The sequence below is a fragment of the Nocardia transvalensis genome (assembly GCF_015477765.1).
Classification (GTDB): Bacteria; Actinomycetota; Actinomycetes; order Mycobacteriales; family Mycobacteriaceae; genus Nocardia; species Nocardia transvalensis_A.
In genome coordinates this window covers 57,672-115,342 of the sequence record NZ_JADLQQ010000009.1, presented here as the reverse complement: position 1 = coordinate 115,342, position 57,671 = coordinate 57,672, and the positions used below count along the sequence as shown (strand labels likewise).

At 67.2% G+C, this 57,671-nt stretch carries 45 protein-coding genes (2 of these 45 cut by a window edge); 14 read left to right on the top strand and 31 right to left on the bottom strand.

Translation table 11 applies throughout. The annotated features are described in order from the left end of the window. Positions 1-704: the 5' portion of a PucR family transcriptional regulator gene (locus IU452_RS39290; RefSeq protein ID WP_324192828.1), read on the bottom strand. The gene continues 469 nt to the left of window position 1, outside the view; 704 of the gene's 1,173 nt are visible here — the first part of the coding sequence; its start codon is at positions 702-704; its stop codon lies beyond the left edge, outside the window. A 147-nt stretch (positions 705-851) separates the two neighbouring features. On the opposite strand from IU452_RS39290, the gene IU452_RS26115 reads away from it, so the two are divergent. The 7 genes from IU452_RS26115 to IU452_RS26085 all read left to right on the top strand — a co-directional run bounded on the left by IU452_RS26115 (position 852) and on the right by IU452_RS26085 (position 9,321). Then, on the top strand, positions 852-1,640 hold the full coding sequence (locus tag IU452_RS26115; RefSeq protein WP_195111822.1) for a class II aldolase/adducin family protein: 789 nt from the start codon (positions 852-854) through the stop codon (positions 1,638-1,640). Positions 1,641-1,652: 12 nt separating this feature from the next. Continuing rightward, on the top strand, positions 1,653-3,074 hold the full coding sequence (locus IU452_RS26110; protein WP_195111821.1) for an amidase: 1,422 nt from the start codon (positions 1,653-1,655) through the stop codon (positions 3,072-3,074). After that, the gene (locus IU452_RS26105) at positions 3,071-4,411 is read left to right on the top strand and encodes an MFS transporter (protein ID WP_195111820.1); all 1,341 of its coding nucleotides are present in this window, start codon (positions 3,071-3,073) and stop codon (positions 4,409-4,411) included. The genes IU452_RS26110 and IU452_RS26105 overlap by 4 nt, the downstream gene beginning before the upstream one ends. A gap of 27 nt (positions 4,412-4,438) precedes the next feature. Continuing rightward, a complete protein-coding gene (locus IU452_RS26100; protein ID WP_195111819.1) occupies positions 4,439-5,953 on the top strand; it encodes a long-chain-fatty-acid--CoA ligase in 1,515 nt (504 codons plus the stop codon). Positions 5,954-6,108: 155 nt separating this feature from the next. After that, complete coding sequence (locus tag IU452_RS38410; RefSeq protein ID WP_324192826.1) at positions 6,109-7,212, top strand: alpha/beta hydrolase; 1,104 nt, start codon at positions 6,109-6,111, stop codon at positions 7,210-7,212. A gap of 35 nt (positions 7,213-7,247) precedes the next feature. Continuing rightward, positions 7,248-8,537, top strand: a complete 1,290-nt coding sequence (locus tag IU452_RS26090) for a M20 metallopeptidase family protein (protein ID WP_195111817.1) — start codon at positions 7,248-7,250, stop codon at positions 8,535-8,537. A 109-nt stretch (positions 8,538-8,646) separates the two neighbouring features. After that, positions 8,647-9,321, top strand: a complete 675-nt coding sequence (locus IU452_RS26085; protein ID WP_195111816.1) for a TetR/AcrR family transcriptional regulator — start codon at positions 8,647-8,649, stop codon at positions 9,319-9,321. Between the two features lie 1,355 nt (positions 9,322-10,676). Here the strand turns inward: IU452_RS26085 and IU452_RS39635 are convergent. The 7 genes from IU452_RS39635 to IU452_RS26055 are packed head-to-tail and all read right to left on the bottom strand — an operon-like array spanning position 10,677 to position 14,945. Then, the gene (locus IU452_RS39635) at positions 10,677-11,243 is read right to left on the bottom strand and encodes a hypothetical protein (protein WP_416382373.1); all 567 of its coding nucleotides are present in this window, start codon (positions 11,241-11,243) and stop codon (positions 10,677-10,679) included. Continuing rightward, on the bottom strand, positions 11,212-11,655 hold the full coding sequence (locus IU452_RS26075) for a cupin domain-containing protein (RefSeq protein ID WP_195111814.1): 444 nt from the start codon (positions 11,653-11,655) through the stop codon (positions 11,212-11,214). The genes IU452_RS39635 and IU452_RS26075 overlap by 32 nt, the downstream gene beginning before the upstream one ends. Further along, the gene (locus IU452_RS26070; protein WP_195111813.1) at positions 11,636-11,872 is read right to left on the bottom strand and encodes a hypothetical protein; all 237 of its coding nucleotides are present in this window, start codon (positions 11,870-11,872) and stop codon (positions 11,636-11,638) included. The genes IU452_RS26075 and IU452_RS26070 overlap by 20 nt, the downstream gene beginning before the upstream one ends. Positions 11,873-11,906: 34 nt before the next feature. Next, positions 11,907-12,290 (bottom strand): MoaF-related domain-containing protein, encoded by a 384-nt coding sequence (locus tag IU452_RS26065; RefSeq protein WP_195111812.1) that lies wholly within the window; start codon positions 12,288-12,290, stop codon positions 11,907-11,909. A gap of 17 nt (positions 12,291-12,307) precedes the next feature. Next, a complete protein-coding gene (locus tag IU452_RS26060) occupies positions 12,308-13,081 on the bottom strand; it encodes a lyase family protein (protein ID WP_228818772.1) in 774 nt (257 codons plus the stop codon). Beyond that, complete coding sequence (locus tag IU452_RS38405) at positions 13,027-13,287, bottom strand: hypothetical protein (RefSeq protein ID WP_228818771.1); 261 nt, start codon at positions 13,285-13,287, stop codon at positions 13,027-13,029. The genes IU452_RS26060 and IU452_RS38405 overlap by 55 nt, the downstream gene beginning before the upstream one ends. Beyond that, on the bottom strand, positions 13,284-14,945 hold the full coding sequence (locus tag IU452_RS26055; RefSeq protein ID WP_195111811.1) for an NAD-dependent malic enzyme: 1,662 nt from the start codon (positions 14,943-14,945) through the stop codon (positions 13,284-13,286). The genes IU452_RS38405 and IU452_RS26055 overlap by 4 nt, the downstream gene beginning before the upstream one ends. 300 nt (positions 14,946-15,245) lie before the next feature. Here IU452_RS26055 and IU452_RS26050 point away from each other — a divergent pair, with 300 nt between their 5' ends. After that, positions 15,246-15,869 (top strand): TetR/AcrR family transcriptional regulator, encoded by a 624-nt coding sequence (locus IU452_RS26050; protein ID WP_195111810.1) that lies wholly within the window; start codon positions 15,246-15,248, stop codon positions 15,867-15,869. A gap of 5 nt (positions 15,870-15,874) precedes the next feature. Here IU452_RS26050 and IU452_RS26045 read toward each other — a convergent pair whose 3' ends face one another. The 6 genes from IU452_RS26045 to IU452_RS26020 form a co-directional block, all read right to left on the bottom strand. Beyond that, positions 15,875-19,708, bottom strand: coding sequence for an AAA family ATPase (locus IU452_RS26045; protein ID WP_195111809.1), 3,834 nt, complete (start codon positions 19,706-19,708; stop codon positions 15,875-15,877). 10 nt (positions 19,709-19,718) lie between these two features. Beyond that, complete coding sequence (locus IU452_RS26040; RefSeq protein ID WP_195111808.1) at positions 19,719-20,090, bottom strand: hypothetical protein; 372 nt, start codon at positions 20,088-20,090, stop codon at positions 19,719-19,721. Then, positions 20,080-20,361 (bottom strand): hypothetical protein, encoded by a 282-nt coding sequence (locus IU452_RS26035; protein WP_195111807.1) that lies wholly within the window; start codon positions 20,359-20,361, stop codon positions 20,080-20,082. Before IU452_RS26035 ends, IU452_RS26040 begins: the two co-directional genes overlap by 11 nt. Positions 20,362-20,392: 31 nt before the next feature. Next, entirely contained in the window at positions 20,393-20,947 is a 555-nt protein-coding gene (locus IU452_RS26030) for a hypothetical protein (protein WP_195111806.1), read from the bottom strand. Between the two features lie 93 nt (positions 20,948-21,040). Next, the gene (locus IU452_RS26025; protein ID WP_195111805.1) at positions 21,041-25,978 is read right to left on the bottom strand and encodes a hypothetical protein; all 4,938 of its coding nucleotides are present in this window, start codon (positions 25,976-25,978) and stop codon (positions 21,041-21,043) included. 78 nt (positions 25,979-26,056) lie between these two features. Then, on the bottom strand, positions 26,057-26,353 hold the full coding sequence (locus tag IU452_RS26020) for a hypothetical protein (RefSeq protein ID WP_228818770.1): 297 nt from the start codon (positions 26,351-26,353) through the stop codon (positions 26,057-26,059). Positions 26,354-26,775: 422 nt separating this feature from the next. On the opposite strand from IU452_RS26020, the gene IU452_RS26015 reads away from it, so the two are divergent. The 4 genes from IU452_RS26015 (at position 26,776) to IU452_RS26000 (ending at position 29,339) form a co-directional block, all read left to right on the top strand. Next, a complete protein-coding gene (locus IU452_RS26015; protein ID WP_195111804.1) occupies positions 26,776-27,231 on the top strand; it encodes a hypothetical protein in 456 nt (151 codons plus the stop codon). A gap of 259 nt (positions 27,232-27,490) precedes the next feature. Then, positions 27,491-28,018, top strand: coding sequence for a hypothetical protein (locus tag IU452_RS26010; protein ID WP_228818806.1), 528 nt, complete (start codon positions 27,491-27,493; stop codon positions 28,016-28,018). Positions 28,019-28,048: 30 nt separating this feature from the next. Next, a complete protein-coding gene (locus tag IU452_RS26005) occupies positions 28,049-28,609 on the top strand; it encodes a hypothetical protein (RefSeq protein ID WP_195111803.1) in 561 nt (186 codons plus the stop codon). Between the two features lie 70 nt (positions 28,610-28,679). Next, on the top strand, positions 28,680-29,339 hold the full coding sequence (locus IU452_RS26000; protein ID WP_324192825.1) for a TMEM175 family protein: 660 nt from the start codon (positions 28,680-28,682) through the stop codon (positions 29,337-29,339). 3 nt (positions 29,340-29,342) lie between these two features. Here the strand turns inward: IU452_RS26000 and IU452_RS25995 are convergent, their stop codons facing one another. The 17 genes from IU452_RS25995 to IU452_RS25915 form a co-directional block, all read right to left on the bottom strand. Next, positions 29,343-30,203: a methyltransferase family protein gene (locus IU452_RS25995; protein WP_195111802.1), complete on the bottom strand. Its 861-nt coding sequence runs from the start codon at positions 30,201-30,203 to the stop codon at positions 29,343-29,345. A 47-nt stretch (positions 30,204-30,250) separates the two neighbouring features. Continuing rightward, entirely contained in the window at positions 30,251-32,989 is a 2,739-nt protein-coding gene (locus IU452_RS25990) for an RND family transporter (protein ID WP_324192824.1), read from the bottom strand. 185 nt (positions 32,990-33,174) lie between these two features. Next, positions 33,175-33,666 (bottom strand): MmpS family transport accessory protein, encoded by a 492-nt coding sequence (locus tag IU452_RS25985; RefSeq protein WP_195111800.1) that lies wholly within the window; start codon positions 33,664-33,666, stop codon positions 33,175-33,177. After that, entirely contained in the window at positions 33,663-35,579 is a 1,917-nt protein-coding gene (gene shc / locus IU452_RS25980; RefSeq protein WP_195111799.1) for a squalene--hopene cyclase, read from the bottom strand. Before shc ends, IU452_RS25985 begins: the two co-directional genes overlap by 4 nt. A gap of 26 nt (positions 35,580-35,605) precedes the next feature. Beyond that, the gene (locus tag IU452_RS25975; RefSeq protein WP_195111798.1) at positions 35,606-36,676 is read right to left on the bottom strand and encodes a phosphomevalonate kinase; all 1,071 of its coding nucleotides are present in this window, start codon (positions 36,674-36,676) and stop codon (positions 35,606-35,608) included. Further along, a complete protein-coding gene (gene mvaD, locus IU452_RS25970; protein WP_195111797.1) occupies positions 36,673-37,671 on the bottom strand; it encodes a diphosphomevalonate decarboxylase in 999 nt (332 codons plus the stop codon). The genes IU452_RS25975 and mvaD overlap by 4 nt, the downstream gene beginning before the upstream one ends. A 14-nt stretch (positions 37,672-37,685) precedes the next feature. Next, positions 37,686-38,615: a UbiA family prenyltransferase gene (locus tag IU452_RS25965; protein WP_195111796.1), complete on the bottom strand. Its 930-nt coding sequence runs from the start codon at positions 38,613-38,615 to the stop codon at positions 37,686-37,688. 11 nt (positions 38,616-38,626) lie between these two features. Next, the gene (mvk, locus tag IU452_RS25960; protein WP_195111795.1) at positions 38,627-39,598 is read right to left on the bottom strand and encodes a mevalonate kinase; all 972 of its coding nucleotides are present in this window, start codon (positions 39,596-39,598) and stop codon (positions 38,627-38,629) included. Continuing rightward, positions 39,568-40,734, bottom strand: a complete 1,167-nt coding sequence (locus IU452_RS25955; protein ID WP_195111794.1) for a hydroxymethylglutaryl-CoA synthase — start codon at positions 40,732-40,734, stop codon at positions 39,568-39,570. Before IU452_RS25955 ends, mvk begins: the two co-directional genes overlap by 31 nt. Continuing rightward, a complete protein-coding gene (locus tag IU452_RS25950) occupies positions 40,731-41,783 on the bottom strand; it encodes a hydroxymethylglutaryl-CoA reductase (protein ID WP_195111793.1) in 1,053 nt (350 codons plus the stop codon). The genes IU452_RS25955 and IU452_RS25950 overlap by 4 nt, the downstream gene beginning before the upstream one ends. Next, complete coding sequence (locus tag IU452_RS25945; protein WP_195111792.1) at positions 41,783-42,019, bottom strand: acyl carrier protein; 237 nt, start codon at positions 42,017-42,019, stop codon at positions 41,783-41,785. The genes IU452_RS25950 and IU452_RS25945 overlap by 1 nt, the downstream gene beginning before the upstream one ends. A gap of 18 nt (positions 42,020-42,037) precedes the next feature. Then, positions 42,038-43,024, bottom strand: a complete 987-nt coding sequence (locus tag IU452_RS25940) for a beta-ketoacyl-ACP synthase III (protein WP_195111791.1) — start codon at positions 43,022-43,024, stop codon at positions 42,038-42,040. After that, a complete protein-coding gene (locus tag IU452_RS25935) occupies positions 43,021-43,743 on the bottom strand; it encodes a helix-turn-helix domain-containing protein (protein ID WP_195112047.1) in 723 nt (240 codons plus the stop codon). Before IU452_RS25935 ends, IU452_RS25940 begins: the two co-directional genes overlap by 4 nt. 5 nt (positions 43,744-43,748) lie before the next feature. Next, on the bottom strand, positions 43,749-44,762 hold the full coding sequence (locus IU452_RS25930; protein WP_195111790.1) for a polyprenyl synthetase family protein: 1,014 nt from the start codon (positions 44,760-44,762) through the stop codon (positions 43,749-43,751). A gap of 31 nt (positions 44,763-44,793) precedes the next feature. Beyond that, positions 44,794-45,096, bottom strand: coding sequence for a hypothetical protein (locus IU452_RS25925; RefSeq protein ID WP_195111789.1), 303 nt, complete (start codon positions 45,094-45,096; stop codon positions 44,794-44,796). A gap of 416 nt (positions 45,097-45,512) precedes the next feature. Further along, positions 45,513-48,770, bottom strand: coding sequence for a type I polyketide synthase (locus IU452_RS25920; RefSeq protein ID WP_195111788.1), 3,258 nt, complete (start codon positions 48,768-48,770; stop codon positions 45,513-45,515). Positions 48,771-48,790: 20 nt separating this feature from the next. After that, positions 48,791-54,442 carry a type I polyketide synthase gene (locus IU452_RS25915; protein WP_195111787.1) on the bottom strand — a complete coding sequence of 1,884 codons (5,652 nt, stop codon included), beginning with the start codon at positions 54,440-54,442 and terminating at the stop codon, positions 48,791-48,793. 560 nt (positions 54,443-55,002) lie between these two features. On the opposite strand from IU452_RS25915, the gene IU452_RS25910 reads away from it, so the two are divergent. Beyond that, positions 55,003-57,465: a hypothetical protein gene (locus IU452_RS25910; protein WP_195111786.1), complete on the top strand. Its 2,463-nt coding sequence runs from the start codon at positions 55,003-55,005 to the stop codon at positions 57,463-57,465. A gap of 30 nt (positions 57,466-57,495) precedes the next feature. Beyond that, positions 57,496-57,671 carry the 5' portion of an acyl carrier protein gene (locus IU452_RS25905; RefSeq protein WP_195111785.1) on the top strand. The gene runs 97 nt beyond the window's last position, so 176 of the gene's 273 nt are visible here — the first part of the coding sequence; it begins with the start codon at positions 57,496-57,498; its stop codon lies beyond the right edge, outside the window.

Below are 57,671 nucleotides of genomic sequence, written 5' to 3'. Positions count from 1 at the left end.
GCCGCCACGAGTAACGGGCAGTCGTCGCCGAGCCGAGGCAACCGGGCAACCAAGGCCACCAGCCGCCCATCGACCAGCCCGCTCAGTCCCGTGCCACCGGCCATCAGCGCGGTCGCCAGGCGTCCCGCGACGGTCGGATCGCTGATATCGCTGACCACACAGTGATAGGTGGCCGACGCGGTGAGTGGCACGCCCGAGGAGGTCTGCTCGCCGTGCAAAAGCTGTCGCAGCGTTTGGGTTTCACGCTCGGTTCGAGTGCGCGCCAGGTTCAGCTCGGTCTCGCGGTGGGTGTGCACGATACGGTGCACCACCACGGTGCCGATCTGGTCGAGGTGGACGACGGCATCGAGCAGTGCCTGTGGCGGGACCGCCAGTGCGTGCCCCTGCTCGATGAGCATCCGCTTCATACAGGACAGGCTGGCCTGGACCCCGTCCAGCAGGGCTTCTATCGATATGCCCTGCTGAGCCCGCTGCGAGCCCAGGCGTTCGGCCGCGGCCAGGACCTCCTCGCTCGGCGTGCTGTCGTCGGTCACGATGCCCCGCAACAGGACCCGGGCGTGGCGGCGGATCTCCTCCTCCGGTAAGGCCGCGATCGGAGGCGACGCCTCGCGCGAGGCCCGCACCATGGCTCGGACCATGGTCTGCGCCACGGCCGGCTCGCGGGCGTGTTCGATCAGCCGAGCCCGCGCTCGGTTACTCGTCACCTGTTTCACGATCACTCCATCCCCATTGTCGGTTTCGGACAACCAACAGGGTCAGCACTGTCTCCAAACAGCCTAGATGGGGGCGGACGACAGGTGTTGTAGTTGGTCATCGATAGGCACAGCAGATGCTCGACAAGGAGGTTTCCGATGCCTGATACCGAGCAGATCCTGGAGAAGGCACTTTCGGGCGTGCCGATGCCGCCCTCGTTCGACACCGTGGCGGACGAGCGTCGGCACCGCAAGCAGCGACTCGCCGCCGCGTTTCGACTGTTCGGCAAGTTCGGGTTCGAGGAAGGCGTGGCCGGGCACATCACCGCACGCGACCCGGAGCTGACCGATCACTTCTGGGTCAACCCGTTCGGCATGTCCTTCAAGCACATTCGGGTCAGCGACCTGGTCCTGGTCAACCATCAGGGCGAGGTGGTGGAGGGCCGGTACACGGTCAACGACGCCGCCTTCGCCATCCACTCCCAGGTGCACCGGGCCCGCCCGGACGTGGTGGCCGCCTGCCACAGCCACTCCACCTACGGGCGCGCGCTGTCGACGCTCGGCGACAGACTGGAGCCGATCACCCAGGACGCCTGCGCGTTCTATCGGGACCACGGCCTGTTCGACGACTACACCGGGGTGGTCACCGACCTCGAGGAGGGCAAGCGCATCGCCGCCGCCCTCGCCGATCACAAGGCCGTCATCCTGCGCAACCACGGCCTGCTCACCGTCGGCGACACCGTGGACGCCGCCTCCTGGTGGTTCATCACGATGGAACGCTCCTGCCAGGTCCAGCTGCTCGCCAAGGCCGCCGGCCAACCCGTGCCGATCGACCCCGACAGCGCGGCACTGACGCACCAGCAGGTCGGCAGCAGCCTGGCCGGGTGGATCCAATTCCAGCCGCTGTATCAGCAGATCAGCCGCGAACAACCCGACCTGTTCGACTGACGGCGAAAACCTATGACCGACAACGAGATCGCAGCTGCGGGCGTGGTCCGGCAGCGCGCCGCGCTGACATCCGGCGAACTGAGCGCGGCGGAACTGATCGACGCGACCGTAGATGCCATCGATCGAGCCTCCGCGCTGGGTGCGTTCACCACTGTGCTGCGGGACGAGGCGCGAGGTGAGGCCGCCGAACGCGACCGGCAGCGAGTATCGGGCGAGCCGCTCGGACCGCTGCACGGCATCCCGGTCGCGGTCAAGGAGGAGATCGACGTCGCCGGTGCCACAACAACTTTCGGTACCCGGGCCAACCACACACCGGCGCGCGCCGACGCCGAAGTGGTACGCCGACTGCGGGCCGCCGGGGCGGTGATCGTGGGGAAGACCGCCATGAGCGAGTTCGGGCAGTGGCCGTTCACCGAATCGAGCACCTACGGCGTCACGCGAAACCCGTGGGATCCCACGCGTTCTCCCGGAGGCTCGAGTGGCGGCTCGGCGGCGGCCGTGGCCGCCGGGCTGGTGCCGGTGGCGTTGGGCGGCGACGGCGGTGGGTCGATCCGTATCCCCGCCGCATGCTGCGGGTTGTTCGGGCTGAAACCGCAGCGGGGCCGGGTGTCCCCCGCGCCGATGAGGGCGCTGTGGTCGGCATTGGGAACGACCGGTCCGCTCACCCACACCGTGCTCGAGAGCGCCCTCGTGTACGACGTCATCCGCGGCTCCGTACCCGGCGATCGATTTCGCGCCCCTGAGCCGGAGATGTCATTCGTGGACGCCGCGTGCAAGCCGCGCCCGTTGCGGATCGGGTTCTCCGCGAAAACGACCACTCCGCTGCTGACGCCGCATCCGGAGCACGTGCACGCGCTGGAGACGGCCGCCCTGCTGCTGTCCGGCCTCGGACACCAGGTGGACGAGGTCGACCCGCACTATCCCGACGCCACATCGGCACTGCTGGCGCAGTTCTACGGAGGCGTGCGCGCCGAGGCGGCCGTGGTCGAACACCCGGAGCTGTTGGAGCGCCGCACCAGACAGACACTCCGGGCGGGGATGTGGGCGCGTCGGCCGGTGGTGCAGTGGGCGATCCGCGCCGGAGAGTCGCTGGCCCGCAAGCTCAATCGCCTCTTCGACCACTACGACCTGCTCCTGACGCCGGCCACTGCGATCCGTCCCCCGCGCATCGGTGTCCTGGACGGGAAGGGCAGCCTGGCGGCGACCCTCGCATGCTTCCCGATGATCACCTACACCGCGATCTGGAACGTCGCGGGCAATCCTGCCGCCTCCATTCCGGTGGGGATCGGCGAGGACGGCCTGCCGCTGGCGGTGCAGCTGGTCGGGCCGCCCAACGGCGAGACCACGATCCTGCCGGTGGCCGCGCAACTCGAGCAGGCCCGTCCCATGCCCCGCGCGCCCTGGCGGCCCGCCACCACCCGGAGATTGCCATGACATCGGAGTCGACTCCTTCCACCACCGCGGACCAGCGGAAGCTGCGCACACTCATGGCCGCGGGCCTGATCGGCAGTTCGATCGAGTGGTACGACTTCTTCATCTACGGCACCGCAGCGGCCTTGGTCTTCGGCACGCTGTTCTTCCCCAGCGCCTCGCCGCTGATGGGGACATTGCTGTCGTTCAGCACCTTCTGGGCGGGCTTCATCGCGCGGCCGCTGGGCGGGCTGGTGTTCGGGCACGTGGGCGATAGGTTCGGGCGTAAGCCCGCGCTGGTGGCCTGCCTGGCGCTGGTCGCGCTGGCGACCTGTGCCATCGGCCTGCTGCCGACCGCCGAGCGCATCGGGGTGGCGGCGCCGATCCTGTTGGTGGCCTTGCGCTTTCTGCAAGGCATCGCGGTGGGCGGCCAGTGGGGCGGAATCACCCTGTTGCTCACCGAGACCACCCGGCCGGACCGCAAGGGCCGGGCGGGAACCTTCGGACAGCTGGGCGTGCCGATCGGCCTGCTGCTGGGGACCTGCGTATTCCTGCTGGTGGGCCGGTTGGTCCAGGGGCCGTCCTTCGACCAGTGGGGGTGGCGCATCCCGTTCCTGGCCAGCGCGCTGCTGTTCCCGGTGGTGCTGTTCATCCAGCTGCGCATCGAGGAATCGCCGCAGTTCCGCCGACTGCACGCACGCGCCGCCGACACCTCCGCCGCGGTCGCCCCAGCGCCGGTTCTCGAAGTGGTGCGCGAACATTCGAAGCTGGTGCTACTCGGCGCCTGTCTCCTGTTCGGTTGCAATGCGGCCTTCTACATCAACATCGCGGGCATCCTCGACTATGGCGTCCGCGAGCTCGGGTTGGCCCGCCACGACCTGCTGATGGTGTCGCTGGCCATCTCCGCCCTGGCTGTTCCGGTCATCTACCTCTCGGGTTCGCTGTCCGACCGGCACGGCCGCCGCCCCCTCATACTGGCCGGCGCGGCGATCCTGGCGGCCTGGGCATTCCCCTACTTCTGGCTGGTGGACACCGCCTCGTTCCCTGCCGTCGTGCTGGCCGCCCTGGTCGGCACCGCCGGGTGTGGCCTGGTGTACGGGCCGGTGGCGGCGTACCTGGCCGAGATGTTCGAGCCGCGGATCCGCTATTCGGGGGTCACGCTGGCCTATCAGCTGGCGGCGGTCCTGGTCAGCGGCGGCACACCGTTCGTGATGACCGCGCTGCTGGCGGCCACCGGCGGCACGGCGGCGGTGTCCGCCTTCCTGATGCTCATGGCGCTGTGCACGCTGGGCAGCGCCTGGGTGCTCCCCGAGACCGTGCTGCCACGACCGGCCGTGGTCGTCGCTCCCGCACAGCCCTGACCACCATCGATCTCTCCGGGAGGAACCTTGCCCAATGTCGCGGATCGCTTCTGGCAGAACGCGATCGACAGTCCGGACGCTGCCGCATTGCGCACCGTGGACCAGCGAATCGGCTACGGCGAACTGGCGCGCCGCAGCGCCGCCTACGGCGCCATGCTCCGAGCGTCCGGTATCACCGTCGGTGACCGGGTGCTGCTGGTAGCGCCGACCGTCCCGGAATTCGTCGTCGCCTATCTGGGTGCGCAGTTGATCGGTGCGGTCGTCATCACCATGAACACCATGGCGACCGCACCCGAAATCGCTTATGTGCTCGACGATTCCGGCGCCCGGTTCGCCATTGCCTGGCACGACGCACCGGATGCGACGGACCGCGCGGCGGCCGAGCGGGACATCCCGTTCCGGGTTCTCCCACCCGATGCGGGCTCCGATACCGCACGGCCTGTGACCGGACCGGTGCCGCGGCGCGGCGACGACACCGCGGTCCTGCTCTACACCTCCGGCACCACCGGTAAGCCCAAGGGTGTCGAGCTCACGGTCGACAATCTGATCGAGGCGGCACGAACCTTCGCCTGCCACTTCCGGCTCGCCCCCGGCGAGCGGTTCGGAACCGGGCTGCCGCTGTTCCATGTCTTCGGCCAGGCCGCCTGCCTGCTGCCCGTACTGCACTCCGGCGCCTCACTGTCGATGGTGTCGCCCTTCGATGCGCGGGCCATGATCGCCACGATTCGCTATCACCGGCTCACGGTCGTCGCGGGCGTGCCGACGATGTGGAATGCCATGCTGCACACCACCGATGGCTACGGGCCCCAGGATTTCGCCGGTCTGCGGCTGGCGGTGTCGGGTGGGGCGGCGCTGCCCGGGGAGGTGCTCCGCGCCTTCTCGCAGCGCTTCGGCTGCAGGATCGTCGAAGGCTACGGACTCACCGAATCGGCCGCCGTGGCCACGTTCAATCCCTTCGGGAGGCAGCGGGTGGGATCGGTGGGTAAACCGCTGCCCGGGACGTCGGCCGAAATTCGTGACCCGGACGGCAATGCACTACCCGTCGATGAGGTCGGTGAGATCTTCCTACGCGGTCCCAACATCATGAAGGGCTACTGGAACCGCCCCGACGCCACCGCCGACACCCTGGCCGACGGCTGGTTGAGGACGGGAGATCTGGGCCGTGTCGACGTCGACGGGTACCTCTACATCGTCGACCGTGCAAAGGATCTCATCATCCGCGGCGGCTACAACGTGTATCCGGCCGAGGTCGAGGAGGTGCTCTACCAGCATCCCGACATCGTCGAAGCGGCCGTGATCGGCGTGCCCGACGACCACTACGGCGAAGAGGTCGCCGCGGTCGTGGTCGCCGCCCCTGGCAGTCGGATCGACCCGGAACAGTTGCGGGCGTGGGCGAAACAGCGGTTGTCGGCCTACAAGGTGCCACACCGATGGGCCTTCACAGACCAACTTCCCAAGGGCGCCACCGGGAAGATCCTCAAACGCGCCCTCGACTGGAAGCAATTGACCGAGGCGACGAACCAGGCATCCACCTGTCGTTGAGCGACGGATGTGGCATGCCGAGAGGGACTGCGATGATGGAATCGAAGACGGAACAGGCTGCGACAGTGCCGGTTCCGCCGCACGAGCAGAGGCGGTGGCCGCGGACTCGATGGGGCCGCGGGCTACTCGGTGGTGGTACCGCATTGTGGGCCGCAGTGGTCGTGATCGCGGTGGCCGCGGTGCTCTCCCCCACGCTGCCTACCGGACGCGGCTGGCAGGTGTCGCTCTTGGTCACCTCGTTCTCCCTGGCTCTGCTGCTCCCCGCAATCATCGGAGCGGTGTTGGCGGTCCTGTCGTGGCGGCTGCGGTGGCGGGCGGCCACCATCGGCGTCGCGCTGGTCAGCGCGTCGGCGCTGACGGGTGCGGTGGTGCCGTGGGGCTGGGCCGTGCGGGTGGCGGCGGCGAACCAGGTGTCCCTGTCGCTGCCGACCTACTTCGGCACCGGACCGGTGACGAGACCGCCGGACCTGACCGAGGTGTACGCCACCGTCGACGGCGAACCCTTGCGGATGGATGTGCGTCGACCCTCGCGAACCGAGACCGACTCTCCCGCACTGTTGTTCGTGCACGGCGGGTCCTGGGTCGAGGGAGGACGCAACCAGCTACCCGGACAGATTCAGTGGTTCGTCGACCGCGGATATACCGTCTTCGACATCGAATACCGCCTGTCCCCACCCCCGCGCTGGGATCAGCAGACCTCCGATGTCAAGTGTGCGATCGGCTGGGTCGCCCAGCGCGCCGACCGCTTCCGCATCGACCCGAACAACATCACCGTGGCCGGTGCCTCCGCCGGTGGGAATCTGGCACTCCTGGCCGCCTACACCACCGGCACCGGTACGTTCCCGCCGTCCTGCCCGGTGGCCGAACACCCTGTGCGGGCGGTGGTTTCGTTCTACGGCCCGAGCGACACCGCCCGCCTCATGGTCGACTCCGGCAGCCCTTCGGTGGCCGGGCCGGTGGAGTCCCAGGTCTTCGGCGGCTCCCCGGAGACCGCCCCCGGGGCCTACCACGCCACCTCCCCGCTCACCTACGTCCGGCCCGGCCTCCCACCGACCCTGCAACTGCAGGGCACCAGCGATCACGTTGTGCCCCATGGCCAAGCCACGCTGCTCGATGAACGGCTCGCCACCGTGGGCGTGCCGCATCGAACCGTCCTGCTGCCCTTCGCCGAACACGGCTACAACCTGTTCTGGGGCAGCTGGCCCAGCCAGATCAATTACGGCGTCCTCGACCAGTTCCTGACCACCCATACCCGATGAAACTCGCCGCTCACCAACCATCGAATGGAGTTGCGATGGCGACACCGAAAGACGGCCTGCACGAGGAGCTGGATCGGCTCACCGGGCAGATCGAGCCGCAGGTCATCACCTGGCGGCATCATCTGCATCGAAACCCGGAGCTGCCGAACCGGGAGACCGACACCGCGAGATTCATCGCCGATCACCTGAACACACTGGGGCTGACCGAGATACGCACCGGTATCGCCGGGCACGGTGTGGTAGGTGTCCTCGAGGGCGATCAGCCCGGCAACCGAGCGATGGCGCTGCGGGCCGACATCGACGCACTGCCGGTCAGGGAAACCTCGGGAGTGCCGTTCGCCTCGACGGTGATCGACACCGAGTATCCGGGTGGGCCGTTCCCGGTCGCACACGCCTGCGGGCACGACTGTCACACCGCGATGCTGATGGGCGCCGCGAGTGTTCTTGCACAGGTGCGGGATCGGCTGCCGGGCACGGTGTTGTTCGTGTTCCAGCCCGCCGAGGAGGGCCCGCCGGCCGGGGAAACCGGCGGCGCGGCACAGATGATGGCCGAGGAGGCACTCGAACACCCCAGGCCCACAATGGTGTACGGCCACCACGTGTCCCCCTATCCCCTGGGCCACGTGGGATACCGGGCCGGAAATCAGTTCGGCGCATCCTGCATGGTGAAGATCGTAGTGTCCGGTCGCCAGGTGCACGCCTCCACGCCCTGGCAGGGCATCGATCCGATGCCCGCGGCCGCGGACATCATCTCGGCGACGGGTCAGCTCTACCGGCAGATGGACGCCTTCGCGCCGGTCACCATCTCCATCGGCCATATCGAAGATGTGGGCCGGTTCAACATCATCGGCGAGACGGTGACACTGTGGGGCACCGTCCGCTGCGTGGCCCAGTCGACCATGGACCGGGCTCAGGAGCTCATCGATCGCACCGCCGACCACATCGCCCGCGCCCACGGCTGTATCGCGCAAACCAGCTTCCTGCAGCCGGTACCCGCGGTGAACAACCAACCGCGGTGGGTGGATTCGGCACTGCCCACGTTCACCCGTGTCATCGGCCCCGACAAACTTGTCGAGGTCACACCCACACTCGGCTACGACGACGTGTCCTACTTCGTCAACACCTACGGCGGCCTCTATGTGCTTCTCGGCGCGCAGGACACCCAGCTGATCGACGGCTCGCCCCAACCGATCCCCGGCGGCCGTGGCCTGGCGGTCAACCACAACCCCGCCTTCTACGCCGACGACGCGGTCTTGTCCACCGGCGTGCGACTGCACACCCACCTCACCCTCGACCACCTGACCGGCCGGATCATCCCCGGCTGATACGCGCCTCGGCCGAGGCGGCACCGCACAACCACCCACGCCGCGCACGCGTTCACCGTAACGACGAACGTCTTCATCGCCATCGACTGATTTTGAGTACCGTTGGCGGGTGGGTAACAGGTCGGACGGGTCGGTTCAGCGGGCGTTGCCCAAAGGGCCGCACAAGCTCGATCGAGAGACCGTGCTGGCGTCGCAGCGGTCGAGGATGTTCGACGCGATCATCGAGGTGGTTGCGGAGAAGGGATATCGGGCCGCCACCGTCGCCGATGTGATCGCACGGGCCGGGGTGTCCCGGCGGACGTTCTACGAGCATTTCGCCGATAAGGACGCGTGTTTCGGAGCCGCGCTGCAGAGCGGGTTCGAGCGGATGATGGTCGAGGTCGTGACGGCGACCAATGCCGGTGCCGACCGCGAGGCCAGGATCACCGCAGGGTGGCGGGCGCTGTGCGAGACCTTGGCGGGCAGACCGGCGTTCGCCCGGGTGTTGTTGATCGCGGCGCCTCAGGCGGGCGGCGAGATCCAGGATCAATACGAACAGTTTCTGTCCCGGGCCGCCGCGGCCTTGCGCGAATTCGTCACGGCCGCACGCAGAATGCGACCGGATCTGCCCGCCGAACTGTCCGAACAGGCGGCGCAGGCGATCGTGGGCGCCGTCACCCGCCTGCTGGCCACCCACCTGCGCGCCCACGACGCCCAGCGCCTGCCCGACATCGTTCCGACGATCCTGGGTGTGGTGAACGCGCTGCTGCTGGCCGACATCCCGCCACCGGCGGGCGGTAGGTGATCCAAAATTCGCTTTGCACAAGGGAATCGGTGGCCCAGGGCGCAAACCACTGCTAGCGTGTAGGAAACATCAGTGTTTCCTACTCCCCCTCGGGGTACGCCATGAGGCACAAACTGTTGTGGGCCAGTGTGGCCGCCTGTCCGATCCTGTTGTCGGCACAGATCATGGCCACGCCACCCGCACACGCCGCACCGGTGGACGGTCAGCGCGTGGAGCAGGCGTTGAACAGCGCTTGGCCCGGAGTATCCACCAGCTGGGTCCGGCTGTACTCGCCGTTGCCGCCGGAGGCGGGCCCGCGCCCGCCCGCCTGCGACTACGTCTCCTACCTGCGATACCGGCCCTCCGGCGGGCCACGGCGCTCGGCGGACACCGACGCCGTCGTCACGGTGATGCCCGGTGTGCTCAGCGGTCCGGCCCAATTCGATTCGCTGGCGGCGGAACTCGTGCGACGCAATTACGACCGCGGCCGAACGGTCGAGTTCTGGGGTATGCAACGCCGCTCGGGCTGCTACTTCGATCGGGCCGGGCTCGACGCCGCGATCGAAGCCGAGGACTATCGCGTGGCCGTCGACTACTACTTCCACCGAAAGCCCGTCCACGGAAAGACATTCGCTGGCTGGCCGACACCGGAAGCGACCCGCGCGATGACGGCCGTCGACTTCGCCCAGCAGAACCGGGACTGGCACACGGCCATAGCCGATGCCTTCCCGGATCGGCAGCAGAGGTCACAGAAGGTCTTCTGCGGCGGACATTCCCTGGGCGCCACGAATCTCCGATACTTCGCCGGTACCGAATTCGGCCGCCCGGACAACCCCGACCCGGGGTTCGCCCAATGCGCGGGTTTCATCGTGCTGGACAGCACTCTCACCGCCCCTTCGCTCGACCCGAGGGCCAGGACAGCGTCCGACGACATCGGCACCGGCTTCGCAAATCTGGTCAGTACCGTTGGACGCCAACGGGCGCAAGCGGTTTCGATGCCGACAGCAGACGACATTCCGCTGGCAGGCGGTGCCCTCGCCGACATCATGACCGTCTTCTCCATCGCCGCGATCGGCGCCTATTTCCAGCCCGACGACGAATCCCAGCTGCTGCGTATGCTGCCGCACACCCCGACGTTGGAACTGATCATCCGCGGCCTGTTCGCGGCCGACCACCTGCACCTGATCACCAACAACCCCGACGTCCGGTCGTTCCGGTACACCAACGCCGCGATGCTGGGTGCGCTGCTGGACAACAACTCGATGCCGGTCGCCGCCGCGCAGATGAGTTTCGGCAGCCTCGGCGGCGGACCCCTGCGGGAGAAATACCTGTTCGTGCCCGAGGAACTCGCCGACACGCCCTTCGTCGGCCGACCACTACCGGTCATCGGTGAACCACTGGAGAAGACCCTGCTCGGCTTCGGCAAGGTGGCACCCGCCGACCCGAACGCGCTGTACACCTGGAACAACTACGACCATCCCGCCGCACCCGACCTCACCGGGCGTGTCTATTCGACCCCGCAGAGCGAGCACACCGACATCCGCCACCTGGCCCGGCAACTGTTCGAAGGCCCCGCGATGTTCTTCGACCCCTTCTTCCCCATGGCCCAGTTGAACAGCAGCATCGACGTCGACTACTCCGACGGCCCCTTCCGGCGGCCCGCGGTATTCGTCTACGGCACCGCCGGGACTGTCAACGACACCCTCGAAATGCTCACCCCCATCGGCGAATTCCTGAGCCCCGGCACGCCCCCTCTCCGCCCACGCGACGCCGCCGTCGGCATCGGCTACACCCACCTCGACGTCCTCACCGCCGCACCCCACCAGAACGACGGCCGCCCGTCCGCCACCACCACGGCCGTCATCGACTTCATCGGCACCAGCACCGGATAACCGAGCCGTCCGATCTCCGTCAGCGGAAGTCGCAACCCGGGTTGGGCACATCCTCGGCCAGCGGGCTGCCGGCCGGCAGAACATAGACCGCGTCCAGTACCAATGGCTCACTGCCCGGATTGCGGCCGAGATGGACATAGCCGGGTCCGCCGGTCTCGACGACGAACGATCCGGGCGAATAGATTCCGTCCACGGTGCAGCGAGAGTCGTAATGGGTCAACGTTCCCTCGCGCACCAGCCCATACACCGTGCCGTCGTGGAAATGCCAGCCGGTCGAACCGCCCGGTGCGATGGTGATCTGCCGCAGCACGTAATCCGTGTCGCCGATCGTGATGCGGGCCGAGGTGGTTCCCGTGACACCGTCCGCGGGCGTTGCCCTGACCGGCGCGGATGCCACGGCGATGGCCGTGAGCGCGGCGAATGTCGTGACGGCTCGGGCGATGTCAGCCCCAGGGCATTTCATGCTTCACCACCTCGGCGCTCAGTTCGAGATTGCTCACGCCGACGAGATGCGGGGAGTGCTGCCGCATTGCCTCGATCAGTTCGGCGCTGTTCCTTGTTCGCGCGTCCGCGTCGTTGAACGCTGCCAGGTGGTCGCGGGTCAAGCGAAGCGCATCGATTCCGCTGCCGCTCGCGACCACCGGGCGCAGGCCGCAGTAGTAGTCCGGGTCGCCGTCCACCGCAGAGTGGAATCGGAGGTCTGCATGGCTACTCCTACTTTGCTAATTCGATTGTCGCGGTGTGCAATTCGAGACCATGACCGCCGTCCGGTTTCGGAAACGACCAGGTCAGATCGATCTTGCCGGACTTGTAGTTCTCGACATGGGAGACGGTGTAGCCGGTCTTCGGCTCGAACCAGGTGATCAGGTAGGTCTGTTCACCCACCTTTGCGATCACCGGGTCCACGGTCTCCTCTCCTTCTCCACCGGCCAGGTACCTGTAGGTCAACTGTTTCCCGTCCGGCGTGAATCGCAGATCGAAGACAACGCCGTTGTCGATCTTCGCAATGAAATGCCCTCCGTAAGGGGTTGTTTCGGGAGTCTCCGCTTCGACGGCACATCCGCTCAGCAACAGAGAAACTGCCGCGGCAACCAGCACGAACCCCGGTACCCTGGTCATGATTTCGCCGTCTTCGATTCGAGGCCCAGATCGCGGCGAGGATCGCCGACCATGTGGGTGGGGTCGACGATGCGGTCGAAGTCGACCGCCGACACACCGAGGGCAAGGGCTGCCTCGCGCAGGGTACTGTTGTCGCGATCGGCCTTGTGGGCGATCGCGGAGGCCTTGTCGTAGCCGATGGTGGGGCTGAGCGCGGTGACGAGCATCAGGGAGCGGCCGACGTACTCGCCGATCTTGTCCCGATCGAGATCGGCTCCCTCGATAGCGAATTCGCGCAATTTCTCCGAAGCATCGCCGAGGATGCGCGCCGAGTGCAGGACGTTGTCGATGATGATCGGGCGCATGGCGTTGAGCTCGAAATTGCCCTGGGCGCCGGCGGCGGCGACGATGGAGTCCTCACCGATCACCTGTAGGCAGACCATGACCATGGCCTCCTGCTGGGTGGGATTGACCTTGCCGGGCATGATCGACGATCCCGGCTCGTTGGCGGGCAGCGTCAGCTCGTGCAGGCCCGCCCGGGGACGCGAAGCGAGCCAGCGCATGTCGTTGGCGATCTTCATCAACGCCACCGCCACCCCGCGCAACCCGGCGCTCACCGCCACCATCGCATCCAGTGAGCCCTGCGCCGCGAACTTGTTCGGCGCGGTCACGATCGGAAGTCCGGTCAGCTCGGCGAGTTTCGCGGCGATCTGCTCGGGGAAGTCGGGAGCGGTGTTCAGGCCGGTTCCGACCGCGGTGCCGCCGGCGGCGATCTGGTGGCACGCCTGCATGGCGAGCTCCAATCGGCGTGGTAGACGGCCTTGGGCATGTGGTCGTCGCCGATGGAGAAGTGGATCAGTGAACGCTGGGTCCGAGCTCCCCAATAGTGCTCTGCGGGAACCTGGATCTCGCCCATCGAATCGTGTTCGTTCCGGGTGCCCGTTTCCCCTGTGCCGATCGGCATCGTGCGCAGGCGCGGCTCCTTGACGCTGGTCATGACAGCTCCAGCGCACGGTAGGCGGCATGCCACATCGCGTCCTGGACCGCCTGGACGGGATCGGCCAAAGGCTTGGCGACGCCGTCCTTTACGGCCTGTTCGGCGACCGCGACCGCGACCGTCGCCGACATTTCGCGCAGATTCGTCACATTCGGTAGCAGGCCCGCACCGGGTTTTCCGGCCTCTACCAGACCGGCGATCGCTTCCGAGGCCGCCAGCAGCATGCCGTCGGTGACATGCGCGGCGCCGGAGACGATGGTGCCCAGCCCGATGCCAGGGTAGACGAGGAAGTTGTTGGCCTGCCCGATCCGGAACGTGGTGCCCTTGAAATCGACCGGCTCCCACGGGGTTCCGGTGGCAACCAGTCCGCGTCCGTCGGTCCAGCGGATCACGTCGGCGGGCCGCGCCTCGATCCGTTCGGTGGGATTGGACAGCGGGAAGATCATGGGTCTCTCGACGTATTTCGCCATCGTTCGCAGGATGGGTTCGGTAAAGGCACCACCCACCGTCGACGTGCCCACCAGGATGGTCGGGCGGACCCGGTCGACCACCGTGGCAAGGTCGATCTTTCCTGTGTCCCAGCCGGAAACCTGCGAACGGGGTCGGGCATACGGCTTCTGATAGTCGCGCAGGTCGGTCATGTCGTCGACGAGCAGCCCTTGCTTATCGACCAGCCAGACTCGTCGCATCGCTTCATCCTCGGACAGGCCGTCGCGCACCATGATCGTCCGCAGCTGATCGGCAATCCCGACACCGGCGGTTCCCGCGCCGAATACCACCACCCGCTGCTCGCTCGCTCGCGTGCCCGATATCCGCATCCCGGCCAAGGCCGCCGCACGGGTGACCGCACCGGTGCCCTGCATATCGTCGTTGAACACACACGCCTTGTCCCGCCACCGCTCCAGAATCCGCCGGGCATTGGACGGACCGAAATCCTCGAAATGTAATAGCGCCTTGGGGAACAGGCGACTCGCACACTCGACGTAGGCGTCGATAAAGGCGTCGTACTGCGGCCCGCGGGTGCGGCTGTGCCGCCTGCCCACATACACCGGATCGTTCAACAACGACTCACGATCGGTGCCGACATCGAGCATCACCGGAATCACCCGATCGGGGTCGATGCCTGCCGCGGCCGTATACACGGCCAGCTTGCCGATCGAGATGTCCATCCCATTCGCGCCCCAGTCCCCGATGCCCAGAATCTCCTCGGCATCGGTCGCCACCAGCAGGTCTACATCGTCGGCGCCGAGACCGTAGTTGCCGAACGCGCGCTCGATCCCGTCGATGTCGTCGATCGACAGGTACACACCGTCGGGCCGACGGAATTCGTGGCTGAAGTGCTCGATCGCCTGTGCGATCACCGGGTCGTAGACCACCGGAAGCATTTCCTCGAGATGCTGCTCGATCAGCTTGTAGTACAGGATCTCATTGCGGTCGCGCAGCGCGGCGAGGTAGGTGTTCTTCGCCAGATCGTCCGGTTGTCGCCCGTACTGCTCATAGGCGCGAGCCGCCTGCTGATCGAGCGAGAGAACAGCGGCGGGCAAGAGCCCATCGAGCCCCAAAGCCGCGCGCTGCTCGGCGGTGAATGCCGTACCCCGGTTGTATCGCGGATCACGAAGCACCTCGCGGCCGCGAGGCAACATCGTCGATGTAGTCATGCCGAACCTTTCCTCGAGAGTGAGTGTGGGTGCGAACAGATACAAAGCTGAAAATGGGTGCCGCCCTGCGGAAATAGTCTAGCTTTCCGGACATCTCACGCCTCCCCTGTGACGCCTCCGAGCTGCGCAACCGGATTATCCGCTGCGGACTTTCCTTACGCAATGTTGACGTCCGAACTCTTGATTTTCCGAAGTACTACGACACCGATTGCCACGAGTTCGCTTCATCGTTGACTTCCGATGCGTTGGCGACAACTATGAACCTTGTTCATATCCGGTTATGTTCGGATTGGCAGGTCAATGGCGACCAAATGGGGTGATCGAGACGGTCGGCGGCGGGATATCCTGACCGCGGGTCGGCGGTTGCTCGCCGAACATGGCTATACGGCGTTGCAGATGCGCGATGTCGCCAAAGGCGCAGGGATCAGCCTGGGCACCGTCTACACCTATTTTCCGACGAAAGAAGCGTTGTACGCCGCGCTGTACGCCCAGCGGCTGGCCGAGTTCGCTGCGGTCATCGAGCCGGTCTGCGGCAGCTGCGAGGATCCGGAAGACCTGTTCGTCGCGGTGGCAACCGAGTATCTCGACATGTACCGGGTATATGGACGGGAATTGAATATCTGGACCGTCCTGGCCGGGGACGCCCGGGTCGATCCCGATGTCGGCGGGGTTTTGATGGCAGCGGCGGCCCGGGTGATCGGCTCGATCCAACAGACTCTGGAGCGATTCCGAGGCCCCGGCAATGATATCGACGCCGGCCTGGCGATGGCGCTGCTGTGGTCGACCGTCACCGGCCTAGCCGACCAATTCACCAGCGTGCGTCAGACGATGCACGACTACACGTGGGACGATCTGGTGCGGTTCGCCGCACGTACGCTCGTCATCGGATTGGCTGCGGCACGCGAAGAGACGGAGGGCCGGTGACGCCGTCAGGGGCACAGCTCGACGTAGGGCATCGAACCGATGAGATCGGGCCAGGTCTTCTCGTCGATGTGCTGCGCCGGTGAGGCGCACAGCTTCGTCGCGACCGCCTTCGGGTCGATGTACCACTGCGCGAAGGCCTTGTCGCCCACGCCGAACAGGCGAGAGTTGTCGCGCGGATCGAAGTGGACGAACCAGGTCCAGCCGATGGGTGCGGCGATCGGGGCGCCGAGGGACGTGATGTGTGCGGGATCGGTGATGTCCCACAGGCGGGCGGTCTGGTCGTCGCCGCCGGAGGCCAGCCGGTGACCGGAGGAATCGATATCGAGAGTTCGAATGGCTGCGTGATGTGCGCGTACGGAGCCGATTTCGCGGATCCGGCTCGAATCGGCGACGTCGAAGGCGCGAATCGTGCCGGTGTCGTCGGCGCTGAACAGGTCTCGGCCGTCGGGACCGAACAGCAGCGACTGAACGATCGCTCCGTGGGTATCGAGGGAGGCGACCGGTGCGGGGTGGGTGAGACGGGACAAGTCCCACACGTGAATTCGTGAGTCGTCTGCCGCCGCGACCAGCCTGTCGGCCGCGACTGCGGCAAGGCGGAGGTCGCGGTCGGGTCCGGTCAGCCGCACCCCGAGCGGATGGATGGCCGCCGGATCGGAGGCGTCCCAGAGCTGCAGCGAGCGGTCCCCCACACCGGTGAGCAGACGATCACCAGTCTGGCTGAAAGCTATTGGTGCGGTGAGCTTTTCGCTTGTCGGGGGTGGCAAGGGAGCGGGTCGGGCGAGATCGGCGAGGTTCCACAGCCGCGCAGTGCCGTTGTCATGGGTGACCAGCAGGGCCGGGTCCGGCCGCAATGTCACCTGTACACCCTGTCTGCTCGGTGCCGCCGCGGGAATTTCACCCATTGGTCGACTGTGCTGTGGATCTGCCATGTCCCACAGGCGGACTCGTCCGTCGTGGAGCCCGTCGGCCAGGAGCGCACCTGCCCGATCGAATGCGACCGAACTGAGCGTGCCGTCGAACAGGATGGGGACCTCTGCGAGTGGTGTTCCCCAGACCCGCAGGCGGCCATCCGATCCCGCGGTCACCATTTCGGTGTCCGAGGTGACGACGAGCGATCGGATCGAATCGCTGCTGTCGTGGATCTCCCATCCGGTCGGCGATACCCGGTCGGTGCGGCGGGTGTCCCAGACCCGAATGGTGCCGTCGGCCCCGGCCGCGACCAATACCTCGCCGCCGAGCGCAAAAGCCAAGCCCGCCACCGGCACCCGGCGGTCGTCCACTCGGTCGATCAGTCGTGGAACGGCCGGATCGTGGACGTCCCAGACCTGCACCGAACCATCCGCGGTGCCCGCGGCGAGTCTGCCGCCGGGGCCGTAGGCCAGCGCCTGCAGAGCGCCGGGAACCTCGATCGGAGCGCCGATCGGTCGCGGATGCCCGGGGTCGTCGACCGCCCACAGCCGCACGGTGCGATCGTCGCCGCCGCTGGCCAGCACCGCGGAATCCGGCGCCGGTGCCAGCGCTCGCACTGCGCCGGGGCCTGCCGGAAGGGCCGGGGCGAGAGGCCGAATGGATTGCGGCACAGCGGCATCGAGAAAGACTATGCTGCCGTCGGCACCGGTGGCGACAACGGTGCGACCGTCGTGAAGATAGACGACGCTGGTGACGGGTGCGCCGATGTCGAAGGACCCGAGCCGGCGCGAGTCCGCGTTGTCGCGAATATCCCACAGCCGGACGATGCCGTCGTCGCCCGCGCTCGCCAACTCGGAGCCGTCGGGCCGGAAGGCCACCGCTTCGACAGCACCGCAGTGGCATTCGAGTTCGGCCACCAGCGGGCGCTGGTCCGACAGGTTCCACAGCCGGACAACACCGTCGGCACCCGCGCTGGCCAATCGTTTGCCGTCGATGCTCGCGGCCGTCGCGAGGACGGGGCCGGAATGCTCTGCGGGCAGGATTCTCTCCTGCGGCAGCATTTGCGTCGCGAGCAGGCGGGCCTGGGCGTTGGGATCGCGTGGCTCGAGCCGATAGGCGGCCAACGCGAGCTGGGTCGACAGGCCGGGGTTGTTCTGTTCGACCCGCTGGGATTCCGCGATGGTCGCATCGACCCAGGCGTCCTCGCGTTCATGCGCCACCGTAATCCGTTGGACGACGATCACGGCCACCAGCACAACGGCGAGAACGGCAAGCGCGGCGCGTGCGGCCAGGACGGTCCGGCGCAGGCGGGTGCGTCTGCGGTGGTGGGCCAGCGACTCGGCGACGAACTGGCGGGCGAGACGATTCGGCGACTCGGTGCGCCGCATCAACTCGACGGCGTCTTCGAGCCGAGTTCTGCTGTACAGCAACGAGTTCGGCCTGTCCTGGCGGGACCACTCGCGGGCGTCGGCCTCGATACGCTGGCGGGCGAGGGCGAATTCCTGTTCCTCGGAGAGCCATTCGACCATGCGGGGCCAGGCGGTCAACACCATGTCGTGGACCAACTCGAGTTCGCCGTTGCGCTCGCGGATCGCTCGCTCGGCCACCAGTCGTGCGATGACGGCCCGCATGGCCTGCGGGTCCTCGGCCTCCTCGATCAGCACGTCGGCGGGCACCCGGTTGCGGACGACGGCGGTGGGACCGGAGATCGTCAACGCCACCAGCAGGTGCCGAGTCAGCTCCTGTTCGTGTTCGGTCAGCAGTGCCCAGATCCGCTCGCAACCCTTCGCGAAAGCTCCTTCCACACCGCCGATCTCGCGGTACGAGTCGACGGTCAGGGTCCGGCCGCGCCGGTTCTCCCACGTCTTGGCCAACGCGAAGGACAGCGTGCCGAGCCGGACCGAATTCTCCGCCTCCAAGGCCGCCATATCCCGCAGCAACACCTCGACGAGGCTATCGTCGACGCGCAGGCCGACGACGGCGGCGGGACGGACGATGGCTTCGCGCATGTCCTGCTGCGTCATCGGCTCAAGCATCATCGACCGATCCCGCAGCGCCGTCAGCAGCAGCGGATAGTGGCCCAGCTCGGTGAGATGGGCGGCGTCGACAGCCATGACGACGGTGGTGGGCAGGTCGGCGTCGGGGGCGGCCACCTGCGCCAGCTCGGTCAGGAACTGCCGACGGGCGGACTCACCCGCGCACTGGGTGAACAGCTGCTCGCCGTGATCGACGAGCAGGAGCCGGCGGCGCTCCGGAATCCCGGCCAGGGCGGATCGCAAGGCGGCCACCGGATCTTCACCGGGTGTCATGGTGACCGGCACCCGTGGTCCCGGCGCTGCCAGCAGGCCCGCGGCCAGGAGCGAGGACTTGCCGACACCCGCATCGCCCAGTAGCAGCACCAGGCGGGTGGTATCGCTCGATTCGGCGGCCGAAACCAGTTCGTGCAGTTGTTGTTTTGCCCGGTCACGGCCGAAGAACAGGTCGGCGTCCACGGCGCGATACGCCGACAGGCCCCGATACGGTGGACGGGTGAGGTCGGCCGGATCGGGTTCGGTCTTGGCCGCCTTCCACTCCGCGTGCCAGCGCCTCAGGTCTAGCAGCGAGGTGTCGATTCGGCGATTGCCCGCGGCGCGTGCCCGCGCCTCCTCGATGAGCACCTCCAGCACCGGCCGCACCGATTCGAATGTCGCCGGGGTGCGGTTGCCGCGGCGCCAGTCGCTGATCCGCTGGGCGGTGATGCGCCCGGTGCCGTGACCGATCCGCGCATTGGCCGCTCGGATCACCGACTTCACCGGCGGTGAACCCGCCGCGGCGAACAGCTCGCCGAGCCGGGCGGCGAATGCCTCGCGGCCACCGGCGCCGCGGCGCTCGGCGGCGACCGGGCTGTCGTCGCCCCGGCTGTGCGGGTGCCGCGTGGTGCGAAGGTTCACCGAGCCTGTCCTATCGAATCGGCGGAAGTGCCGTGGACTCCGCGGCAGGCGTCGTACACGACAACCGCATGCTTTCCATCGAACCGTGGAGCATGTCCAGAGACCGTTGCACCGAGGGGGTGAGGCGCAGGGCGGGCAGTGCCTGGGCCACCGCCCGGTCGAGACGTCGCAACGCGTCGTGCAGGCGAGCTGTAGCGTCGCTGACCTCGGCAAACGCGTGCTCAACCGTGGTCGAGCCGATCGTATCAGTGATCATGCCGAGGTCGGACTCGATCTGTCCGGCGGCCGCGGCGGCCGCGGCGATCCGGCGCTGGAGTTCGGCGGCGCTCACCGTGAAGGCCACGATGAGCGCCGCCGCCCGACGCCGGAGATTACGCGACATGGGACAGAGCGGTGAGGATCCCGTTCTGCACGGCGGGCAGGAGTCCGAGGTTCACCACCAGTACCATGCCGACCGCGAGCCGGATCCGCCGATGGCGGTCCCACCATCCGACCGGACCCTTCCGCGGCTCGTGGCAGCGGGCGATGATCTCGGCATCGGCGGCGTTCTCCTCGTAATAGCCGAAGGTGACCGGCGCGGAGGAGACATCGAGCAGACCGCCGAGCGGGTCTACGGCGGGTGCGCCGTTTCCAGCGAATCTGGTGTCCAGCATGGCGAACTCCTTGTTGTCGTCGTATCCGGAATCAGGAGATGGTGCTGCTCCAGGGCCGCATCAGGGCGTCGTAGACGTCCTGGGTGAAGCGGCCGCGGCCCACCAGGTCTCCGAGTACGGCGGCGGTGGCCGCCTGATTCACCGCGGTCATGGTGCCGATGTCACCGAGCGAGGCGAGCAGCCCCGCCAGATCGCCGATGCCTGCCGCTCCTACCTTCGAAATTGCCTGCCCGGCAACCATTCCCGCGATCTGAATATTGCGGGTGCGGCCGAATTCGCGCGCGGTCTCGGCGGCGATCTGTTCGGGCTGCGGGTCGCCGGTCTGCTGACCCAGCCCGCCGAGGAGCCCGGCCAGGCCCTCGCCGAGGCCCGCCAGTCCGCCCGAACCCGTCGGTGTGCTCATGCGCGACTGCATCATCCTTCCGGCTTCGGCGTTGAGTCGTTCCCGCTCCTCGGCGGTGAGCTGTCCGGCGCGTTCGACGATGTGCATGACCTGCTGCCACTGCGGGCCATACAGGTACTCCAGATGCAGTTCGGCATTGGGCTGGCTGATTCCGGCGTTGTGGTAGGTCGATTCGGGGTTCATGTCCACTCCTTTGCTAGAGGCCGCCCGCACCGCACCTGCGCGGTGCGGGCGGCCTTGGTGAATTTCCTTGTCGTACAGCTGTGGTGGTGAATCTCAGAAGGTGACCGGAACGAGCCGGGACCGGCTGTTGCGGACCGGACCGTCGGTCACCTTCGCGCCGACCAGCGGGATGTCGGCGTGCGGCTGCGTGGCGGCAGCGGACCGCTGCGGGTTGGCCATCCGCCGCTGCAGCGACGCGACGACCTGGTCGATCGAGGCGTCATCGCTGGTGAGGTCGTCGAGGAACTGGGTTCCCGTCGGTGTCGACCCACCCGTGACTCCGGCCCGCGGGGTGTTGTTGTCGAGCGCCGCCCGGATCACCGAGATCAGATACGACCGGACCGCGGGGCTCAACAGCGCCAGCAGCGCCAGCGCCGCCAGCGTCAGCAGCGTCGCGACGACGGCGATATCCGTCAGCCCCAACGCAATACCGAGGGCCGCCACCGGTAGCGTCACGGCCGCCGTGGCTGCCGCACCGATGCCGAGACCCGCGGCCAGCGCCACGGCCGCCGTCACGGCCAGCGCAGCGAGCCCGGCCAGCAGCGCCAACGGCACGCCGATGGCCAACAGCGGCAACACCACCGCGGCCGCGATGGCCAGTCCGATGAGGACGCCCAACGCCAGCGTGGCGAGCTTGGCTACCTCGAACGCGGCGAGTACGGCCAGAGCCAGCGGGATCGCGATCGCCAGACCGATGGCGGCCGTGACGGCGGCACCGATAGCGAAGGCGATTGCCAGCGCCGGGATTCCGATCGCGAGACCGATGGCGGCGGTCACCGCGACGCCGATGGCGAAAGCGATTGCCAGAGCTGCCAGTCCGGCCAGGGCCAGGATCGGCAGGCCCAGCAGGAGCAGCGGGATCGCGGCCAGGGTCGCCAATCCGAGCAGTGCCAGCGGAACACCGATGGCCAGCACCGGAATCGCGAGGGCGGCGGCGATCGCGAGGCCGATGCCGACACCGATCACCGGCAGTGCGAGCACGGCCAGCAGGAGCAGCGGCAGACCGATGAGCAGCAGCGGCGGGAGCAGGCCCAGGGCCAGCAGGCCCAGCAGCGCCAGCGGCACGACGACCGGAGCGGTCAGCACCGCGAGGGCGCCGATCCCGGCCAGAGCCGCGACCGGTATCCCGGCGAGCACGATGAGCGGCAGGACCGCCAGGGTCACCACACCCACCAGGGCCAGCGGCAGCACGATCGGTGCCGCCAGCGCGGCCAGGACACCGAATGCGGCCGCCGCCAACACCGGCAGCGCCAGCGCCGCGATCACCGGCAGCGCGAGCAGGGTCAGCAGACCCAGCAGCGCAAGCGGTGCGACGAGCAGTGCCAGCACGGCCAGGCCGATGGCGACGAACGGAGCCGCGGCCAGGGCCAGCGCTCCGATACCGGCCAGCGCGAGCACCGGCACCGCCAACGCCAGGATCAGCGGCAGCAGGGCCAGGGCCAGCAGGCCGAGCAGCGCCAGCGGCACGAGGAGGCCGAGCAGCGGGACCGACAGGGCGGCGGCGATGGCAAGACCGATGCCGATACCCACGGCGCCCGCGACGAGCGCGGCGACGGCGGTGGCAAGCGCCAGCAGCGGCAGCCCGATGGCCGCAGCGACGGCCAGGCCGATGCCGATACCGACAACCGTGGCGAGGGCCAGCAGCGGCAGCGCGAGAACCGCCGCGGTGGCCAGGCCGATGCCGATACCGATGGCCGTCGCGAGGGCCAGCAGCGGCAGGCCGATGGCCGCAGCGATCGCGAGACCGGCTCCGACGCCGAGGACGAATGCCGGAATCGCAATGGCGGCGATGGCGGCCAGCGCAAGTCCGGCCAGCGCCGGCAGTGCGGTGAAGTCCATCGCCAGGCTGAGCAGCCACAGGAACGCCGCCAGGCCCTTGCCGACGATGACCAGCCCGATGGCCAGCGTCACCAGGATCGCCGGGATGCCGACGAAGCCGAAGGCCTCGACCGCCAAAGAGAGTGCGGCACCGGTCAATCCGGCGGCCATGAACGGCGACCAGATAGCCAGCATCATCAGCGCGATGATCGGCGAGATCGCGGTGGACACGACCGGCGCGAACGGTCCGAAGATCAGGAACGGGATGCTGAGCACCGCGGCCCACACGGCATACGGGATGCCCATGACGACCGTCGCGACCGACAGCACGAGGCCGACGGCGGCGGACAGGATGCCCCCGGCCAGGACCACCGCGGCCAGGGCGGCCAGTCCGACGAAGCCCTCCGCACCGATCAGGATGGCGGCCACGGCGAGCGCGGCGATGCCGACCGGAATCGCGGCGATCGCGATCGGCGGGAACAGCAGCGAACCGAGGACCCAGGTGCCGACGATCATCAGAATGCTCAGCGCCAGCGGGATGCTGCTGGCGACCGTCAGCACGGCGGCCAGCCCCGCCATCAAGGTCCCGGCGAGCGCCGTGACGCCGATGCCGCCGAGCGTGACCACCAGCTGACCGAAGACCAGCAAGGGGATGGCCAGCAGTGCCAGCGGCGGGTTGATCGCGATCAGCGCGAAGGTCGTCAGCGTGAGCATGGCCCAGCTGAAGATGTTGACGGCCAGGCCGCCGACGAAGGTGGCGGCGACGACCGCGACGGCCGTGACGATCGCGGCGGCGGTGACCGCGATCAGGCCGCCGCCGGTGAACACGTAGTTCAACCCGGCCAGACCCATGACCCCGGCCGCGGCGGCCGCGCCGAAGGCGACCAGTGGAATCCACGCGAACGGCAGCGTGTAGGGCATCGCCAGCGCCATCAGGGCACCGAGCGCCAACACACCGAACGCCCAGCTCGCGGCCGTGAACAGGAAGAAGCTGGTGCAGAAGGCAAGCACCAGACCCGAAACGCCGACGCCGGTGAACAGGAACAGCAGCCCCAGCGCGGCCGGTGCGACGACCAGGGCCAGGAAGAACAGCGGCGACAGCAGCGGCCCGAACACCGGAATGGCGAAGGTCAGGAAGAGGGTGGCGGCGAGCCCGGCCACCACGGCCACCGCCGAGGCGATGATGCCCGCGGCGGCGGTCAGCAGCACGGCCGCGGCCCCGAACCACCAGAAGACGAAGGCGGCACCCAGATGCAATGCCGTCGCGACCAGAGCCCAGGCCATCAGGATCGTGATGGCGGCGGTTCCGACCACCGACAGGCTCAGCAGGCCCGCCAGCGACACGGCACCGATCGCGACGCCGATGACGAGCGCGGCCGCGGCGAACAGGATCAGTGCGGCCAGGCCGAGCACCGCCAGCGCGGGCAGGGCGATCAGGCCCCACGGCGTGAGCAGCGAGGCCAGTGCCAGCGCGCCGAACAGCAGCGCGGACACCACGAAAGTTGCTGCGAGCGTGCCGAATCCGGCGATAGCCGTGGCGATCATGCCGACCACGAGGATGCCGAATGCGAGGGTGAATATGAGCGGCACGGTGATCAGGCCGAAGAACGGCGCGACGGCGGCGGCCAGCAGGCCGATCGCCATGGTGACGATGAACAGGGCCGCGGTTCCGACCAGCCCCAGCGCCGTCACCACGAGGGACACGGCGATACCGCCGACCACCGTCACGGCGAATGCGGCCAGGCCGAAGACGAGGATGACCGGCGCGAGGACCTGGAAGGCAATGAACGCCAACGGAAGTCCGACGAGCAACACCGGGATCGCGACGATGGCCAGCACGGCCAGCACCGGAAGCGCCAGCACTGCCATGACGGCCAGCACCGGAAGCGCGATGAGCGCGAGCCCGCCGAGCACGACAGCGCCGACCACCAGCGCACCGATCACGAGCGGGGCAGCGAGCAGGGCGACTATGCCGATAGCACCGATCGCCAGGGCACCGGCGAACAGCAACGGCACGATCGCGAACAGCCCCAGCGCGGGCAGGCCGAGCAGCTGCAGGGCGGCATGGTGCGTACCGACCAGACCGGTGTGGTTCAGCATGGCGCGGATGTCGTTCAGCAGCGGCTTCAGCGCGGCATTCGGATCGGCGATGATGCCCAGCACCGGGGTGACGTAACTGAGCAGCGGTGCCAGGTTGCCGAGGACGGGCGACACGTAGCCCAGCACGGTCGCGGCCAGCGCCTCGAATCCGCCGCCCTGGTGGGTGCTGATCTGCCGCAGCGCTTCGGCCAAGTGCTGCAACCCAGTTCCGTCACCGACGGTGTCGCCGAGGATCGGATTCAGCAGCTGACGCAGCGCCTGGGCCGGATCGTCCTCGTTCGGCGGAGAGTTGAACAGCCTGCGCGCCTGATCGATGATCTGGTTCAGCGGGTTGGCGGTGTCCTCGCGACGGGACCCGGCCTGCTCGATCGCCTGGCTCACGAAGCCCAACAGGTCGTCGACGGGCTGACGCAGCGGGCCGGAGGGGAAGGCCTGGTCGGACCATTGCGCGAGTTGCTGCAGGTCCAGGCCGGAACCCATCACCTGCGCGGCGACCTGAGCCAACTCGGCCACCGGAGACGCAACCGGGCCCAGCGGACCGGCCGTCTCCGTGGTGCCTACCGCATTGTTGCGCAGCTGATCCGCGATCTCGGGCATCGAGACGGACGTCGGAGGCACCGGACGAGCCATCTCCGGACCGGTGGCTTGCACTGGATCGGCAGGCGGCACGGGAACACCGAAAGCGTTGAGCGCCTGGTTTATTGCGTTACCGGCCATCGCCCCCAGATCGGCCCCGGCCTGCGGCAACTGCGGCGCGACGGTCTCGAGCTGCGGCACGGTCCGGGCGAGATCGGGGACGGCATTGCCCAGGCCCGAGACCACAGTGCCGAGATCGGGCAGCACCGGCGGCGCACCAGGGGCACCGACCGCGGGATGCAGACCGAAATCACCCAGCGGCGCCACCACCGGCATGGGAGCCGGAGTATCGGCGGACGCCTTGGCGCCGGTCGCCATGGCACCGGCCATCGATGCGAACGCGGCGGCCGCGTAGAGACCGCGGCGATTGCGCTTGACTTCCTTGCGGTGTTTGGCCACGTGCTTCGTCGAGTGCGGCTGGTGGCTGTGTTTGGACATGACGCGAACCTTTCGATCAAGTGGGTACGACTCTCGGCAGGTTCCGGCCACGAACACGCCGGACAGGGGTGGACAGGACTAGGCCGGGCCGGTCTCGCCGTCGGCGCACACCGCCCGTGACGACCCGCCCTCGGTGCCGAGAGTGATGCCGACGCGGGTGTGCAACACCCCACCGGTATCGCGGCAGCGAATGAACGCGTGCTGACCGACGCCCGAGCCCGGTGCACAGGCGAGGGTTGCCGCATTGGGCACCGACGTGTCGAAGGTGCATCCATCAGGAGCCGACGCCGGTTCTGTGGCACCTGCGGCCCCAGCCAAGCCGAAGAGGCTCAGCGAACAGATAGCTAATGCGCAGAGAACGGTCTTGAAGGTCATGCGGGGAATGGTCCGCAGCCACAGGCGGCGGGGTCAATGCCAAACTGAACAAGGTTCATAAGCGCCCCGGTCAGAACGCCTGCTCAGGAAATCCGCTGCGGATTATCTTTCCACATTCTTAACAGCCGCAGCGCTTGCCCTACCGGCCGGTAATAGTGCGAAGAAGTACTAGACAAACTCATCTAGCAATCACACAGCTTCTCGACAGTCCCGCCGGTCGAGCGCAATCAGCAACATCTATGCGACTCGGATCGAAAGTGGCCAAGGCTCTTATTCAATGCGCATCCCATTTGGGGCAAATACCCCGTAACACCACGTTTCTGTGACCGATATCACCCATGCAAGGCATGCGCACTCCTCGCGAACAACCACATCGGAGCGCTGGACGACGCCGTCCGGCCCTGCTCAATGGAGAGATCACCATGAACAAGATCAGCACGGCCGCTGCGACAGCGGCTGCCGCCGCAGCCTTCGCCCTCGCGGGCACCGCCGTCGCCAGTGCCGAACTCAACGGGACAACGACCGTGTGCGTCGCCGGCGACTCCATCAGCATCCACGAATCACTGCCGAGCCTTGGCGATGGTCAGGGCAGCTTGACGGGCGCGGTGGCCTGTGGCGACGAGATTGTTTCCGGGGACGCTGAGGCGACAGGCGAGTTCCTGGGGACGGAGGGTTCCGCGAAAGCTGCGGGTGGGGCCACGCCCGACAGTCTTTCCGGAAGCGGACAGATGGAAGGCGCCACACCGGGAGCCGCAGGTGAGACGAAAGGTGAGGGCGCGTTGACGCCTACGGACGGTCTTTCCGCAGACGGAAAGACTGTTCTCACCGAACCTGTGGATTTCAGTCTCTCCGGTGAGGCGGGCGTGCCGGGGAGCTAGACCGGGAAGGTTGGCGTTGAAGGAACCACGGGGGCCGCACCACAGGTCTGCGGCCCCGTGGGTCAGTTGCGAGAACGCCACCGGTGCCCACGTGATCGCGATAGCATCAAGATCAACGACTCTTCTCTGGGTTTCACAGCACACGGCATGACCGGTGGAGCTCGACGCTCCGCACCGGCGCGCTCATCGCCGCACCGGTATCTCGGCATTCGACAACTGCCCTGCCCCTCGACAACCGATGCAAGGAGTCGACGTGGACATGCCTTCGCACGACCACAGCGCCATGCCCGATTCTTCGACCGCTGTCTTTCATCTGGAGTACCTCTACGGCCCGCAATGGGGGGCCGTCGTGGCCCTGATCGAGCGCGCGGCCCAATTGACCGCGGAGGAGCGCGAACGGCTCAATGCCGCTGCCGCGAAGAAGATGGAGGCCGGTATGAGCGCCTTCACCGGAGCCGGTGAAGGCGGGCTCGCGGGGCTGCTGTCCAGTCTCGGCCAACAGTCCGGCAACCCACAGCCGATGCAGATCGCAGGCGATACGGCGAAACAGTTCGGCCGCTCCCGCAACCTGCAACTTGCCGGACTGGTCGCCGGGCAGTCGGTCGCCCCCGGCGCGGGTACCGGCGATCTGGCGACCGCCCTGCAATCGCTCGGCTCGATCGGAACGCTCACCGCCGTGAGCCAGGCGGCCGCGGCCACGGTCTTGTGCGATCTCATCGGCCAGGGTCGGTTCGACCAGAGCGTCTACAGCGAACTGATGGAGCCCTGGAACAGCGTGATCGGCTGAATCCCCTACGGCGGCAAAGGAGTACCACTCATGCCCCGCCTCACTTCGGCACGGGGATACCGCACGGCGATGCTCGCGCTCGCGAGCGTCGCCGTGCTCACGGCCTGCTCGGCACACCACGGCACGACCGCGCACCCTACGACCGACCCCGACACGTCCGACTGCGCCTCCGGGGCCCGGGTGGTCGGGGGCCTGCAGAGCACATTCGGGGACCTGACGAACCAACTCGGCGGAATCGGCCCCGCCTCCGAGCGCGGCGACGTCGCCGACCTGCAACATCGCATCACCACCAGCGCCGACCTGGCCGCACGGATCACCACCCAACTCGACGGTGTCGCCGCACCCATGTCCTCCGCGGCCGCCAAACGCGCCTTCACCAACGTCGCACAGGCCAGCGACCACCTGCACACCGCCCTCCTGCAACTCGACCAGGCCGTCCGAGGCACCGGCCCGGCCCAGGGCGCGGTGGACGGCGTGCAGCAGTCCCTGAACGCGCTCAACGAATCCGTGACAACCATGCGCCTGTCCTGCTCGACGGTCTTCGCCGAATCGACCGTCACCCCGAAACCGCGGCCCACGCCGACCCGCTGACACAACCCCGCGGACGATCCGCTGCGCGTGTTGCCGAGGTCATCGGCGGTAAATCAGTACGATCTGCCTGGTGCGTGGGCTTGCTGCCAGGGCCTCCGGTCCGGAGCGGTTGTGGGCGTTATCCGACGGCGTGTACGCCATCGCGATCACGCTGTTGGTGTTGACAATCGAGGTGCGCCCCGGCCTGAACGAGGAGGAGTTCCTCGACGCGCTGCGTCGAACGATCCCCCAGATACTGGCGTACGCGCTCAGTTTCGTGGTCATCGCCGCGTTCTGGCGAGACCAGCGCCGAATCCTCCAGGGTGTCCGCCATGCCGACGACGTGACGACCCGGGCGACACTGCTAGGGCTGGGCCTGGTCGCGCTCATGCCATTCCCCACGGCACTGTTGTCCGAATACGGCCACCATCCGCAGTCGGTGGCGACCTACTCCGGCACCATCGCCGCGGTGGCGGCGGTCCACCTGGTGCTCGTGCTGTACCAGCGGCGGCATCCGGAGCTGCTCGACGCTCCGATGACACACGACGAATACCGCTTCTCCCTGCTCGATCTGGGCACAACCGTGCTGATCATGCTGTTGTCGGTGTTCATCGCCCTCGTCCTGGGCTCGGCACTCGCCGCCAAATGGATCTGGATAGTGCTGCTGCCCGCTAAACAGGTCCTCTCCGTCCTGAAGCAGCGTCTGCAGGACCAATACGAGCAGACGTCGAATTCTCATGGCGCTCGGTAACCTTCATGGTCGCTGAGTCGAGCGACGGAAAGCGTGGGAACCGCGGAGACGCGCTCGCGCGGAAGTACTGAACAGCGACGGGAAAAAGGCGGGTACCTTGCCGGCGTAGGCGCGATAGGCCGCGCCGAAGCGAGCGCCGAGGTCGCGCTCCTCCAGGACGGTGCCCAGAAAAATGTAGCCGGTCAAGCCGGCTGCCCACAGCAGGCGCCCGACCGTGAGCGTGCTCGCGCACCAGAAGCAGAGCAGCAGGCCGGTCATCAGAGGGTGGCGCACCAGGCGATAAGGACCGTGCATCTGTAGTCGGTCGGAGGTCGCGTCGGGCACCCGAATCACGTAGCGGCGGTAGGCCTGACCGATACCGAGCAGGTGGAAGTGGTTCAGCAGCAGCGTGGCCGTGTAGACCAGCACGACACCGAGCCAGAACCCGGCGTCGAGCACTATCCCGACGATGCCGTCGGCCGACCAGACCCGGTACGGCAGCGGCTGCCAGCCCAGACACAGAGCCCACACCGCCAGACAGGTCATGACGATGTAAACCGTGCGTTCGAGGGCGTCGGGCACCCAGCGGGTGATGAGCGACTTGTATGAAGACCGGGCCATGCCCGAGTGCTGTATGCCGAACAAGGCCAGCAGCAACACGTCGACCACGATCGACGGGACGGTCGACAGGTGCGGCCCGCGATCGACCGTCTTGGGCAGCCACCAGTCTCCGGCGAACAACAACAGCAGGGGCACGGTGACCCCGGCAAAGGCGTAGCCGGCGACCGCCAGTAGGAACGGGATCAGCCGACGGGGATTCATCAGCACGTCCCGAACCTGGCGCGGCGTGATCATGTCGGCGCGGTCACTCTCGGACTCGGCCATCGAACTACCTCCACATTTCGACCCCCTGCGTTGCCTGTGCGCCGTCACTACCGGACGGGCACGCGGCGTAACGGCCACCAGTACCACCGGCCCAGGCGGACGGCGATGGCGGGCAGGAGAAGTGCGCGGACGATCAGCGTGTCCAGCAGCAGGCCGATCCCGATGATCGAGCCGATCTGCACGATGATGGTGCTGCTACTGCTGACCAGGGCGAACATGGTTGCTCCGAAGACGATCCCGGCGGTGGTGACCACTCCCCCGGTGCCTGCGAACGCGCGAATGGTTCCGATCTTCAGCCCCGCACCGGCTTCTTCCCTGAGCCGCGAGGTGAACAGGAGGTTGTAGTCGGCGCCGACGGCCACCAGGGCCATGAACGTCAAGGGTGGCACGGCCCAGTGCAGCGGTTGATGCAGGAGGTGCTGCCAGACCAGCACACCCACGCCCAGTGCGGAGAGGTAGGAGAGCACGGCCGTTGCCAAGACTGCCAGGGCTGCCACGAGGCTGCGCAGCATGATCAGGATGATGAGGAACAGCAGGATGAGCACGATGATCATCAGGATGCGAAAGTCGTGGGCGGCGATCGTCCGGATGTCGGCCATCGTCGCGCCGACGCCGCCGACCGCCAGTGCGCTGCCCTGCAGCGGAGTGTCCTTGATCGCCGCCGCCGCGGCGTCTTCGATCGCCCGGGCGCGGGCGATCCCCTCGGCACTGAAGCTTTCGCTCTCGCCGTAGACGATGATCCGCGTGGTCTTCCCATCCGCGGAGATCAGGTATTTCAAGGCGGTCTGGAAACGAGGGTCGGAGAAGGCTTCCTCCGGAAGGTGGAATGGCCCGGATCCGCTTGCGCTGGTGTTGTTTCCCAAGCCTTGGAGATACGTGGTGAGGTCGCGCAATTGCGGGACGAGGATCCGAACCATGCCGGTCATGGCTTCGGCCGAGGACTGCATCCGAGCGATCGAGCTCTGCAGTGCCGGAATACTGCCGCCCGCGGCTCGCATCGCCTCCAATGCGGTATTCGATCCCTGGATGATCTGCTCCACCGTTGCCGAGACCTGTCCCACGTCGTCGAGTGCCCCCAGGGCGCGCTGTGCGGTCGTGCACAGCTGCTCGCCCGCACAGTTCAGGTGATCGATGAATGGCCGTGCCGGAGCGGCTATTTCGTTGACATCGGCGGCCAGTTGCTGCAGCTGCCCGGTCTGGGCTCGCACATCGCTCAAACCAGCGGTGACCCGGTCCAGCCCGGCGCTGCCGCCGTCCACCTGCTGCGCCAGGGAGTCGAGTTCGCCGATCACGTTCCGCAGGCTGTCGTCGAGGGCGGACAGCTCCTCGAAGCGTTGTTCGAGGACCATCGAGCCCAGATCCAGCCGGTTGCCGATGTAGCCGGCCTGATACAGGACCGAGCCCTGCTCCAACCGCACGCCGAGCGGGCGGGTGGCGCTCTGGACCGCGCTGACGTCGGCAATGCGGGCGATACTCGCCGTGATCTGTTCGATGGCAGTCAGATCCGAGGAGTTTCGCAAGTCGTGATCGGCGGAAATCAGCAGAAAGTCGGGCGAGAGACGGTTTTTCGGGAAGTGCCGGTCCGCCGCCTGGTAACCGAGGTTGCTCGGGGTGTCACCCGGTTGCATGGCTCGCTCGTTGTAACCGATTCGAATGGTCGGCAATGCCGCCGCGCACAGCACCAGCAGGGCGATGCAGGCACAGAGGATGGGGACGGGCCAGCGCACGACATGGGTTCCGATCCGCCGCCAACGGCGGGGTGAGCGCGTCGGTCTCGGCTCCAGGAACCCCAGGTGGCGGTAGATCTCCACCAGCGCGGGGGTCAACGTCAAGGCCGCGGCACCACCGATCAGCATCCCGATCGCACTGGCCGGGCCCGCGGTGCGCAGCAGTCCCAGCTGGCTGGTGCGCATGCAGGCGCAGGCGGCGGCCAGGGTCAACGCCGACGCGACGATCACCGGCGCAACCGAGCGGTAGGCATTGCGATGGGCATCGACGAATCCCATGCCCTGTCGCCGGGCCTCCTGGTAGCGGCCGAGGAAGAAGATTCCGTAGTCCGTGCCGGTGCCCAGGATCAGCCCGGACGCCAGGGCACTGGCGAAGATCGACACCTCGATCAGATCACGTTCACCGAGCAAGGCCACGACGGGGCGGGTAACGGCGAGAGTGAGCCCGACCGTGATCAGCGGAACCGATGCCGTCACCGCGGAGCGATACACGACGAGCAGCAACAGCATGATCACCACGGCGGTGACGGCGGTCAATATGAGCATGCTGCGGTCGGCCGTGGTCAGTGTGTCACCGGCCGTGGTCGACGGGCCGGTCACATAGACGTTCAGGCCGGCCGGTTTCGGCTGGGCCGCAACGAGATCGCGCACGGCCTGAATGGACTGCTGCGCCTGGGTCGTACCCATCTCGCCCGTCAGCCGCACCATGACATAGGCGGCCTTGCCGTCGGCACTCTGATTGGCCACCGCCGTCTGTGGATTCGACCAGACGTCCATCGCCGATTGCACATGCGACCGGTCCTTCAGCAACTCGGCCAGCAGGTCGCTGTAGTAGCGGCGATCACCGTCGCCCAGCGGGTCGTCCGGCCGCTCGAGGAGCACGAAAACGATGTTGTTGGTATCGGATTCGTCGAAGGCCGCTCCCATCTCCTTCAGGGCGACCGCCGAGATCGCATTGCCGGGTACGAATCCCCCGGAGTGGTTTTCGATCACTCGTTCCAGCTGCGGGCCTGTCACATTCAAGGCAGCGGCGAGCACGACCCAGGCCCCGACCGCCACAGGGGCCCACCGGCGAAGAATTCTCGAGACGCTGCGTCGGCCCGACTCCGCCGATGCGTCCGTGCCGCGCACGATATCGAGGACCGCACGGACAAGCAGGCGAGCGGCGCGCGCGAACGATCCTCGGCGAAGCGCATCGGCGAAGGTTGGATTGCCCGGACCGAACATGGGATCGACCTCCTGAGTCACACCGCAGGCAGATTGCAGCTGACGACGGCGTGCGGTCCGGCCGCCGAATCCCGGGCCCGCTCTTCGCCGTCGACGAGGATGCGGCACTGCAGCGAACCTTCATCCGATCCGGCGAGCACTCCGGCGGGGATCGCCCGGCCGTTGGTGTGTATCTGCGTCGACCACGGAAGAGATTTCTCCCCCTTTGCGGCATTCGACTGCTCGTCCAAGTAGCTGACTCGACCGAATGCAGCACCCTGCGCAGTGATCTCGTAGGTGACCGTCTTATCGCCCACATTCACATTCGCCGCAGGAGTTCTCTCTCCTTCGCAGTCACATGCCATCGCGACCTCCTCGCGGAGCAGCAGAACCATCCCCATGACGGCGAGCGCGGCAACCACGACCAGGGCAATCCAGTATCGGGCGAGCCAGGAGTCACCCCGCCTCAACTCGAAGTCGCCGGTCCGTCGCCGCATGTGCCGTCGCGCGATATCGGGTTGCCCTCTCATCGCAATGCCGCCTGTCGTTCTCGGCGGGCGTGCGCCGCGACGTACAGGCCGAGCGCGCGCAGCGGAAACACCAGCCGCATGAGGTGGAAGTTGAAATAGAGGTCACCGGGATAGCCCGTGGCGGTGTGCTGCGGTTCGTCCCATGTGCCGTCGGGTCGCTGGTGCTGGACGAGCCAGCCGATGCCGCGGTCGACCGTGGGCGACAGCTCTTCCGCCGCCAGCAGGGCGAGCAGCGCCCACGCCGTCTGGGAGGGCGTGGAGGTGCCGCGCCCGCCCCAGGCCGGGTCGGCATAGGAGCGCGGGTCCTCGCCCCAGCCGCCGTCAGGGTTCTGATGGTCGCACAGCCACCGGATCGCCCGGCGGACAGGCAGTTCCGCCGGGTGAGCACCGGTGGCCATGAGCGCCGGTATTGCGGCACCGGTGCCATAGATGTGATTGACCAACCATCGTCCGGACCACGAACCATCCTCTCGCTGGGAACGCAGCAGCCATGCCACCCCCCGGCGGACGGTTTCCGACCGGGCTGGTCCCGCCAGGGCCAGCGCCTCGACGACGTGCGCTGTGACGTCGTTGGTCGGAGGGTCGACGAGCTGGCCCGACTCGAAGTACGGCACCTTGGCGCATAGTGTGCTTGTGTTGTCGGCGTCGAACGCACCGAACCCGCCGTCCCGCGACTGCATCCCGGCCAGCCACCGGGTCGCGCGACCGATGGCTCTGTCGATGTCGGCCGCACGAGTCCGATCCTGTACGCGGCGAAGTGCCACCACGGCGACCGCCGTACAGTCTGTGTCCGGATAGCTTTCGTTGCAGAACTCGAACGACCAGCCCCCGGGGGCCAGATCGGGCCGCCGCACAGACCAGTCGCCCGGACCGTGAGTCTGGTGATCGAGCAGCCATCCGGCGGCCTCGAGGAGCGCCGGATGGTCGCCGGGCACCCCCGCATCGGCAAGTGCCCCGATCGCCAGCGCGGTGTCCCAGATCGGGGACTGGCAGGTCTGGAACCGGCGAAGGACGCCGCGGGAGGTCTTCTCCCGGATCGTGAGCCGATCCAGGCCGTCCAGGCCCCGCCGCATGACCGGGTGGTCCAGGTCGTACCCGAGAAGATGGAGCGCGATCAGCGAGTAGACCCAGGGCGTTTGGATGCCGCCCCACGAGCCGTCGGCCTCTTGACGGGCCAGGATCCATTCGGCCGCACGCCGCAGCGCCGCACGGCGCAGCCTGCGGACCGGCCGCCGCTCGTAGAGATGCAGCACGCGGTCGAGACCGCCGAACACGGCACGCCACCTCCGCGGGCTCACCCGCTGTGGACGCCTCCCGGTATTCAAGTGGGACAGGTCGATCGGCAGCGGTCGGCAGGGCCGCACCGCCGTGATGATGGTCAGCGGCACGATCGTCTGACGCGGCGGGGCTGCCCAGTCGTACAGGTTCAGCGGAGCCCACGCCGGGAGGAACATCACCTCCGGCGGCATGGCCGGAAGATCATGCCAGGACCCCTGGCCCAACAACGCCAGCCAGATTCGGGTGAACAGTCGCGCCGAGCCGATGCCTCCTTGACCGCGGATGTAGGTTTCGGCCCGCACCATGTGCGCTTCGTCCCGGTCGTCCCCGGCCAGGCGCAGCGCCACGTAGGCCTCGATGGTCGTCGACAGGTTGGGCGGCCCGCCGAAGAAGATGCTCCACGTACCGTCGTCGTTCTGGCATGAACGGATCCAGGCCGCCGTCTCCACCGTGATCTGCTCGGTGCGGATGCCGAGAAATTCACGCAGGAGCAGGTCCTCGGCCTCCATCGTGACGTTCGACTCGACCTCGCCCGTCCACCATCCGGCCTCGGACTGCAGGCCCAGCAGATGGTCACGCGCGGCATCGCGGCTCGTCACGACGTTGGCGAATGCAGAGGCTCCGTTGCCACTCATCCGAGTTCACCTCCATGGTGTTCCGACTATCGAGGCTCCGAGACCCGCAACGACAGCGGCCGGATACCCGATGCGCGCCACAGCGCCCGCAGTTGCGCTGCGGCTGAACGGCTTTCGGCGTCGAGCAGCGCGATGCCGCAATCACCGCCGCCCGCGCCCGCGGGTTTCGCTGCGCCGCCGCAGGCCGCGGCGGCGTCGCACAGGGCGGTCAGGCGATCGGTGAAGATGCCCAGCCGGGCAACGCTGTCGAACTCGTGCAACAGCCCGCGGGCTCGCCCGACTTGGTTGAGCAGTTCCGAATCATTGCCCTCCACAATCGCTTTCACCATCGCCGCGACACAATTGGCGCTGCCGTTGCGGAAGGCGCGGTAAGGCGGTGCGGTCAGGTCGAGCTTGCCGACCTGCTCCCCCGTCGACGCCGGTGTTCCAGTCCAGCCGACCAACAATTCGGTCCTCGTCGCGGCCCGTAGCGGGGTTACCGACAATCCGGGCCATGGCGCATGGATCGTTTCCCAAATCCCGTGCCGCGCCAGCATGTCCAGCACCGCCGCGCGGTCGGGAGATCGATAGTGAAGCCATCCACCCCAGACGCACGCGGCGAGGTCGGCGCCGGATGGGCGAGGGTCCACTCGGGCGGCGGCGATCAGGGCGAGCCGGTAGGTCTCGTCGGCATGCGGATGCCAGCCGTGGTATCGAGCCACGGCCTCGACCACCCCGACGGTGACGGCCGCACTGGACCCGAGTCCGAGTTTGATGCCCTCGTCGTGCAGCGTGCTGGCGATCGCCACCGAGATCGACCGCACTGGTCGCCCCAGATCCGTGAGCAGTTGTCCGGTGACCTCGAGTGCCGAGATCACATAGGCCCATCGACTGTCGACAACCGATTCGTCCACGGGCGCCAGACGACCGCCGCTCCAGCCGAAACGCGCTGTGTGATCGCCGATGTCCGTCGTCACCGTCACATCGGCATCCCGTCCCGCCGCAACATCGACCGTGACGTACCGGTCGACCGCGATGAGAAGTGCGCTGCCGCCGGGCTCGACCACCGCGAACTCGCCCGCGATGAAAAGCTTTCCGGGAACCCGCCGCGTAATCACTGCTCCCCCCGCGATATCCGCGCTGCAGGTCCCGGCCGGGCGATCCGCACCGAAGACGTGCAGTCCAACGCTTTCAGCGCTGCGGCTACGTCATCGACCGCCGCACCGGGGCACAGCACCTTGACATTGGGCCCCGCATCCATCGTGGCGTAGGCCGCGATGCCGTTCTGCCGCAGGAGAACCACCCGATCGACCACCTCGAGTGAAGCGGGCGACAGGTAGCGAACCGACGGTCGTGCGGCCAACATCGTGGCGTGCATCCCGAACGCATTGCGTTCGGCGATCTCACCGACCGCGGCCGCATCACCGCGTGTGATGGCGCACCTCATCTCGGCCAGATCAACAGTGCTGGACACGGCCCATGACCAATACAACGGTGACGTTGCGACGGTGTGCCGCATGGCTTCTCGGCTCGACACCGACTTGTGGCGCTCGTCGACCACCGCCACCACCAACGCCAGATCGAGGGCGGCATCGATCGGCTCCGCATAGGACGACCGATCCCCGGCCGCGCCGATTCCCGTTCCGGCATGCCACACCGTGAAGCCACCGAATATGGACCGGCTCGCCGATCCGGATCCGCGTCGAGCCAGTCTCGATAGGTCGGCCGGGGCAACCGTCCAACCGAAGCAGGCGGTGGCCGCAACCGCCAGCGCGGCAAACCCACTGGCCGAGGAGGCCAGACCGGCACCGGTCGGTACCGAGTTGTGTGTCTCGACGGCGACGCGGCCGCTGCGCCCGGCCAGCGCCCGGATCAGGTCGAGGAACCGTACGATGCGGCCGTACATCTCCCCTATAGCCGGAATTCCGTCGACGGTGACCGTATCGCGCTCGGCGCCCGGTGCAAGTCGGACCGTGGTCGTGGTCGGATAAATATCGAGCGTCATCGACAGACTGCCGGTGATCGGCAGGATGAAGTCCTCGTCACGCTTGCCCCAATACTTGACCAGCGCGATATTCGGATATGCGATCGCGGTGACCGTGCGGCTGTCCATATCCGACTCCCCCACTACCGGACGATCACTCCGGCGATCGTGACGACGTTCATCGCCGCGAAGGTGGAGATGGTTCCGACGTGAGTCAGCCTCGCGGCTCTCTTGTCGAAACCGACGCTCAGTGTGCGCGTGAGGGTGGCCAGCACGATCCCCCAGCCGAGCAGGATCGCGGCACCCACTACCGCAACGATGAGCGGCATCGGATACAGCACGCAGAACAGCAGCCACGCCGGGAGACCGGCGATCTGCGCCGCCCACGCCGTCCAGCACGAGCGCCGCACACCGAACACCACCGGGGTCGTGCGCCGCCCGCCCGCCGCGTCGTTGTCGGCATCACGCACGTCCTGGGCGATGCCTTCGCCCAAGCCCGCGAACAGTGCCACGAAAACCGCGTAGGGCCAGGCGATGTGCCATTTGCCGGTCTCGATGACCAGGCCCGCGATGGCGAATATCAACAGCCAGATCGTCGGCCACATCAGCTGTGGCCAGATCGGCCGCCCCGAAAGCCGCAGCGGCGGAACGTTGTAGGCGGTAGCCACGACGACCGCACCGGCCACCAACGCACCGACAAGTGGCGAGAGCGCGAACCCCAGCGCGATTCCGGTCAGGCTGAGCAGCGCGCCGAGCACGATGAAATCACCGGCTCGGCCGCGGCCGGTGGCCAATTCACGCTCGCTGCGCGACTTTTCCGAACTCGCCCGGTCGACCTCGACGTCCATCGCATCGTTGACCAATGTGGCGCCCACATGGATCGTCCCCAGCGCAAGGCCGCCGACGAGGATCTTCCACGGCGGTACCCACTGGGTGTACAGGACACAGAAGAACGTCAGCGGTGGAAGAATGTCGAACCAGATCCGCTCCGAGATTCTGGCCGACCACAGCAGGCTGCTCACCCGCTCGGCCTGCGTCGGTCCGATCGCGAACCGCACAGCAGTATCGATCATGGTTCGAACTGTCATGAGTCACCTCGTCCCGTATGAGTGGGCCGGGATACCGCCAGGGGCATCGTGAAACAGCGCTCGGCACCCGCCTGCGTCAGTGCGTCGGCGATGCCTTGCGCATTCGCCGAATCGGAGGTCAGTGCGACGACACAGCCACCGAGCCCGCCGCCTGAAAGCTTGGCGCCCAAGGCGCCCGCGGCAAGCGCACTGTCCACCAACGCGTCCAGTTCGGCGCAGCTCACTCCCAGCTCGGTCAGAATCGCGTGCGCCTCGGTCATTTTCACGCCCAGCTCGCGGTGGCGTCCCGAAGCGAGATCGTCACGGGCCCCGGCCACCAACCGACCCGCGCGCATCAGCAATGCGCTACCGGCTTCGCCCAGCGCACCGAGTCGATCACGAACGGCGGCGACAGCACACCGAGTGTTGCCCGGAATCCCGGTATCGGCGACGGCCAGCCAGGCCCTGCCTGAAACCCGCAGCGGTCCAGTAGATCCCGCGTGGAACCAGACAGGCTCCGTCGAGGTGACCGTTCGCGCATCGATACCGCTGGCGCGACCGTGCGCGAGCTGCTCGCATTTCTGAACCAGGTCGTAACAGGTCTGTTCGCCCAGCAATGTATTCCGTACCGCCGCAACGGATCTGATCACCGCGTCAGCCGTCGCCGCACTCGACCCCAGTCCGCGCCCGAGCGGAATCCCGCCGACGATATCGATCCGGAGGCCGTCGTCCGGCACGTTCAGGTACTCGCAGGCGGTCGTCACCGCCATCCGCGCGAACTCGATCGCCTCGACAGGCCCGCCACCGATCACATCGGACCGAATGACCATCGGCCCGTCGATAAGCCTGGCCTGCGCGGTCACCGTCAGCGACGGCACCGGCAACGCGATGGCAGGCTGCCCGTACAGCACCGTGTGCTCGCCGAGCAGAATCAGCTTCGCGTGGCTCGTCGCGACGCCTAGCCGGAGGCTTCGTAGATCCTGCGACATCCGCGCACCGCCGAGAGCCGGAACGGACCGCGCCCCTCGACGCGAATGTCCCGGTCCCGGTCGGGGTCGGGTTCGCGGCGCAGTGCCAGATATTTTTCATAGGAGATGCCGACACGGTTGGTGATCACCGACCGATTCACCTCGGTCCGCAGGTGCCGGCGGTATCCCGGAACCACGGTGACCGAGAAGAATTCGGCGACGCAGCCCGATCCGTAGCTGAACAAGCCGATCGGCTTGCCCGCGAGGTCGTCGGCATGATCGAGCAGCGACAGCAGCGCTATATACAGCGAGGCCGTATAGCTGTTGCCGATTGCGGCGTTGTAGATGGTCGTGGCGTGCAGATCCCGGTGCAGGCGCTCGTCCGTCGCGGCGACGCCGTTCATTTCCAGCAGCCGGGCGTGCGCCTTATACGCCATCCTCGTGAAGGGCTGGTGGTAGCAGAAGGCCGCGAACGCCGACAGCTCGTGCCCGCCGCGCGTCTCGTAGTCCTTCCATGCCTGTTCGACGGCGTGCAGATACGCCGCGATCGACAACTTCCCGTCCGCGATCGCCGTCGTCCTATGGTTGGGACGCCAAAAGTCCGCGATGTCGGCGGTATACACACCCGACACCGGTTCCACCACCGCGACCGCGGGTTCGGCCGCGATCAACATCGCGACGGCGCCGGCGCCCTGCGTGGGCTCGCCTTTCGAGTCCAGGTCGTAGCGGGCCACATCCGTCGCGATCACCAGCACCCGCTCGGTGGGATCGCGAGCCACCATCGCTGCCGCCATCTGCAGCGCGCACGTGCCCGAGTAACATGCCTGCTTGAGTTCCACCACGCGGGTGGCCGGTGGCAGACCGATCAAGTGATGGACGTAGATCCCCGCCGACTTCGCTTGGTCTATTCCGGTTTCCGTCGCAAGCAGCACGGTGCGAATGCCGCCGGTGCCGTGCCGGTCGATGATCCGGCGCGCCGCGCACGCCGCCATCGTCACGATATCCTCATCCGCCGCCGGCACGGTCTGGGCGGTTTGGCCCAGGCCCACAATATATTTCGCAGCATTCACGCCGTGATGTGCCGCTAGCGTCGCCGAATCCAGGGCGTAATGCCCGCTGGAAAAGGCGATGTCGTGAATTCCTACTGACACATTCATTTGTGATCCCCGTTGAGACTGCGTTCCATACGCACATGTGCACGCATGAGCTCGCCGGGTACGGTCTGCGCGGCCATCAGCGACAGCTCGCCGCACAGCACCGTCGCGGCGACGATCCCCGCCAATCTGCGGGCGTTCTCGCCGACACCTCGCTCCGCCCGGCAGCCGAGCCGGGTGAGGTTTTCCTCGACGAAGTCGATCGATTTGCCGTTCCCCGTGGTGCCCACGATCAGATTCGGCAGGCTGCACGAGAAGTAAAGATCACCGTCTCGGTCCTCGGCATGGGTAATGCCTTGCGAGCCTTCGACGATATTGGCGCCGTCCTGTCCGGTCGCCAGGTAGACGGCCAACAGCATGTTGGCATAGTGCGCATTGGCGCTGCGCACTCCGCCCGCCAGCGTGGTCCCGATCAGATTCTTCCGGACGTTCAGGTCGACGATCCGCCGCGCGGTGGTGTGCAGAGTCTGGGCGACAACCGCGACGGGTACGAGAATCTCCGCGATGGCATTCTTACCGCGCCCCAGGATTCCGTTGACCGCGGACGCCTTCTTATCGGTGCAGTAGTTGCCCGAGATGGAGCCGTACCGGACACCGGGTATGCCGGCCACGATCCCCTCGATCAATCGCTGCGCGGCCAGCGTCACCATGTTGTGGCCCGCCGCATCGCCGGTGGTGAATTCGAACCGGACGAAAAGTATGTTTCCCACTATTTGGTGCCGCATCGCCACCAATCTGGCGAATCTGCTTGTCGTGGAGACGATTCGACGCAGCTCGGGCAGTTGGTCGTGGAGTGCCTGGGCCGCCGCGAAGGCGTCGCACGCCGAATCGGTTTCCAAGAGAATCGAGCGGGTCATCCGGTCGTCGACCACCGTCACGACCACTCCGCCATCGCACTGGCGCGACACCCGCGCTCCCCGCGCGACCGAAGGCCACAGCGGCGATTCGTAGGTCGCCAACGGTACGCAGACGTTGTCGTTCACGGCATTGCCGGTGATCCTGATCGGGCCGATCCAGGACAGCGGGACGGCCGCGACCCCATCGGCGTTCATCAGCCCATCTTCTGGTTGAGGAGATCGATCAGCTCCCGGAACGTCGTGGTCTCGGCGAGCTCTTCCTCGGGAAGCGGTATGCCGTAGAGCCTCGACAACTTTTCCCCGAGCTCCACGAGCACCAAGGAATCGAAGTCGAGATCGTCGTAGGTCGTGGTCTCGTCGATGGGTCCGGAGAACTCTTCGAAATACTCGTCCATGATCGCGGAAATCTCCGCCAAACCTATCCTGGTCATGGTTACGTTCCTTCACCTTCATAACTCGGGCCAGGTCAACGCGACCGAGCCCCAGGCCGTGCCACCACCGAACGCGGTGAGGACGATCCGATCCCCCGCGCGCAGCTCGCCCCGAATGTGGTCGAGGGCAAGTGGAATGGATGCGGCACTGGTGTTGCCGACACGGTCCAGGTGGACCGCGGCGCGCTCCCGCGGCATCCCGAGTTCGTCGGCGACCGCGCGCAGTATTCGCACATTTGCTTGATGTGCGACGAGTTTCGTGACGTCATCGCCGTCCCACCCGGCCTTCTTGGTGACGGCCGCCGACGATTCGACCATCCGCCGCACTGCCTCGGCGAACACATGGCGCCCCTGCATGGTGAAGTACGGGCTCCACTGCGCCTCCGCTCGCGAGGAGCGGGCGCGGGCGCCTCCACCCGGAATCATGATCAAATCGGCATGGCTACCATCCGATCCCAGATCTATCGCCTGCACGGCCCCTGGTTCCTCCGGCTGCCCGGCGCGCAGGACGACGGCGCCCGCCCCATCACCGAAGATCGCCGCGGTCGACCGATCGTGCGGATCCAGGATGGTGCTGTAGATTTCGGCGCCGATCACCATCGCGCGCTCGGCCATCCCGGACTCGACGAGCGCGGTCGCGACCGCCATTCCGTACACGAATCCGGCGCACACCGCGCTGATGTCGAAGGCCGGGACGGTGCCCGATCCGAGCCGGGCCGCGACCGCGGGTGCGGTGGCCGGGCAGAGGTGGTCCGGTGTGGTCGTGGCCAGTACCAGCAGATCGATGCTCGCCGCATCCTCGCCGCCCAGGGCGCGCATACCGGCCTCGTACGCGAGGTCGCTGGTGGTCATGCCTGGCGGACTGTAATGGCGCGCGTGGATTCCGGTGCGCTGCACGATCCACTCGGGCGACACCCCGAGCCGCTCGGCGATCTCGGAATTGCCGATCGGCGGACCGGGAAGGAATCCGCCCAGACCCGTGAGGACGGCAGCCGTGGACTTCATCTTTCGCCTCCGCATGCGATCGCGAGGACCTCGTCCAGGTCGTACTTCGGCCGGCCGTTCGAGCCGTAACGCCGCAACCTGCCCCGGTGCGCCCATTGCCGAATCGTCGCCTCCGGCACACCCGCCACCAACGCGGCCGCCTTGGTCGGCACCATTCGATGGCACGCACTCCGAGTCGGCGCCGGGGATTCTCCCCGGACTCGCAGCACCCAGTTCGCCACCGTCCCGCTGTGCCCGCGCATGCAGCTGATCACCCTCGAGGTGCCCGTCCCCCAGTCGAACCGCAGTGCCGCGCCACACCCTGGCTCCGGGCAGGACCCGACCGGGTCCCCCGCGTCGCGCTCGACAGCGGCCAGCGTCATCCGCTCCAGATCATCGATCTCCTCGACGAAATCGGGCGCGCTCGAATGAGCGAGCAGCCAATCGGCGTGTGCGGCAAGGAATCGGGTCAGGTCGGCGATGTCGGGAGCGGGCTGGTGGGGTAATGCCCGCTCATCGACGATCATGTCCGCCCACTCGGCCAAGACATCCACAATCCGGCGCCGGATATCCACCAGCACCGCGTAAGGCCCGCCAGCGCCTCGCACCGGCCTGCGCGACAGGTTCATCGCAGGCGAGCCCGGACGCAGGGTCATGGACTCGAGGCACTCGTCGTACAGAAGTCGCAGCAGCGACAGTTGGTCTCGGACAACCCGCGCGCTGGGCTCGGGGACACACATTCGACTCACCGGACCCGTTCGACCGTCATTTCGACGAGCTGTCGCAGCGCGTCATTACCCGCTCCCCGCGGCAGCGCCGCGAGCAATGATTCGGCCTCGGCCTTCAGTGAATCCAGCACCCGCACCGTTTCTGCTATGCCCGGCGACCGGGCCACCAGACGCAGTGCCTCGGCAACTTCTGCCTCGGACTCGAGTGGATGGGACAGCAACCGACGTAATCGATCCGCCTCCGTCCCCTGTGCGCGCAATGCGAAGAGCACCGGCAGCGTATGAACACCCTCCCGCAGATCGGTGCCCAGTTCCTTCCCCGACAGCTGCTGATCGGCCACGAGGTCGAGGAGGTCGTCGGATATCTGGAATATCAGGCCCAGAACGTTCCCGAATTTGCGTAGACGTTCCACTTCGTCCGATGTAGCACCGGAGAAGGTGGCGCCCGCTCCTGCGCACGCCTCGATCAGGGCACCGGTCTTGTCACGGATCACGTCCATGTAATGAGCAACCGGATCCTCGTCGGGGCGCACTCCAATGGATTCGCGCATCTCCCCGGTGAGCATCCGGATCAAGGTGTCTTCCACCATCTGCTCGAGTTCTTTGCCGTCGATTTGTGTCGCCAATCGGAAGGCGGTGGCCAGCAAATAGTCTCCCGCGAGGATCGCGACGGTATTGTTCCAGCGGGCATTTGCACTCACCACGCCCCGGCGCAGTGGCGCCTCGTCTATGACATCGTCGTGATACAGCGAAGCCAGATGGGTCAGCTCGGCCACCGCGGCCGCCGTGACCACCTGCGGATCATCCGGATGCGGACCCAGCTGTGCGCTCATGATGGTGAACAATGGCCGAAACCGTTTGCCACCGGCGTTCACCAGATGCAGTGCCTTGTCGACGACGATCGACGGGCCGTTCGAAATTTCGGTCACCAAGAGGTCTTCCACCTGGCCCAATGCGGTGCGGACCGAGTCGCTGATCAGCTGCTGGTCGTCGACCTCGATCCAGCTCTCAGCGGTTGCCGGCAGCCCCATGACTTTCTCCAAACTTCCTGTGTCCCGGGAATTACCGTGACTGCGGAGGCGTGACCGCCTCGAGTCGCTGAACCAGATCGGTGGCCGCTGCAAGGACTTCCTCGAGCAGACCGAACTGTGTATTGGCGCGTTCTATCAATTCCTTTATCGACACCAGCGCGGTACCCGTTTCAGCCAGGCGTCGCTCGGTGGCCTGCATTATTGTTTCGACCGAGGCCAATGTGCTCTCGACGGCGGTGAGCGTCTCGTCAGCGTGTTGTAACGCGGCGTCGACACTCACGAGGGTGCTATCTGCCCGCCCCAGCATATTGATCGGACCTTCGAACAATCCCATATGGAAATTTCACCTTCTTCGCCAACGACACCGATGAGTTCGCCGACCCCGGCCGGCGGTCCGGCAAGGTGCATGCAGCGCAGAATCACGCGGAGCTGGAAACGGATACGAGTAGTCCGAAGTCGGACTCGCGGCCCAGGCAGCAATGCGACAATCGGCAGAGGGGGCACAGCGCACCGCAATTGAAACATTCGCCTTTAGGATTAGAAGGCTTCTGAAGCCAAAGCGCCGCCCCGGCCCATAGTGTGACATCCGGCATTCTCCGATGTCAACGGCGGATGCTATCGGCAGGCCGACTTCAGCGAACCGTCGGCTCCTCCAGCGCAGGACCTCCAGCAAACATCTGATGCCGATCCGCCTACCAGATGAAGGGGGGACACAGCTTTTCTCTGGCTATTGGAGCCTGTGAGAACCATTCATCTGATGCTTCGGAGCCATGCTTCGATCGCGCGGGCGGTGCGGTCGGCGTGTTCCTCCAGGATGGAGAAGTGGTCGGCGGCCACGTCCATTTCGTGGTCGGCGGCATACCCGCGCGGGTGCGGAGGGGCGGGGGTGATGGGGACAGAGGCCCGCAGCGCCAGGGTTGGGGTGGTGATCGACGGAGGTTTCCATTCCTCGGATAGGCGTACGTAGTTGGCCATGGCCAGGAGGTTGTCATCGGTGACGACACCGTCGGGGGTGTGGGCCAGGACCTGGTGCATCGCCCAGAGGAGGGTATCGGGTTCATTGCCGGGGCCGGGATCGAACGTGTCGATCATGACCAGGCGGGCCGGCGCCGGACCGGTCTGCTCGAGATGTGCGGCCACCGAGTGCGCGAGGATGCCACCGGTCGAATGCCCGAGGAGGACGAAGGGAGTGTCGCGGCAGATCGTACGGATGCTGTCGGCGATCGCTTCGATTGCCACCTGCCAGGAGACCGGCTGCGGCGAACCGGGTTCGAACCCCGGGAGTTTCAGGGCGAAGGCCGTGGGTCGGTCGGTGAATGCCATGGCGAGACGAGTGAACTGGTGCGGCCCCGACCCGGCCAGAAACGACGGCACGAAGATCAACATGGGAGCCGCTCCGCTGGAGACGGGCACGGCGGATCGCAGCGGCGAGATCCGAGCGATCGAATCGAATGTTGGCTGATACCGGGCCGCGGCGACCAGCATCGCGACGGCGCCGGGAAGATCGCCTGCCGCGTCGGCCCGCCGCACGAGTCCGGTCAGGGTGCCGCCCTCGGATCCGACGACGGGATGCGGGGTTTGCGGGCGCGGTGAGCGCACGGAGTCCGTTGGGCCCAACCAGAAGCGGCGGCGCTGAAAAGGATACGTGGGCAGGTCGATAGGGGGATTCGCTTGCCGTGCCGGGAATATCCGATGCCAATTTACTCTGGCTCCGCAGGCGTACGCCGCGGCGACGGCTGTCGTGATGTCCTGCGCTCCGTCGTGGTCGAACGGTGCGAAACCAGCGATCACAACCGCCCTACCGGGGCCATCGGTTTCGGTGAGCATCCGGATGATTCCGCCGGGCGCCGCGGGCCGTGGGCCGAGCTCGATGAAGGTGCCGTAGCCGGAATCCACCAATGCGGCGATTCGATCCGGGTCGGATGTCGGCCCCTCGCCCGAGACCACCTCCCGCGCAGCCTCTTCCAGCGTGAGAGTCCCCTCGAGCACCCTGGCGGCGACCGCGCCCGCACCGGCGCCCACGACGGGATGCCGTCCGGGAAGATATGCCCACCACACTGCGGCCGACGCGACAGCGAGGGAGAACAACCCCTGCTGGACGACATCTCCGCGGTCGGGCGGAGGCGCCGAGGGGGTAGCGGTCACCACACCCATCAGGTCTACTCCCCCATGCGCGGCGACGGCCTCGGCACAGGCCCGGAATCGTTGGGCGAATTCCGGTGCGGCACCGAGCAGATCGGCCGCGGCCCGATGCCATCTCGCGCCGTCGGAACCGATGACGAACGCGACGCGGTGACCACCCTTGGCGCCGACACCGCGGGCGATGCGGTCTCGGTAGTCCGGCCGCGTCGGCGCAGGCTGCCCGGCGAGCGTGTCCAGAGCAGTCCGCAATTCGGCCCGACCGGTCCCGATGAGCGCCGCGCGGTGCTCCAGATGCGCTCGCCCGGTGGCCAAGCCATAGGCGATATCGGCCGGATCACGACCGGGGTGCGCATCCAGCCACGTACACAACTGCCGCGCCTGCGCGGCCAGGGCCTGCGCAGTCCGCGCGGACAGAGTCCATACCACCGGAGCGTCGGCAGGACGCACCGACATCGACGAATGCGGTTGCCGCGCCGACTGTTCGGCAGGCGCCTCTTCGACGATGATATGCACGTTGGTGCCACTGATGCTGAACGAGGAGACCCCGGCCCGACGCGGCCGTCCGCTCGGGTCCGGCGGCCACGGCCGCGGCTCGGTGAGCAGCGAGACCGCACCACTGCCCCAATCCACCTTGCTGGTCGGGGCGTCGACGTGCAGGGTCTTCGGAAGCGTGTTGTGGCGCAGGGCCCCGATGGCCTTGATCAGTCCGGCGGCGCCCGCGGCTGCCTGTGTGTGCCCGATATTGGATTTCACCGAGCCCACCCACAGTGGCCGATCCGGGGAACGGTGTCGGCCGTAGGTAGTGAGCAAGACATTGGCTTCGATCGGATCACCCAACGTCGTTCCGGTACCGTGCGCCTCCACCGCATCCACATCACCCACACCCAACCCCGCATCCGCCAAAGCCGCCCGAATCACCCGCTCCTGAGACGGCCCACTCGGCGCAGTCAAACCATTACTCGACCCATCCGAATTCACCGCCGAACCCCGCAACACCCCCACAACACGATGACCATTCCGCCGCGCATCACCCAACCGCTCCAACAACACCAAACCCAAACCCTCCGACCACCCCGTCCCATCCGCACCCTCAGCAAACGACTTACACCGCCCATCCGGCGCCAGTCCCCGTAATCTGCTGAACTCCAGGATCACCGCGGGTGTCGACATCAGCGTGACTCCCCCGGCGACCGCCAGATCACTCTCACCGCGCCGCAACGACTGCATCGCCAAATGCACCGCCACCAACGACGAAGAACACGCCGTATCCACCGTCAACGCCGGACCCACGAAACCGAACGCGTACGCGATCCGCCCCGACATGATGCTGCCCATGGTCCCCAGACCCCACCGGCCGCCGAGGGCGTCCGCATGTTGGATCGAGATATAGGTGTAGTCCTGAAACAGGGATCCGGTGAATACTCCGGTCGCGCTGCCGCGCAGGGTCGTCGGGTCGATTCCGGCGTTTTCGAACAGCTCCCAGGTGGCCTCCAGCAGCCATCGCTGTTGCGGATCCATGGCGGAGGCCTCCCGCGGGTTGAGGCCGAAGAACCGCGGATCGAAGTCGGCAATCCCCGAAACGAACCCGCCCGAGCGCATGTAGAAGGTTCCCTTGTGGGCCGGATCCGGATGGTAGAGATTGTCCAGGTCCCAGCCGCGGTCGCGCGGGAAGTCGCCGATGGCGTCGCGCCCCTGCGCGACAAGCTCCCACAACTGCTCCGGCGAGCGCACCCCGCCCGGGTAGCGACAGGCCATTCCGACCACCGCGATCGGTTCGCTGCCACGCCGGTTCTCTTCACGCAGGCGCGCATTCTCCTTCATGGTCGCGCGCAACGCGCGAATCAGCCCATCGGCGTCGACGGCCATGGCAGACAACTCCTATCGAGTCACTCGTCGGTCAACGCCAATCGGATCAGGGACTCGGCGTCCATGGTCTCCAACTCGTCCGCGGTGGGACCGTGGGCGGCGTCGTGCCCCGGTTCCGCGGCCGCCGACCCGAACAGCTGATCGTTCAGATAGTGAGTGATCGCCTCCGGAGTGGGATAGTCGAATACCGCCGTGGTCGGAATGGCAAGGCCGGTTCCGGCATTCAGCCGATTGCGCAATTCCATGGCACCGAGCGAGTCGAAGCCCATATCGGTGAAGGCGCATTCGGGATCGATCGCCTCGGGGGACGGGTAGCGCAGCACGGTGGCGATCTCCGCACATATCAGCCGCTGCAACTCCGGCACTCGTTCGGTCTCCGGCAACCCCGCCAGCCGCCGACGGAACGTGCCCGCCGTGGGTTCGGGTGCGGGAATCAGATCCGAGAGAACCGGCGGCAGCGCGTCACCCAGGTTCCGCAGCGCGGCCGTATCCAGCCGGATCGGGATCACGACCGGTTCGGTCGCGGTGGCCGTCGCGTCGAACAACAGAAGTCCGTCCCGGCGGCGGATTTCCAGCACGCCGACATCGGCCAGCCGCGCCTTGTCGGTCGCGGTCAGTTCTCGGCTCATGCCGCTCGGCTGTGCCCACAATCCCCACGCCATCGACACCCCGGCGAGCCCACGATGGCGCCGCCACGCCGCCAATGCGTCCAAAAAGGCGTTCGCGGCAGCGTAATTCGCCTGCCCAGGTGTGCCGACGACACCGGACGCCGAGGAGAAGACGACGAACGCCGCGAGGTCCAGATCCGCCGTCAGCTCGTGCAGATGCCATGCCCCGTCGACCTTCGGGCGCAGCACCTGGTCGTGCCGCTCCCGGGTCAGCGATGTGACGGCGTCGTCGGAGACGACACCGGCCGCATGGACGACCACACGCAGGTGATGCTCGGCACGAACCTTCGCGATCAGCTCCGCCACCTGGGCACGGTCGGCGACATCGCAGGCCACGATCTCGACGGCGGCGCCCGACTCGGTCAACTCGGCGGCGAGTTCCCGCGCTCCGTCGGCCTCCGGTCCGCGGCGGCTGACCAAGATCAGCCTGCGCACCCCGTGCTCGGTAACGAGATGCTCGGCGACCAGGGCACCGAGCCCGCCGGTGCCACCGGTGATCAACACCGAGCCGTCGATCCCCCGCCACGGCGGCGGTCCGCCCGGTACTCGCATCGGGCGCAGCCGCGGCACCAGCACCGTGCCGTCCCGCACGGCGAGCTGCGATATCCCCGCGCCGACAGCACATCCGACGGCGTGGACATCGATGGGCCCGTCGACGTCGGCGAGTGCGAACCGATTCGGATGTTCGGTCTGCGCGCTGCGGACCAGACCCCACACCGCGGCGACCCGGGGATCCGGCGCCTCGCCGTCCCGGGCCGACACCGCACCGCGGGTGCCGACCACCAAGCGCGCTCCCGCGAACCTGGTGTCGGCCAACCATTGTTGGACCAGCCGCAGGGTGCGATGGGTGACCGCGGCCGTCTCGCCGGGCACGTCCGCCGCGTCGACGTGGACCGCGAGATCCTCGGCCGGATCGACGAGCACCAGACTCGGGACGGTCGCGCCGCTATCGATATCCGACAGCAGACCCGCGAGGTCCGGATAGCGGCGCAGGTCGAAGGCGGACACCGTCGCCGCGGTACCGACCACCGCGATAGCGCCCGGCACGGAAGTGCTTGCGGGCTGCTCGATTTCGTTCCAGCGCCAGCAGAACAGCGAGTCCGATGTTCCCCCGTGCGCCGCCGCGAACTGGGTGAGCGAGACCGGACGGCCGATGACCGAATCGATCGAAGCGACGACCTCGCCCGATTCGTCGGTCGCGATCATCCGTACCGCATCCGTTCCGGCCGGAGTCAACCGGACCAGCAGCGATTTCGCGGAGCGGGCCGTCGGCAGGATCCGTACCCCGGACCACGCGAACGTCAGCCACACCACGTCGTCGTCGTCCTGTTTCTCCAACAACGCCGCGTGGAGGGTGGCATCGAACGTGCCGGGGTGCAGCAGGAACCCATCGGACCGCTCGTCGGTGGGCTCGGGCTCGATCCTGGCGAACAGCTCGTCGGGGCGCCGCCACGCTGCGCGCAGCCGCTGGAACCGCGGCCCGTAGCCGAGACCGCGCTCGGCCAGCCGGGGGTACAGTTCGGTGAGATCGACGGCGACGGCGTCGTCCGGCGGCCAGCACGAATGGTGTTCCACCGCACCGGAATCGGCGGTCAGCGTTGCCGTGGCGTTGCGTATCCATCCGTCACCGGCGTTGGAGTGCAGGGTGAACGACCGTCGGCTCGAACCGGACGGGCTCAGGCGTACCTGCACCGCCACCGCCCGATCGGCCGGCACCAGCAGCGGAGCCTCCAGCATCAGCTCGGCGACCACCGGAAAGCCCGACAGGCCGCCGAGATGTGCCGCCATCTCGGCCACCGTCGCGCCCGCGACGATCGTGTTCCCGTACGCGGTGTGATCGGCCAGCCAGGGCTGCCTCGCCTGCGACCAACTGCCCACGAACAGCCACCCGCCTTCTTCCGGCAGTTCCAGCGCACCGTCCAGCAGGGGGTGAGGCGCGGGTGCGACACCGCAGGCGGCCGATATCGCGTTCGCGGGTTCGATGTCGATCCAATACCGTTGCCGCTGGAACGGATACGTGGGCAGGTCGATCCGCCGTGCGTCCCCGGGCAGTGTCGCCGACCAATCCACGCGGTGGCCGCCGACGTACGCCTGTGCCAGCGCGGTCAGCAGCGTGACGCCCTCGGGTCGGCGCCGCCGCAGGGTGGGGACCACGACGGCCGAGCGTCCCGCCCCTGCCAGACAGTCGCCCGTGACCACCGACAACGCGCTACCCGGCCCGACCTCCATGAAGGTGTCGACCCTGGCGTCGGCGAGCCAGGCGATACCGGCACCGAACCGTACCGTGCCGCGGACGTGGCGCACCCAGTACTCGGGGGTGCCGAATTCCCGGGTCGGTGCGCCCGTCACATTCGACACGATGGGGATACGCGGTGTGTCGGCACGGACCTTCGCCGCGATGTCGGCGAACTCGGCGAGCATCGGATCCACGAACGGCGAATGGAAGGCATTGCTGATATTGAGCCGTTTGGTGCGTCTGCCCCGCTCCGCCCACCGTGTTTCGAGGGCGACGATCTCGTCGTATGGGCCCGAAAGAACCACCGCCGCAGGGCCGTTCACGACGGCCACGGCAATCCGACTGTCCGAGCCGGTGAGATCCGCGCGGATCTCCTCCTCGGACGCCGCCACCGCGACCATCGCCCCGATCGGCGGCAAGGCCTGCATGAGCCGGGCCCGTGAGGCCACGAGCAGGCACGCATCGGGCAGGTCCAGAACGCCGGACACGTGCGCGGCCACCAGTTCCCCGATGGAATGCCCGATCAGATACGACGGTCGGATCCCGAAGGATTCGATGAGCCGATACAGCGCGACCTCCACCGCGAACAGCGCCGGCTGGGTGTAACCGGTCTGATCGAGCAACTCCGGTGTGTCCGCACCCGCGATGACCGCTTCGAGCGGATGATCCAGATGGCGGTCGAATTCGGCGCAGATCTCCCGATACGCGGTTGCGAAAACCGGGTACAGCCGGGACAGTTCGGCACCCATCCCCCGGTACTGCGTGCCCTGCCCGGGAAACATCACCGCCAGTGTGGAGCGCCTCTGCGGGCGGATACGGCCGGTGGTCACGGAGGCGGCGGCACCACCCTCGGCGAAAGCATCCAGGGCGGTGCGCAATTCGGCCCGACCGGTCCCGATGAGCGCCGCGCGGTGCTCCAGATGCGCTCGCGCAGTGGCCAAACTGTAAGCGATATCGGCCGGATCATGGCCTGGATGCGCATCCAGCCACGTACGCAGCTGCCGGGCCTGCGCGGCCAGGGCCTGTTCGGTTCGCGCGGACAGAGTCCATACCACCGGAACGTCGGCAGGCCGCTTCCCCGTCGCCGAATCCGGTTGCCGCGGTGGTTCTTCGACGATGACGTGCGCATTGGTGCCACTGACGCCGAAGGCGGATACCCCGGCCCGACGCGGCCGTCCGCCCGGGTCCGGCGGCCACGGCCGCGGCTCGGTGAGCAGCGAGACCGCACCACTGCCCCAATCCACCTTGCTGGTCGGGGCGTCGACGTGCAGCGTCTTCGGAAGCATGCCGTGCCGCATGGCCATAATGACCTTGATCAGACCGCCGACACCGGCGGCGCCCGACGTGTGCCCGATATTCGACTTCAGCGAACCCAACCACAGCGGGCGGTCGGCCGGACGCTCGCGGCCGTAGGTGGTGAGCAGGGCGTTGGCTTCGATCGGATCACCCAACGTCGTTCCGGTACCGTGCGCCTCCACCGCATCCACATCACCCACACCCAACCCCGCATCCGCCAAAGCCGCCCGAATCACCCGCTCCTGAGACGGACCACTCGGCGCAGTCAAACCATTACTCGACCCATCCGAATTCACCGCCGAACCCCGCAACACCCCCAAAACACGATGACCATTCCGCCGCGCATCACCCAACCGCTCCAACAACACCAAACCCAAACCCTCCGACCACCCCGTCCCATCCGCACCCTCAGCAAACGACTTACACCGCCCATCCGGCGCCAGCGCCCGTAGCCTGCTGAACTCCACGAATGCGCTCGGTGTCGTCATCACCGTGACTCCCCCGGCGACCGCCAGATCGCTCTCACCGCGCCGCAACGACTGCATCGCCAAATGCACCGCCACCAACGACGAAGAACACGCCGTATCCACCGTCAACGCCGGACCCACGAAACCGAACGCGTACGCGATCCGCCCCGACACCACGCTGCCCGTCATTCCCAGACCCCACCGGCCCTCGAGCCCGGCCGACGGCGACCGGGTGAGGTAGCCGTAATCACCGCTACAGGCGCCGAGGAATATTCCGGTCGCACTGCCACGCAGGCTTGTCGGGTCGATTCCCGCGTGCTCGAGCAGCTCCCATGTTCCCTCGAGCGGCAGCCGCTGCTGGGGATCCATTGCCACCGCATCCTGCGGGCCGATCCCGAAGAACTGCGCATCGAAATCCGCCATCCCGGAAAGGAATCCACCGGAGCGGGTATAGCTCGTGCCGAGGTGGTCCGGATCGGGGTGAAACAGCTGCGCCAGGTCCCAGCCGCGGTCGCTCGGGAAGTCGCCGACGGCGTCCCGCTCCGCGGCGACCAGCTCCCACAACTGCTCCGGCGACCCCACCCCGCCCGGGTAGCGACAGGCCATTCCGACCACCGCGATATCCGTCTCCGAGATGACCGGAGCAGGTGGCACCGGCTCTGCCGCAGGCGATTCCGCAGCGGTCTCCAGGTTCGACTCGATGCTGCGGAGCAGGTAGTCGGCCACCGCGGCGGGACTCGGATGATCGAACAGCATGGTCAGCGGCAGATCGAAACCGCAGGTGGCGGCCAATTGCTCGGTCAGGGTCAGGCCCGCCAAGGAGCTGAATCCATAATCACGGTACGTCCGGTCCGGCAGCACCTCACTCGGCTCACAGCCGAGTACGGCGGCCGTCTCGGCCAGCACCAGATCCAGGCACAGCCCGTACCGCTTCGACCGGTCCGTGGCCGCTACGCGTCGCACGAACTCCGACTCCGATGCTGAGATATCCGTCAGGCTGGTCATGTGTCGGCCCTCTCGATGAAGTTCGCCCCCCGGATTCGAGTTCTCGCAATAGGTGCTGGCAGGTCCCGTGCTCGAGGAATTGGGGCGGCGATTCGTCGGTCATCCCAGCCGACAGCGAGCCATGTCGCGCAGGCGGTGACCATGGGTGCCACCTTGCGAGACGACTACTTCGAGCCCCGAGAGTCATCACTGATCAGCCCCTAGCCCCTAGGTTAGTAGGGTGCGGAGGCGAACTCGGGGTGTTTGAGCCCAACTGTTTTCGGGCCCGGATAACCCACGCCGTTCTGCAACGATCTTGAAAGCAAGTTTTCTACCGTGTTGCCTATTTTCGAATTTTCATGTCCACGGTGTCCGAGGATCCATCCCGTCACCCTTGGGCAAATACGGGATTCGACCGGATCAGAAGGCCGAGGGGAGCCTGTGACAGGCGCCCGCTGTCGTTGCTATCGGACGGTTATCTTTCTCCGGTCATTCGCTGTGAACGGCCCTAGACAGCCGCGAGATGTCCAGCGGGACGGTCCTTTTGACTTGATCTCGATCCGGCTGGTTGACTCGTACCGGTGGGGCAGTCGGCAGGGAGCGGGCACCGGAACCGGCTCGTCGTCGTGGTGAGCGACGAGGAAAAAGTCGGGAGTGCCGCCGCGCGGGCAGTGGTCGACCTGGCCGGAGAGCGAAATTCGCGGGCGACCAGGCCACCCGCGGCCCAGCCGGATAACAGCGACTATCTGGAAGTACTCACGCGGGCCCGCCGATTTCTCGGCCGGGCGACTCCGGACGATGTGTTCCTGCTCGTCGAGGCACCCTCGCTCGCACAGCTTCCGGCGGCGATCAGCGCGGTCCTCGGCGCGGATTCGGCCGTGCTGACATTGCTCATCGTGGACCACCGCGATTATCGCTATCCAGTCACCAGTCCCGGTGTGCTCCAGGACCAGCTGACCGAGCTGGCCGCCGTGCTGCCCGCCTCGATCGAGTTCGAGGTGTCCCCGAGCTCCGTTCAGGTCTACACGGAACCTCACCTCGACCCGTTCGTGTCGCTGGAGTGCTTCACACCCCGGTGGCCGCCGGAACACGAGTGGATCATCGTCGCCGATATCGCGTGTGCCGTCGTCGATTCCGTGCAAGCCCACCGCACCAAGAGGTTCCGGCCGGACCTCGGTCCGAGCGCGGTGGGCGGTGCCCTGGCGGAGTTCCTGGACAACGAGGCGGGCACCGAGTGGGGATTGCACTACTTCACCGGGTCGGTTGTCGCATCGCTCATCGACGATCTCGCCGACCATGCGCGGCGGAATGGTAATCCGGTGGTCCGGGGGCCCAGCGAGCACAGTCTCGCCTGCTCGGCGCTGGCCCGCTGGACGCTGGACCACGCGCCGTTCCTCATCGTGGTCACCAGCGGCATGCACGACGAATTCCGCGGCACCCTGGCCAATCTCGTGCGCGCCCGGGCGCCGGGATTCATCGTCTGCGCGGATTCACGGCTGGGGCAGTGGTATCCGTTCCAGGGCACCATCCACCACCATGAGGACTCGCGTGCCGCCTTGCGGGCCAAGGGGCTCGCCGTGGTTCACCTCGCCACGGCCGCCGACATCGCCGGTGGGCTCGGCGAGGCCTTCGCGCACTACCGAGACGGCCGCGGGCCGGTGATGATCCTCGCGTCGCGCGACGTGCTCGAGGCCGGCGGCGGTCTCGGGCCGGTCGAGATCGCACCGGCGGTCGAGCGCCCCCGGCCGCGGTCCCGGCTCACCATCAGCGCATCCGCGCTGGAGGACCTGATGAGCCTGGTGAATTCGGCGCCGAAGCGCCTGTTGTGCCAGCCGGCCGAATTGACCGACACCGGACGCGATCTCCTCTACACCCTCGCCGCGAACGCCGGTATCGCACTGGCCGATTCGCTGGCCCGGCCGGGTGCGGTCGGCGCCTATCATCGTGGCGCTCCGGTCCGCGAATTCCTCGGCACCATGAGCTTGTACGGCTCCTCCGCGCGAGTCCACGCCTACCTGCATTCCGACGGCCGCGTGCGACCGGCGAGTGAACAGGCCCTGCTGTTCGTCGAGACCCCGATCCCCGAGCTCGACACCCCGTTCTCCGAGCCCACGCTGCGCCGGATCGCCCCCGCGCAGATCATTTCGGACGACCGCGATCGGGCGCCGTTCGCGCGGATCGTCGTGACCGGGCACGTCGAGAAGGTGCTGCTCGCCGCCTTGGACCGGCTCGAGGTGGACCCGGCGGTGCTCACCATGCGCCGCAGGGCCATCGACTCCACCATCGACTCGCGCTCGGATGTCATCGGGCTGCTGCCGATTCGGCCGATGACGACCAACTACTTCGCGCGCCGATTCCGCGCCGAACTCACCCGGCTCATCGAGGAGGACGGCTACACCTACGTCGGGGTCTACGACGTCGGCCGCACCGGGTTGTCGACCATCAGCAATCTGCCGAGGACCGGAGTCGGCTATTCGGCATGGTTCGGCCGGGCGCTGATGGGCGACGGTGTGCAGGCGCTGCCCGGCGTGCTCACCCGGCGGAACACGAACGTCCTGGCCTTCGTCGGCGACGGATCCGCCGCCTTGACACCGGACATCGTGCCGACGCTGATCCAGCAGGTCGTGGTCGACGGCTCGCCGTTCCGGCACAACCTGAGCATCTTCCGATTCGTCAACGGGTCGCATTCGGTGATCCGCACCTACCGCGAGAGCCACCGCCTGTCGGCGGTCGGCACCCAGACCGGCGTGCTGACCTTCACCGGGCCCGAGTGGGAACGGTCGGTGGGTCCGCTCACCCTGCGCCACCGTCACGTGTTGTCGTTCGACGACATCGATGTCGCCCGTCTGCCTCGTCCCGAGACCATCGACCTGTATTCGGTGATCCTCGGCCATAACAACGAGGGCGACGGACTGAGCCCGCTGTCGGCCCTCAGCTGGCAGAGTGACGAATTGTCCAGCCGTGCACTGGCTGTGGCCGGTGTGCTGCCGAGCAGCAGGCGTGATGATTACCCCACCGCCGCCCGCGCCGACCGAGGAGGATGACAGCCGCGTGGCGAAGACCGAGGAGGAATCATGGATCGCAATCTCATTCGCGAGCGGGTCGTGGCGATGCTCAGCGAAACTCTCGAGATCCCCCAGGAGGAACTGAGCGACGAGCAGATCGATCTGCGAGACGATCTCGGTATGACCTCCATCGACTTCGTCGACCTCATCGAGCTGCTCGAAGGCCATCTGGGGCGGACCGTCAA

Excerpts from the sequence above, each read along its gene's own strand:
- IU452_RS26040 (WP_195111808.1), bottom strand. The coding sequence starts at position 20,090 with ATGTCGCGTAATCTCCGGCGTCGGGCGGCGGCGCTCATCGTGGCCTTC.
- IU452_RS26010 (WP_228818806.1), top strand. The coding sequence starts at position 27,491 with ATGCCTTCGCACGACCACAGCGCCATGCCCGATTCTTCGACCGCTGTC.
- IU452_RS25920 (WP_195111788.1), bottom strand. The coding sequence starts at position 48,770 with ATGGCCGTCGACGCCGATGGGCTGATTCGCGCGTTGCGCGCGACCATG.
- IU452_RS25945 (WP_195111792.1), bottom strand. The coding sequence starts at position 42,019 with ATGACCAGGATAGGTTTGGCGGAGATTTCCGCGATCATGGACGAGTAT.
- mvk (WP_195111795.1), bottom strand. The coding sequence starts at position 39,598 with ATGTCGCAGGATCTACGAAGCCTCCGGCTAGGCGTCGCGACGAGCCAC.
- IU452_RS25985 (WP_195111800.1), bottom strand. The coding sequence starts at position 33,666 with ATGAGAGGGCAACCCGATATCGCGCGACGGCACATGCGGCGACGGACC.
- IU452_RS25995 (WP_195111802.1), bottom strand. The coding sequence starts at position 30,203 with ATGGCCGAGTCCGAGAGTGACCGCGCCGACATGATCACGCCGCGCCAG.
- mvaD (WP_195111797.1), bottom strand. The coding sequence starts at position 37,671 with ATGGACAGCCGCACGGTCACCGCGATCGCATATCCGAATATCGCGCTG.
- IU452_RS26015 (WP_195111804.1), top strand. The coding sequence starts at position 26,776 with ATGAACAAGATCAGCACGGCCGCTGCGACAGCGGCTGCCGCCGCAGCC.
- IU452_RS38405 (WP_228818771.1), bottom strand. The coding sequence starts at position 13,287 with ATGACCAGCGTCAAGGAGCCGCGCCTGCGCACGATGCCGATCGGCACA.
- IU452_RS25940 (WP_195111791.1), bottom strand. The coding sequence starts at position 43,024 with ATGAAGTCCACGGCTGCCGTCCTCACGGGTCTGGGCGGATTCCTTCCC.
- IU452_RS26005 (WP_195111803.1), top strand. The coding sequence starts at position 28,049 with ATGCCCCGCCTCACTTCGGCACGGGGATACCGCACGGCGATGCTCGCG.
- shc (WP_195111799.1), bottom strand. The coding sequence starts at position 35,579 with ATGAGTGGCAACGGAGCCTCTGCATTCGCCAACGTCGTGACGAGCCGC.
- IU452_RS26075 (WP_195111814.1), bottom strand. The coding sequence starts at position 11,655 with ATGAAATGCCCTGGGGCTGACATCGCCCGAGCCGTCACGACATTCGCC.
- IU452_RS25955 (WP_195111794.1), bottom strand. The coding sequence starts at position 40,734 with ATGAATGTGTCAGTAGGAATTCACGACATCGCCTTTTCCAGCGGGCAT.
- IU452_RS26055 (WP_195111811.1), bottom strand. The coding sequence starts at position 14,945 with ATGACTACATCGACGATGTTGCCTCGCGGCCGCGAGGTGCTTCGTGAT.
- IU452_RS26060 (WP_228818772.1), bottom strand. The coding sequence starts at position 13,081 with ATGCAGGCGTGCCACCAGATCGCCGCCGGCGGCACCGCGGTCGGAACC.
- IU452_RS26025 (WP_195111805.1), bottom strand. The coding sequence starts at position 25,978 with ATGTCCAAACACAGCCACCAGCCGCACTCGACGAAGCACGTGGCCAAA.
- IU452_RS26020 (WP_228818770.1), bottom strand. The coding sequence starts at position 26,353 with ATGACCTTCAAGACCGTTCTCTGCGCATTAGCTATCTGTTCGCTGAGC.
- IU452_RS25925 (WP_195111789.1), bottom strand. The coding sequence starts at position 45,096 with ATGGGATTGTTCGAAGGTCCGATCAATATGCTGGGGCGGGCAGATAGC.
- IU452_RS25915 (WP_195111787.1), bottom strand. The coding sequence starts at position 54,442 with ATGACCAGCCTGACGGATATCTCAGCATCGGAGTCGGAGTTCGTGCGA.
- IU452_RS25950 (WP_195111793.1), bottom strand. The coding sequence starts at position 41,783 with ATGAACGCCGATGGGGTCGCGGCCGTCCCGCTGTCCTGGATCGGCCCG.
- IU452_RS26110 (WP_195111821.1), top strand. The coding sequence starts at position 1,653 with ATGACCGACAACGAGATCGCAGCTGCGGGCGTGGTCCGGCAGCGCGCC.
- IU452_RS26090 (WP_195111817.1), top strand. The coding sequence starts at position 7,248 with ATGGCGACACCGAAAGACGGCCTGCACGAGGAGCTGGATCGGCTCACC.
- IU452_RS25930 (WP_195111790.1), bottom strand. The coding sequence starts at position 44,762 with ATGGGGCTGCCGGCAACCGCTGAGAGCTGGATCGAGGTCGACGACCAG.
- IU452_RS26050 (WP_195111810.1), top strand. The coding sequence starts at position 15,246 with ATGGCGACCAAATGGGGTGATCGAGACGGTCGGCGGCGGGATATCCTG.
- IU452_RS25965 (WP_195111796.1), bottom strand. The coding sequence starts at position 38,615 with ATGATCGATACTGCTGTGCGGTTCGCGATCGGACCGACGCAGGCCGAG.
- IU452_RS26035 (WP_195111807.1), bottom strand. The coding sequence starts at position 20,361 with ATGCTGGACACCAGATTCGCTGGAAACGGCGCACCCGCCGTAGACCCG.
- IU452_RS26105 (WP_195111820.1), top strand. The coding sequence starts at position 3,071 with ATGACATCGGAGTCGACTCCTTCCACCACCGCGGACCAGCGGAAGCTG.
- IU452_RS25935 (WP_195112047.1), bottom strand. The coding sequence starts at position 43,743 with ATGTGTGTCCCCGAGCCCAGCGCGCGGGTTGTCCGAGACCAACTGTCG.
- IU452_RS39635 (WP_416382373.1), bottom strand. The coding sequence starts at position 11,243 with ATGTGCCCAACCCGGGTTGCGACTTCCGCTGACGGAGATCGGACGGCT.
- IU452_RS26030 (WP_195111806.1), bottom strand. The coding sequence starts at position 20,947 with ATGAACCCCGAATCGACCTACCACAACGCCGGAATCAGCCAGCCCAAT.
- IU452_RS26115 (WP_195111822.1), top strand. The coding sequence starts at position 852 with ATGCCTGATACCGAGCAGATCCTGGAGAAGGCACTTTCGGGCGTGCCG.